The sequence below is a fragment of the Bacillus cereus group sp. N24 genome, from assembly GCF_016483345.1.
Lineage (GTDB): Bacteria > Bacillota > Bacilli > Bacillales > Bacillaceae_G > Bacillus_A > Bacillus_A toyonensis.
On sequence record NZ_JAEHCA010000002.1, the window covers coordinates 288,356 to 346,026 of the forward strand.

A 57,671-nucleotide genomic window follows, 5' to 3' on the forward strand; every position below is an offset into this window, starting at 1 on the left:
TGGGATATAAAGCCCCCACTGATTAAAGTTGCACTTTATAATTGTTGTAACCTTTTTATTTCAGTTAAAAGTTCTTGGCTTTCATGATACCCTGCTAATTTCCATTTATCTTGATCCCTTTTCAATGTTACAATTTGATATTGTCCACTTTTCGCCCGCTCATATACATATAAATTTTTATGCTCTTCATCATACGCCATTTTCGTTTCCGAATTAAAAGAAAACGGTGCTTCTTTTGCTGGAAGTAAATATTCACCACTTTGTTTATCACTTCTACTATTTTCATCTGTAAATACTTGAAGGAAATTATCTGTAAAATACGGTGATAACGTCTCTATCATCTTATTCATCGGCAAATGCTTCCCGCGAATTGAAAATTGGGTTTCATAGCCTTTTTGTATCGTTGTAAACACGTCTTTCCGATCGACTTTCAATTCCTCTTTTCCTAAAACAGTTGTAACACTATAACCAACTAGAAAGGCAACACATACAAATAGAACAAGCCATATTCCATATTTCCTCATTTTTTCACCTTCCTTTTAAAAGAACTTGTCTTTGTAGTATTCATTGTAACAATGATTATGCAAAGAAAGGGATGGTTTCGTTCGTAAAATCTTTACAACGATAGACAGCATTTTCATCACCATTTTCACTATTACCAATTTCTGATAAAAACAAACAAAAAAATGCACGAATCTCTTCGTGCATTAAAATAAAACATCTTCTTCATATAAATATTCATAAGATAAATCTATAAATAAAAAGTTTTCATCATCAATCGGGAAAGAAAATGTTCGTACCATTTCACCAGTTTCAATATCGGCATATAAATCTGAAAGTCTCGCCTTATTTTCAAAACGCATTTTCATAATATTCTCAAGAAAATACGGACGCCAACTCCAGTTCTTCATATAATACTCCGGCATAACAATCCATTCCCCATCTTTTTTCATAACATTACCCGATTGTTGAAAACCATCTTCATTGCAAATAAATATGCGAAAACTACATTGTGATATACTTTGGCTAAATTGTAATAACCAATCATTTATATCTTCATTCTTTTTTTGTTTTGACAGAACATCACCAATTCGATCACGTAACATCTCTGTTAAATGATAAATTTTTTGCAACTTCTTTTTCTCATGCTGAATAAATTGATGACATTCATTACCAAGTCTCTCTTTTAAAACATTCGTTTCAATAAAATCAGGTAAACATTCTTTTAAATAATTACCTTGATAGTATCTACCACCGTTTTTCCAAGCATATTGTAGTTGATAAAAAGCATCAATTTCTTCATATAACAACGTTGCACCAATTCTTCTTGCAAGTAAAGATAAGGAATATAAAATATCTTGATAAGATTGTATAAGTGCAGTTTGCCTTAAGTTTGTTAAATCTACTTTTAAAATATCAGGTGCTAACACGCTAATACGTTCTAAATTACTTGTACCCGTTCCAACTTTATTAATCGAAATCTGAATACCATATGTACGATAATACATAAGCAAATGATTAAATTGCTCAATATCTTCTTTACATTCATGCTCTGTTATCTCTAAAACAATGTGGTTCAAATTTAAACCTTGTTTTTCATACATCAATAAAAGTTGAAGTAAACTTTCATCTTCGTCATTCATTAATACGTTAGCATTTCGATGTATAAATAATAACAATTTTTGATTGCTTTCTAAATAACGGTTTAAAGCTTTTTCTACTATAATATTATCCGCTTCCAGTTGAAACTCACTTGGAATAGAATCATCATGAAAGAACGAAGCTAAACTTTGTATGCCCTCTTCTGTTTGAATACGTCCTACTACTTCATATCCAATTACTGTATGTTCATCAGCACTAAAAATAGCTTGATAATAAGGAAGGACTTTATCCAAGTTACTCATTACATCTAATGCATCTATCAACGTGCTTCCCTCCCTTTACTTTTCAAAAATTATAACACGATATTTACGGAAAAATAATAAAAAATCCCTTCAGTTTTCCTGAAGGGATTAGAGGGGTAAAATGCTAAGGGGAATTAGCAATTCTACTATGAAGAAAAAAGAGGTCTTAAATATACCGTATATATGACCTCTTGTAAATACATTTCTTTCACATGTCACAATTCCGTCACATTTTACCGCAAAAAATGAATCAAACATTCATTTGGTCATCCCTCTTAAAATGGATATTGATGCAAGTGTTGTCCTCCATCCATTGTCATGCATGTTCCATTTATGTATGCAGCTTCATCTGAACATATATAATAAGCTAGACCCGCAATTTCTTCTGGCGTACCTAGTCTTCCAAGTGGCACACTTTGTAGTGTACGCTTAGCCATTTCTTCTGAAATCCATAATTTATCAGCACCGCCCGTACGTTCAATCGGCCCTGGTGCGATAGCGTTAACTCGTATTCCATATTTACGTCCCCACTCAACAGCAAGCGTTTTAGTCATTGCTAATACGCCAGCTTTTGCTGCAGCCGAATGAATAACTCCTGGACCTGCATCCCATGCATATGTCGCTACCATATTAATGATATTTCCTTTTATACCTTTCTCAATCCAATACTTCCCGACAGCTTGACTGCAATAAAATGTACCATTTAACACAATATTAATGACCGAATTCCAGCCATTCACAGATAAATCTTCTGCTGGACAAATAAAGTTGCCAGCTGCATTATTTATTAAAATATCAATTCGTCCGAACTTTTCATCAATATGTTCAATCATTTTCTGAATATCTTCAGTATTTCGTACATCCATTTGTACAGGCAATATTTGCCCTGGAAACTGTTCAATTTCTAACTTTGTTTCCTCCAGTTTTTCTTTTGTACGCCCTGTAATAACAACTCGTGCCCCTTCTTTCGCAAAACGAGTTGCCATTCCTTTTCCCATTCCACTCGATCCACCTGTTATAATTACTACCTTCTCTTTCACATATATCCCTCCCAAAAATGAATACACATTCATTTTATCATTTTATTTGATAGAAATCTTTATATTTTTAAATTTTTCTGATATTTTAACTTAAAGAGACTTCTTTTCATTCATTTTTCCGTAAGCTATACTACTTCTTTATTATTTTAAATATATTAAAAAAACTGAAAGGAGATTTGAGTAGCCTGTATATGGAACGAAAACACATAATATAAATCAAATAGGTATACTCATACTTTTATGAAGCAAATTACAAGAAGAAATTTTTTAAAAAATGGAATACGCACTTGTCTATATTCATTTATAACCACTAGTATCGGTTACTATTACGCTAAATACATAGAGCCGCATATGATCTCTTTTACAGAGCACACACTAAAATCACAGCTCATACCAAAAAGTTTTCATGGTATGAAGATTCTTCAATTTAGCGATTTACATCTCGGATACTATTTCTCGCTCCAACATTTATCTCAAATCATTTCTAAGATTAATGCTGCAAACCCAGATATTGTCCTTTTTACTGGTGATCTCATTGATAATTACCAAACATATACTGACACTCCTTTCGTTGCATCCATTTTAAAGAATATACAAGCACCCTTCGGTAAATTTGCTATTTATGGTAACCATGATCACGGCGGATATGGAACTGAATACTATGATCACATCATGCGTGAATCTGGATTTGAACTATTACAAAATAGCGAAAAACGAATTCGTCTACTGGATAATAGTGAAATTTCTATTTTCGGACTCGATGATATACTACTTGGCAAACCAAAAATAGCGGAAACACTACAACAAGCGCGGCAAAATACTTATAACATTGTTCTTGTTCACGAGCCAGATATTGCGCCACAAATTGCTACATATCCAATCAACTTGCAACTTTCTGGTCATAGCCACGGCGGACAAGTAAAAATCCCTTTTTTAGGTGCTATCGTTACCCCATCACTTGCCAAACACTACATTGAAGGCTTCTATTCCATTCAAGACTTATCTCTCTATGTCAATCGCGGACTTGGAAGAACACGTGTCCCATTCCGGTTTATGTCAAAACCTGAAATTACACTCTTCACCCTACAACATTCGTAATAATTCGCCTATTTTCTTACATATCCTTTCTTGTACGCGCTCATCCACGTTTCGTTTACCATATGATAAAAGTGAGTCCAATAAAGGAGGTTTGTTCATGTATCCATATTATCAACCAATCCCAGTTCGTTCAGCACCTATTGGCCCAGTAGGCGACTCACGATTCTTTCCGTTTTTTGGCGTTCCATTTCTAGCTGGAATTGCTGGTGGATTGCTCGGCGGAGCATTAGCTTTCGGCCCTAGACCATTTTATCCACCTTATCCACCACCTTACCCGCCACCAGCACCTTATCCTTGTTATGGTGGACCTTGTCAACAACCATACTATTATTAATGTATGCCAACAATTCTACCAACGCTATTCTCTCTATTAGACAATCGATTAATATGCTTACAATAAAAACTATTCTCTCTACACATTCTTCTATTTTGAGAACGTATAATAAGTAGAGAACAAAGTAAAAAACCTCTTATTAATAAGAGGTTTTTTACTTTGTTCTTGCTATTCAGCATCTGTATTTTGATACGCCATCTTAAACAACTTCACTTGGCTATCAATCTCTTCTGCACCACTATTAATAACATAATAGTAGTCACCGTCTTTATTTTGTTCGCGTGTTTTCACATTATCTGCTAAAGTAAGCTGTAAAATCGCCTTTATTCTTGCTTTCATTTCAATATCTAGAATTGGGAAGGATATTTCTACTCGTTTCTCCATATTTCGCGTCATCCAATCAGCTGAAGATAAATATATTTTCTCCTCTCCATTATGATGGAAATAATAAATACGGCTATGTTCTAGATATCTTCCTACAACACTAACTACACGAATATTTTCACTTACATTTGGAATACCAGGTCTTAAACAACATGTTCCTCGAACGATGAGCTCTACCTTTACTCCCGCTTGTGATGCTTCATACATTTTTTTTATTAATGGTTTATCCGTTAGTGAATTCATCTTAGCGATAATATAGCCATTTCCATATTGCCTATGATAACGAATTTCTTCATCTATTAAATCCATAAATTGCTCTCTTATATCAAATGGTGCAACTGATAAATGGTGAAAATGCGGTTTCGTTGTATAACCACTTAAATAATTAAAGAAATTTGTTGCATCGACCCCAAAGTCTTTTCGTGATGTAATATAGCCAAAATCGGTATATAGCTTTGCTGTTGCATCATTATAATTTCCGGTTCCAAGATGTACGAATCTTTCGATTTTTCCGTTTTTTCTTCTTACAACTAGCGTAATTTTACTATGCGTTTTCAAGTGACTTACACCGTAAATAACGTGACACCCAGCCTGTTCTAATTCTTTAGCCCAATGAACATTATTCTCTTCATCAAACCTTGCTTTTAACTCCACCAACACTGTGACTTGTTTTCCTTTTTCAGCTGCTACTTTTAGTGCCTGAATAATCGGAGAATCACCACTTACTCGATATAATGTTTGTTTAATCGCAAGTACATTCGGATCGTCTGCCGCATCACGGACAAAATCAACTACTGGCTGAAACGATTCAAAAGGATGATGTAATAAAATATCATGCTCAATCGCCTTTTCAAATACATCTTCCTCATCACCTAAGTCTTGAGGTGGTTGCGGAATAAGGGCTGGATAAATGAGATGTTCATATAATGGTGCTAATTTTTTATATAAAGAGAATAAACATGTTAAATCTAACGGTCCATCCATTATATATACATCTTCATCTTTTACTTCCAACACCTCGTATAATAATGTTAATACTCTTTCATCAATGTGTTCTTTGCCAACTTCTAAACGTACAGCAGCTCCCCACTTACGCTTTTTCAACTCTTTTTCAATTACCTTTAATAAATCCCTCGCACCCTCTTCATGAATTGTTAAATCCGCATTACGTGTAATACGGAAACGAGTAACAGATGATACTTTATATCCTGTGAATAATTTATGAGTAAAACTACTAATTACGTCTTCTAATAAAATAAATTTATGCTTTTGCCCTTCACTCGGTAAAAATATGAAGCGTTCAAGTAATGAAGGAACTTGCACAATTCCTAACTTCGTACGGTTTTCTTCCTCCACTTGCTTCTCATCATATAAAAGAGTAGCTAAGTTCAAACTTTTATTTAATAACATCGGAAATGGACGGTATGCATCGATAGCTACAGGCGTTAAAACCGGAAAAATTTGCTCATCAAAATACTCTTCTATAAATTCTCTCTGTTCTTTCGTCAAATCATGGAATGTTAAACGCTCAATCCCCTCTAATTCAAGCGCTGGCAATACGTAATTTTTAAACGTATCATATTGTACGGTCATTAATTCATGGGCTTTTATCGCAATTTTATTTAATTGTTTTTTTGGTGTTAAGCCAGCTTTATTTTCTGGTTGATTAAACCCAGCACTCACTTGATCTTTCAAACCCGCTACACGTACCATAAAGAATTCATCTAAATTCGAGCTAAAAATACTAATAAACTTTAATCTTTCCAAGAGTGGATTATTTTCATCTTGCGCTTCTTGTAGTACACGTTCATTAAATGCTAACCAACTTAGCTCTCGGTTATTATAATATGCTGTATCATTTAAATTTACGATGTTCCCCTTCAACAATTCCATTCTCTTCACACTTCCCTTTGAAACTTTTTTACTATAATTTAGTTATTTTTATTTTAGCAAATTACAATATTATAAAGTGTAAATTTTTTGTAAAGACATCCGTACAACCTAACATTTTCATTCAAATGACAAGTTAATATTCGTTTTTAACACTCTTTCTAGCTGCTTTTTTTGTTTTTCAGCTTGTACTTTTTCTGCTAATGCCGATTGCTCACATAAAATTCTAAACGTTAATCCTTCCTTATTTTCTGTTATGGATATTGTATCAACAAGCGATCTTTGTCTTACATTTAAAGCAACTGAAAATTGTAAAACAGCCCCTAATAGGCGGATTTTTTTTTGTTCGCTTTTATCAAACCAACCTTCAAATGGAGATAAATGTTGTTTAAATAGCATTTTTGATTTATAAGATGCAATAAGCGCTAACCTCACTCGATCTTTATGCATCATGCCATCAATTGTTTTATTCGCCAATAAATAAAACGTGTGTAAACGACTCGCTTCTTCGTCTATATATTTTCCAATGTTAAATACTTTCGCTGCTTGATGGAATGCTTCCCAGTCTTTTATTGAAACAGAAATCAGTCCCATTTCTTCGAGTTGTTTACAAATCAATCTTCCATGTTTAATAAGTTGAATGACAAATTCCATATCCATTTCATATTCGTGTGATAACAAATATAAGCTTTCTTCAACTACATTCGGATAATATGAAATCCCTAAATCTTTCGTCAACTCTTCATAGAAAACACCTTCTCTTAATCCTTTTTTGCTTAATACAAATGCCGTTGCTTCTATAATATTTACAAGTTTATGAAATACTTCAACCGCTGGAATAATTGTATCAGCTCGATCTTTTGCCAATCCTTCCATTTTCTGAAGTTCGATAAACGATTGTTTTTCTAATGTGCCTTTTACATTTTCAATATCTTCTTCTTTCATTTTGTATAAATGTACTCCCGCTATAGGATAGTTTATTAAATTTTGGTGGATTTTTGCTAAGTTTCTCGCACTACCACCAATTGCAATAAGAGGCAATTTCTTATCAATTAACCATGGTAACGTTCGAAATTGACACTCTAAATACTCTCGAATTTCCTCTAATTCATCTTTAGTAGGAATATCACCTTTAATAAATAGATGTTTTAAAGAAAGCGCACCAAAAGGAAAACTATGGTACTCTATAATCTCTCTATTTTTAATATATGTAACTTCCGTACTTCCGCCACCAATATCTACTGTTATTCCTTCCGAAAACGAAGTAGAATTCATAACTGCTAAATAGCCGTAACGTGCTTCCTCATATTCTGATAACACTCTAAGAGTAAAGTCTGTTTGTCCTTCAACAAGTTTTTTAATCTCCTCTTGATTCTCAGCCTGTCTAATTGTTGCCGTTGCAACACAAAGTACATGATGCAGCTGATGGAATTTTGTACTTTCTTGAAATTGAAATAATGTTTGTAACAATACTTCTTTACCTTCTTCATTCAAAACACCATCGATTAAATAATTTCTTAACCGAGCAACCACTTTCGTATTTTCAATTTCTTTATAAAAACCTCCATTTTGCTTTTCATAAATAACTAAACGCATTGTATTAGATCCAATATCTATAATGGCATATTGTTGTTTTAATAGTTCTTTCAAACTTCTCACTCTTTCATTATCAAATTTCAAAACACATTCTATTACTATTATACAAAATAGTTGTTTTTTGTAACAATATTGCTTTAATATTGAAAATGTATACAATCACTTTTTGCATATAATAAAAACCTCTTTTATTTATGTTATAATAATGAAAAATTGAAAGGAGATTCAATATGAAACCTTCACAACCACAATCTCAATTACAAAACCAACATCCTATTAATCGACTAGCTCAATCTATTTTCGTTGTGAATCGTCATGCCAAAGCTGCAACTAACCCTAAATATTTATATTGGTTAAAAAAGACAGCTTTAGAGCGTTTAATCGCCGAAAAAAAAGCAATTAAAGAAGGATTACATTTCTCTAGAAATCCACGTTTTAGCCAACAACAATCTGATGTTCTTATACGGTTAGGCGATTATTATTTCCACATCCCTCCTACGAAAGAAGATTTTCGAAACCTACCACATCTTGGTCATCTTGAATCCTCCTACCGAAACCCGAAAACAACCTTGTCTTTAACAGTTTCCAAAAAAACACTTCAAGATTATATTGGTCCTGAAGCACTGAAACAAGAAAAAAAATTAAGTGAACCTGTTCCATGGTATAGCCGTACTTATACAAAAAAATAAAACAGTTTGGCCTATGTTAGGCCAAACTGTTTTATTTTTTCTCTTCTTTAATTTTAATATTGGCTTGCTTGTAAAATGCAACTTTTTCTGTATTATAAGATTTCGTGAATTCATTAAACTTATCTTTTTCTGACTCAATATCCTTATACGATTGATTTACTACTTTAACTTTCTCACTAATATCTTTTAATTTTGTACCTTTATCCTGTAGCATCGTATATAACTCTTTTTCTTGCTTTAAAGATTTATTATAGCTATCAAACATCTTGTTAAATGACTCATGTCTTTTCTCATACGCACTTTTAACTTTATCCGCTTTGTCTTTTAATTTATTATCCTCAATTTTCTTTACGTACTTATCAGCTGACTTCACTTCTTCTTGTGCTTTATTTAAAGCTTCTTTTTCTTTTGTAAGCACTTTTTCTCGTTCATCTGTATTCTTTACTGCTTGATTCAGCTTTTCTTTAACGACTTGATTATTATCTTTTCCTTCTTGAACAATTTGGTTATATAATTCTTGTCCTTCTTTCTCTAAGGTTTCAAGTTTTTTTGCATCTTCAAACATTGTCTTTTCTTGCTTGGCAGCATTTTCAAATGCTACATATAATTCCTCTTCTGGTTTTGGCCCGAAACAACCCGCTAATAAAACCATTGATAATGCGGCTACAATTGCTAATTTACTATATTTCAACATCTTTTCCTCCTACTTATAAACGATCCTTGTGTAAAAAAGCTATAAAAATCATATAATCCTTCTATACACTTCACACTCGCATCTTTTTTACAAAGATCATCAGTATTGTTTATCATGCTTGTACACATTTATTACTTGAAATTATTTTTCACGTTATTCTCTTTGAATTATGTAGCAGTTTCATGTCCATCTACTAAGTATATTTCACTTTGCACTTTTCATTCTCTACTCACACTATGTATTACCTTAAAATACAATGGAATTCACCAGAGCCATAATAATTAGAAGAACAACTATAATAATTCACCTGATAAAAGATGATTGTCGATCTCTCACATCTATCATTCCCTTTCCGCTTTCTATCAAATAATCTCTTTGTTCATTTTACACAGTACAAATACTACCTCGCAACAACTTACAAATATTCTTTTCCTTTCCTAAAAAGGAAAAGTGTAGAGCATGTTTTCCTCTACACTTTTAAAATGAAACACATTGTGCAAATGCATTGACACATCCATCATAATTATATGCCTATTTCATATATTTTTAAAGACTTTTATTACAATAAAAGTTGTTTTTGTAATAAAAGTCAAAAAAATGTTACAATCCGAATTTCTTCATATCATACTTCTTTAACTCAAAGTTTTACTCATTGTCTTTCAAATTTCTATACTGGTACAATTGATTCTGTGCCTTTCTTAACAATTCTTCAAAAGTTTTCCCTTCTACTGGATAACTAGCAGCCCCAAATAATAGCGTCACACTTAATAAACCACTTTCTATTTCACTTTCAATATTTTTCATTAATCGTCGTGTTATTGTTGATTTTTCATGACCATTATCAATCGCTACAATAACATATTTATTTTCATCCCATTTTGTAACGACATCACCTTTTCGAATCGTCTTTACAATAGTAGACTCCACTCTCTGTACTAACGCTTCCAACTTTTTTTCTTGCACTGTTTCCTTTAATCCCTCCCATTCTTTAACGGAAAGAATGTACACTGTAATATTGCGAGAATCTCGTTCAGATAAAGCAGCTACTTTTTCAAAAAAATCAACAACAAAATCATTACTTGCCATTCCCCCTACTTCCATATTCATACGTCCGTTTTCTCTTTTATCGTACCAATGGCCAAAGTAACAACTTAGCAACAGTTGCAAAATATAAATAATAAAGACAGTATAAAATGATCGCGAATCTAATTTTGCAATTACATCCTGAAGCGCAATCCATTCCGTAACAGCAACAGTATTCCCTAGTAATAATCCACTAATCTTCCCTTTATGTTTCATACTTCCTCTCCTTTCTATACCAATATATGTCTCTATAACAATAATGTTTTTCTACCAAATAAAAAATGTACATATTCTATGTACATTTCCGCTAGAGCTTGTATTCCTTTTTTTATTCTATTTCATATATATACTATATATCGTTTATAGAAAGGAGTGACCTATATGCTACAAAAAGAAAATCTATCAGATGCTATACGTTTACTAGCTGGTTTTTTGTTATCATTAAAGCTACTATTTACCTCTTTCGGAATAAACTTTATTACGAACGATCAAATCGACGCTATTGTAAATGTTATTTCATTTCTATTCATTCTATATTTTGGTTATAAAAATAACTATGTAGGAAAAAAAGGAATCGAACAAAAGAAAATACTCAAGAAGCACAACCTCCATTAAAAAAGGAACCTTTCGCACAGGTTCCTTTTTATCATTGCTGCACCACAACTTCATTTGTTTGCAATGGGCCATATGAGACTGCTTTATGTTGAAATGTGTATGTAGCCTTAAACAATGCAGTTTTAACCGCTTTATCTTTATTTGCTTTTAATTTACAACTTAGTTCCACCTTCTCGTTCGGCAATAAATTATCGATTCTCCACCTTACAAGCTGGAATAAAAACTCGCTCATCCCCTTATTAACCTGCAGAGAATTCGGAATATACGAAAAGTAATCTCTAATCATATGACTTACAACGACTCGTGAAATCACTTCAATTCCTTTATTTTCAACTTCAATTCGCATAATAAGTATGTCGTTTACATCATAGATTAGTTCATATGAAAATTTTTCTTCATACATACTACGGATTTGTAATGTAACTGCTACATTAGGAAGTTCGCCTTCCTTTTTTGAGCCATCAATCCACAATACCGGCTGTAACGGTATTGTATCCCTTCCTTGATCCGAAATTCGCTTCCATATTTTCATAATATATATTCACCTCATTTCAGATGTACCATCCATACAATTCTATTCTTTCGCTTTACACAATAAACTACAAAAATGATGAACGCTTGTTACAAACGATATTTAATAGTTCCCTTCCTTTTATCCTATTCGACAATATAAAGAAAAAACCATTTTTCAACTGTTAACAGGAAGTATTCTTACTGAAATATTTTTTACAATTTACTTCATTGACTTTATAACAATATTCAGTATTGCTCACTCTTTTTCTTTCCATACAAAAGGATATTTTGGTGAAAGAAAAAGTTTGCCTTTTAGTCAAATTTGACTATAATATTCTTTATGGCATGTCAGTGCACTTATGTAAGATAATTTAAGAGGAACTATGCTTTAGATTTTTATGCGTTGCATTTAAAACTTAATATAGTTTACTTATTATTAAAGGAGGGGCATATTTGGAAACTCAACTATCAAAAAAAGACTCCAACAATACAAAGTTTGTTGTTGCTGGTTTACTACTTGGTATTTTAATGGCAGCAATGGATAATACAATTGTTGCAACCGCAATGGCGACGATTGTCGGAGACTTAGGAGGATTTGACAAGTTTGTTTGGGTCACATCGGCATATATGGTAGCAACAATGGCAGGGATGCCTATTTTCGGAAAACTTTCTGATATGTACGGACGGAAACGTTTTTATATTGGTGGACTCATTCTTTTCTTATTCGGTTCTGCACTTTGCGGGACAGCATCTAGTATTGAACAATTAAGTATTTATAGAGCAATTCAAGGTATTGGTGGTGGCGCCCTTATGCCTATCGCCTTCACAATTATGTATGACATATTCCCGCCAGAAAAACGTGGGAAAATGACAGGGCTATTCGGTGCAGTTTTCGGGACATCAAGTGTATTTGGACCTTTATTAGGTGCCTATATTACGGACTATATAAGTTGGCATTGGGTCTTCTATATTAATATTCCATTAGGGCTTATCTCCTTCTTCTTCATTACTAAATACTACAGTGAATCTCTAGAATTTAGAAAACAAAAAATTGATTGGGCTGGTGCTATTACACTTGTCATTAGTATTATTTGCTTAATGTTCGCACTAGAACTTGGTGGTAAAACGTATGCATGGGACTCTAATGTAATTATCGGTTTATTTGCAACTGTTGTTATTATGCTTATTATTTTCTTCTTCGTAGAACGAAAAGCAACTGAGCCTATCATTTCTTTCCATCTATTTAAAAAACCTTTATTTGCAGCTAGCCAAGGCGTTGCCTTTTTCTATGGTGCTGCTTTTATCATCTGTACAGTTTATATCCCAATCTTCGTTCAAGGTGTTCTCGGAGGTTCAGCCTCAAATGCTGGATTAATTTTAACACCAATGATGGTCGGCTCTGTAATTGGAAGTCAAACAGGTGGACAGTTAGCTTCACGAACAAGCTATCGTAACATTATGATGGTATCTGGCGTTTTCTTCGTTCTTGGTATTTATTTACTAAGCACCTTAACAATGGACACACCTCGTATGCTCGTAACGCTATTTATGGTTCTCGCTGGACTTGGGGTTGGTTTCTCATTCTCAGTTTTAAGTATGTCTTCTATCCATAAATTAGAAATGAGAGACCGTGGTTCTGCTACATCAACAAACTCATTCTTCCGTTCACTCGGTATGACTCTTGGTGTAACGATTTTCGGTACAATTCAAAATCATATTTTTATTAATAAATTAAACACTGTGTTCCCTCCTGAACTTGCAAAATTAGCTCCAAAAGGTGGAGACACAAGTTTCTTATTATCACCAGGTGCTACCGAGAAGATTCCAGCAGAAATATTAACTGGTATTAAAGAAGCTCTCGCTACATCTATTGCCAACACATTCTTCTGGGCACTGATCCCAGCTGTACTAAGTATTATTTGTATTTTACTTATGGGAAATGAACGCCTATTTACAGGACCGAAAGCGAAACAAAAGCAAAAACAAGTAAGTTAGTATTAAAAAAGGAACGGCATATCCCTTTATGAAAAAGGATATGCCGTTTATAATATGTATAAAATCAAACTTTAATTAGTAGGGATACAGTTTTTATGTACAGGAGTTGAGACAGAATGAGCATGAAATTAGTCATTCTCGGCTTGCTACTCGAAGGAGATAAACATCCATATGAAGTGCAGCACATAATGAAAGAAAGACAGATGGATTATTATATTAAATATGCAAAAGGATCACTTTATTACGCCTTCGAGCAATTAGAAAAGCAAGGTGCAATTCGCATTACAACTATTGTTCGTGATACGAATAGACCAGATAAAACAATCTTTCATATAACAGAGGAAGGTAAACAACTATTTCACACGTTACTCTTAAAACAGTTCGAAGCAAAAAACCAAATATATAAACCAATTTATTCAGCACTTTCTTTCACTCATTTTGGTGATGATCAAGAATTAGTTCCAATTTTAGAAAAAAAGAAACATGATACCGTTCAATATTTACATAAAATGCAAACTATATATGATTGCAGTAAAGGAAAAATTCCACGTGCACAACTATATATTTTACAAAGTGTTATTGAGCATATTACCGTTGAATTACAATGGTTAAGCACCCTCCTTAACGATGCCATAGCAGGACGACTTTCAAAATTTGATGTAGATGAAAATTGAGCGAGTAAAGAAGACGTTCCCTCTTCTTTACTCGCTCAATTTTTCTATATTTTCACATTCCATTATATATCATTAATCTGAAAAACACCTAAATCATTCAGAATATTAAGAAATAAAACCTTTAAAATTTTCTTATTTTAAAACAGTAGACAAAATTCCAAAAATTGTGTTAGAATTTGTTTCAATATCATATCGCTTGTTAAATTCCTTTCAAAAGGAAAATAGGTACACGAAAATTTCGTTTCGTGTTTAAAAGGGAAGCTTGGTGAAACTCCAACACGGTCCCGCCACTGTAAATGCTGAGATTTCTTTGTTAGTGCCACTGTGAGAACGGGAAGGTGAAAGAAATTATATGAAGCATAAGTCAGGAGACCTGCCTGTTTTAACAACACTGATAGATTCACGGATGATGATGAGGTGTTAAAACAAAAAGGAAGGCTTATTTTCTATGTCTTTGTACTTTTTGTTATAAGTATTTCCTAGTAAACGGAAATGCTTACTTTCAATTAGGGAGGAATTTAAAATGGCAATTCAAACAAGTAACTTAGGTTATCCACGTATCGGACTACAACGAGAATGGAAAAAAACATTGGAAGCTTTTTGGTCCAATAAAATTGATGAAGAACAATTTTTAACAACGATGAAAGAAATTCGCCTTCAACACGTAAAAGTACAGCAAGAAAAAGGAATTGAACTCATTCCAGTCGGCGATTTTACATATTATGATCACGTTCTGGATACTGCTTATATGTTAGGTTTTATCCCGTCACGTTTTTCTGAGTTTACATCTTACCTTGATGTATATTTTGCAATGGCGCGTGGCTCTAAAGATCACGTAGCTTCCGAAATGACTAAATGGTTTAACACAAACTATCATTATATTGTTCCTGAATATGAAGAGGGATTACAAATCTCTTTAAAAGATAATCGTCCACTTCGCTTATACGAAGAGGCAAAACAAGAATTAGGCGTAGATGGAAAGCCTGTTATTTTAGGACCATATACTTTCTTAAAATTAGCAAAAGGCTATAAACAAGATCAATTTGCTACTATTTTAAAACAGTTAGTTACACCTTACGTACAACTACTTTCAGAACTACATGCGGCTGGTGCACAAATCATTCAAGTTGATGAACCGATTTTCGCTTCTTTAACTAAAGAAGAAATTCAGCATGCGAAAGAAATTTATGAAACTATTCGTAAAGAAGTTCCAAACGCGAATCTTCTTTTACAAACATATTTTGATAGTGTAGAAGAAAACTATGAAGAAATTATTACATTCCCTGTATCTAGTGTTGGTTTAGATTTCGTTCACGGTAAAGAAGGTAATTTAAATGCTATTGCGAAATACGGATTCCCAGCTGACAAAACTTTAGCAGTCGGTTGTATAGATGGCCGTAACATTTGGAGAGCGGACCTTGATGAAATTCTTACGTTATTTACAACGTTACAAAAACAAGTCCAAACAAAAGATTTCATCGTTCAGCCTTCTTGTAGTTTATTGCATTCACCAATTGATAAAACCGAGGAAACTCACTTATCGACTGAACTATTTGATGCACTAGCATTTGCAAACCAAAAATTAGAAGAACTAGTTCTTATTCATTCTGCTTTGACTCAAGGTACAGAAAGCATTAGTAACGAACTTGAAACATATCGCAATGCGCACCATACAATACGTTCATCTGCTGCACGTAACCGAGAAGATGTCAAAGCAGCACGAACAGCACTAAAAGAAGAAGATTTTTCACGCCCTCTTCCATTTGAAAAACGATACGAATTACAACAAGTTGCTCTGCAGTTACCGTTGTTACCAACAACAACTATCGGTAGCTTCCCGCAAACAACTGAAGTTCGTCAAACGCGAAAAGAATGGCGTAACGGCGTTATCTCAAATGAACAATATGAGCAATTTATTGAAAAAGAAACAGAAAAATGGATTCGTTACCAAGAAGAAATCGGTCTTGATGTTCTTGTTCATGGTGAATTTGAAAGAACTGACATGGTCGAATACTTCGGTGAACGTCTTGCTGGTTTCTCTTTCACTAAAAACGGTTGGGTACAATCGTATGGTTCCCGTTGCGTGAAACCACCTGTTATTTATGGTGATGTTGCCTTTATAAATGGAATGACTATTAAAGAAACTGTATACGCACAAAGCTTAACAGAAAAAGTAGTAAAAGGTATGCTAACTGGACCTGTCACTATTTTAAATTGGTCATTCGTTCGAAATGATATTTCAAGAAAAGAAGTTTCCTATCAAATTGCATTAGCACTTCGTCATGAAATTGAATTACTTGAATCGTCTGGAATTAGAGTAATCCAAGTCGATGAGCCAGCGCTTCGTGAAGGAATGCCACTAAAAGAAAAAGATTGGGATGCATATATTACATGGGCAGTTCAATCCTTCCTTTTAGCAACATCTTCTGTAGCCAATGAAACGCAAATTCATACGCACATGTGTTACAGTAACTTCGAAGATATTGTAGATGCTATTCGTGCATTAGATGCGGATGTCATTTCTATCGAAACATCACGTAGTCACGGAGAATTTATTGATACATTAAAACATACAACATATGAAAAAGGGATCGGTCTAGGGGTATACGATATTCATAGCCCACGTGTACCAAGTAAAGATGAAATGTTTGAAATCGTAGAACAATCTTTACAAGTATGTGATCCTAAATATTTCTGGATTAATCCTGACTGTGGTTTAAAAACAAGAAAAACGGAAGAAGTTATTCCAGCTTTAGAACACATGGTGCAAGCAGCAAAAGATGCTCGTTCCCTTTTAAAAACAAATGCATAACAAAAATGGGTTATCCTTCCTTAGGATAACCCATTTTTTATTCTTTACTTTCAAAAAAGAATTCGTATTGTAGTTTATATAACTCATCATCCGTTGGTTCTTCAAGAGGAATTACCTGCAATACAACTGTATACTCACCATTTGGAATAGGAATTTGAAATTTATTTGAAAGAATACTCGTTACAACGATACATCCATTTTTAATTGTAAAAGGAACCGTAACTGTTCTAATTACTTCTTCTTTCTCAATATGTTTTCCACAAGTCACTTTTATTTCACAAGTATAATCAGAAAGTGCTTCAAAAATAACAGTTCCATCCGCCTTAGCATAACCTCTATCAAAATCTTCATCCGTCCAGTCTACGTAAGGCTGTTCACCGTCATAGTTCATCAACATTAATTGTGAATAAGAAATTGTTAACTCCATCGTTCCCCTTCTCCTTCATTATGAAATATGTAACACTACTTCACTTCAAATTTCACACGCGTACCATCTGGATATTTATCTAACTTATTTCCTACCCAAGAACCTGCTCCGCGATTATCCGCTGGACTTATATATTCAATATGCGCCCCTTTTCCGCCTTCTTTACACATCGCCATTGGCCATTCATCACGATCATAGCCTTTTTTTGATGGATATGGAGCTAACGATAATTTCCTTCTATCTCCAGCACCACCACGATCAATTGTACAAACTTCTGAATGTCCTTCTTTTATAGCATCCGTAATATGTTTCCCTGTCTCTGGATATCGCCCTTTCGGAAATTCTAGAACTTGATCATACGCATTCGTTTTTTTGATACTTGTTTCCTCTGGAACAAGTACTTCATACACCGCTACTACAATAGAAAGAATTGCAATAATTGAAATGATAATACCTTTTAATTGCTTCATGTATACCTCCATGATTCTACCAGTTTCTTTTCCTCCGTTATTATAACAAACTTCTCCTGTATATGTTTTCAGACATTATTTTAGCTCTTCTTCGCCATTCCGCCAAAAATCTCTCATTTTTCTTCATCTTTTCACTAATGCTGTAGAAAACTAATAACCTTCCGACATTCTTTTTCAAAGGAAGTCCTCATAAAAAGATTGAAATGATATATACGATACTTTTTGGGGAGGAAATAACATGGAAGCTATCTATAAAACAAAAGATGTCACGAATAAAACAGGCATCCCAAAACATATAGTCCGTAAATATAGCCAACTGTTAGAGGAACATGGTTATATCATTTCAAAAACAGCTGATGCTCGTATTTATAAACTGGATGATTTAAAACTATTGAAATCTATACATGAAAGAGCTGCTAAACTGCAAGAAGATATTTCAGAAACGATACCTATTATTTTAAAAGAAAAAGAGGCCCCGCCTGTACCCGCTATACAAGATAAGCAAGAAATACAAACGAAAGAAAAAGAAGATGGGCGTAACTTTGAGGAGTTCATGTTAAAACTCGAAATGCTCGCTCAATTAAATGAAGCAATTATTCATCAAAATTCTACTCTAATTACACAAAATCGTTTGAAAGATGAAAAATTAGATGAATTGATGCAACAAGTTTATGTAAAAGAAGGCTCTCAAGAAAAAATGCTACAAGAGTTAGTTGATCACGCCGCTCAAACAGATGCCTTGCAAAAAGAAAAGATGGACTTATTAATGAATCATATGTATAAACGAGAATCCAAGCAAGAAGAAAAAATGAATAAACTCGTTAATCAAATTTATAATAAAGACAGTAACCGTGATACACAACTTATGCAAGTTATTCGCGAAATTCAAGAAACAAAAAGAATGGTCGCCGCCTCAAAAGAACAAGGTTTCTTCCATTCATTTAAAAGTTTATTTAGCCGAACAAAACAAGAAAGAACAAACGAATAAACAATATAAAATAAAAAGTTACCTTCCATCGGTAACTTTTATTCCTTATTTCTTACAGCTGGTAATATAATAATCGCTTCAGTACCTTTTCCGCTTTCGCTTTTATATTCCAGTGTACCATTATGCGCTTGTAAAATACTAAATGTCACCATAAGTCCTAATCCTGTCCCTTTTTCTTTTAAAGAATAATACGGTTGTCCAAGCCTTGCTAACTGTTCTTTTGTCATACCAACGCCACTATCTTTAACTCTTATTACGATTGTTTCGTCTTTTTGAACAGCCGTTACTTTTAAATATCCTTTATTTCCTTGAATTGCTTCAATACCATTTTTAACAACATTCATAATAGCTTGCTTCAATTTCGTCTTATCACCAATCGTATAAAGGCTCTCAGAAATCTCAACTTGCAAATATACACCTTGCATCGCTGCAAATGATGACATCAAAGTAGTCATTTCTATAAGTTGCGCGGATAAACAAATGTGTTCTTTTTTCTCAATTTGCGGTCTTGCTAAATTTAAATAATCTGAAATAATTTGTTCCGCCCGATCTAATTCAGCTAATACGAGACGCATATAGTCCTTATTCTTCATTTCTTCCGTACTTTCTAGCAATTGGATAAATCCACGAACAACAGTGAGCGGATTTCGAACCTCATGTGCAACACTTGCTGCTAATTCACTTACGATATTAAGTTTTTCTGATTTTTGCATCTCAGTACGTAGTAATGCGTTTTCATTTAAATATTCCGTTAAATACACCTGAAATACCATAGTCATAACCATAATAAGCGAGGCAAATATAAATCCGCTATATATTTGCGAAATATACGGTGTAAAACCTGTTTCTAACAGCACATTAATTATACCAAATACTAGAAAAACCAATACATAAAATGACGAAATCATAAATGCTAAAATTAGCTTCTTACCCCTTGAAAAAAGAGACCATTTCTTTGATAAGAACAATGGAACTATCAATAGAAATATTACTTCTACAACTGGAAGAATGCTCATTCCTTTTAGTGCCCATTCATATGTAACAAAAATAACTGCTGGGATTAAACCGACAATCCCACCATATAAAAAACCACTGACAATTGGGATTGGGTGAAAGTTATACCCGCAAACATTGTCAAAACAAATAGAATATGTCATGGAGAGAACGAGCGTAACGCTAGATAAAAACATAATAAAGTAACGATTCGGCTTCGGAGGCATTTCTTGATAGCGATTTAAACGAATCGCTTCATATAAAAATAATGGCAAAATAATGATGGCAATTTGGATCAATAAATCACGGATAAGCTCCATAGCCTCTCATCCCCTATATGTATTTTGATATGATTATATCATTTTATTAGTGTATTTGTTTTAAAATTTTGATTTTTCTTAACATATTTGTTAATTCTTTGTTAACAACACATATTAATTGTTACAGATTTTCGAAATGATTGTAAACCCTGTACCAAATTTCCTTCATGCAGTATACAATGAATACGGATTACAAAGAAAATATAAAAAATACTTCACTAGACGGACAACTATAGTAAAATACAGCATATAATCCATACTATCTATGTTTACAAATAAGTGATCATTACTTTAGTAGGAGGAAGATAAATATGGCGGGTACTACGCTTGTTTTAAAAGAAGAAAATTTGGTTGTTCTAGAAAATGTTGAAAAATCAGTGTATGAGGAATTACAGCATAAAACAGGAGAAGCAGATTGCACATGTGCTGTGAACGAATCAGTTGTTCACCTTGGCAAAGTATCCTCTGTACTTTGGAATGAAGATGAAATAGATTGGGAATACGGATACTAAAAAGTCGCTTATAGCGGCTTTTTTTCTGTTCTCTCTTTCTAAATTTCATATACAAAGCGTAATCACAGAAAGTATGATAAAATGAACTTAATTTTCAAACGGAAGAAAGGGAGATACAATGGAACAATTCATTAATCCTAGAGTAAAGGACATCCAAATTTCTGGAATCCGCCAATTCTCTAATATGATTCAAAACTATGATAATCTTATCTCTTTAACAATTGGGCAACCCGATTTCCCTACACCTTCTCTCGTAAAAGAAGCGGCAAAACGGGCCATTACAGAAAATTATACAAGCTACACACATAACGCTGGTTTACTAGAATTACGAAAGGCCGCTTGTAACTTTGTAAAAGATAACTACGATTTACATTATTCAGCTGAAAACGAAACCATCGTTACAATCGGTGCTAGTGAAGCAATTGACGTTGCATTCCGAACGATTTTAGAGCCCGGGACAGAAGTAATTTTGCCTGCTCCTATTTATCCAGGTTACGAGCCTATTATTCGACTATGCGGCGCAACGCCAATTTTTGTAGATGTTCGTGAAACTGGATTTCGTTTAACTGCTGCAGCACTAGAAAATGCTATTACAGAAAAAACGAGATGCGTCGTACTGCCATATCCTTCTAATCCAACTGGTGTAACTTTATCAAAAGAAGAATTAAAAGATATTGTATCAGTCTTAAAAGATAAAAATATTTTTGTTCTTTCAGATGAAATTTACAGCGAACTTGTATACGAAGAAAAACACACATCTATCGCCCATTTCCCAGAAATGCGTGAAAAGACGATCGTCATTAACGGTTTATCTAAATCACATTCTATGACTGGCTGGCGTGTTGGACTTTTATTCGCACCAAGCTATTTAGCAGGACATATTTTAAAAGTTCATCAATACAATGTAACGTGTGCTACTTCAATCGCTCAATATGCTGCAATCGAAGCATTAACTGCCGCTAAAGACGCACCGAAGATGATGCGCCACCAATACAAAAAACGCCGTGATTACGTATATAATAGACTCACTCAAATGGGGCTAACAGTTGAAAAACCAACAGGTGCATTTTACTTATTCCCATATGTTGGCCATTTAACATCTTCATCATTTGAGTTTGCACTTGATCTAGTAAAAGAAGCTGGACTAGCCATCGTTCCTGGAACAGCATTTTCTGAGTATGGTGAAGGTTATCTTCGCCTTTCCTATGCATATAGTATCGAAACTTTAAAAGAAGGCTGTGATCGTTTAGAAGCCTTTCTACAAAAAAAAGCTAAGAGTTAAACTCCTAGCTTTTTTATGCATAATGATCACATGTTTGACGCTTCAATAATTTATGCGGAATAATGATACACTTGGCAGTAGATTCAGCATTCTCCACTTTATCAACTAAAGCTTTTGCTGCTTCATATCCTAACTGATATATATTCACATCAACTGTTGAAAGCGGCGGACTGGCAATTTCTGATAATAAAGCATTATTAAAGCTTACAATTGAAACGTCTTTCGGTACAACGAGTCCTTTTTTAGAAAGCGCACTTAACACACCAAGTCCAATTAAATCATCCGTAGCTATAATTGCTGTCGGTGGTTGTTTTAATCCCATTAACTCTTCAACAGCTTGTTGACCACTTTCCCTTGAAAAATCAAAATGTAAAATATACTCTTTCGGTAATACAATGTCTGCTAATTTTAAAGCATCACTCATACCTGCTAAACGATCTCTTGTTACAAGTAAATCTGAGCCACCACCAATGAACGCGACCTGTTTATGTCCTAGTGAAATTAAATATTCTGCCACTTCTCTTGCAGCTGTATAATTGTCATTATCTACATATGTGATTTCATCTTTTCGATCATATGGTTTTCCAATTAAAACAAACGGGAAGTTTTGGTCATGCAAGTATTGAATAATCCGATCGTTCTCTCTTGAATATAAAAGAATAATACCACCAATTTGACGCCCTTGTACCATTTTTACAACACCATTAAAAATTTCATCTTCCGTTTCACCTGTCGACATATAAAGTGCATACCCTTCCACATGTGCAAATGAGCTAATTCCTCTTATAACTTCCGGGAAAAACGGATTTTGAAAAGCTTTACTTGCAGAGCTTGGCATAACAAGACCAAGTGTCTTCGTCGTTTGGTTCGCAAGGTTTCTTGCATTTAAATTGGGATGATATCCTAATTCACTCATTACTTTTCGAACACGGCGCTTTGTCTTTTCACTTATACTTGGATTATCAGCAATTACACGAGAAACAGTTGATGGTGCTACGTTCGCCTTCTTCGCCACATCTTTAATTGTAACTGTCATAAAAAATCCCCTCCTCTCACTTCTCTGCCATTTTTCATATATTTTATCTTGCACTCGTTGCAAGTCATAGGAGAAGTCATAAACTTTCATTTATTTATTTTATCTTGCAAAACTTATCATATTCTCCCTCTCCATGTATTGTAAGGGATATAGCTCTTTTTTCCTATACTATAATATACTATTTATTTCACTTATTTTCACATGTGATGTCAAATCTCTTTTCATCTCCCTATAAAGCTTTTTATAGGGAGATGAAAAGAAAAATGGGACGTAATGTCCCATTTTTCATCCTTTCGTACCTCCAGCTGTTAAACCAGAGATAAAGTATTTTTGTAGTGATAGGAATAAAATTGAAATTGGGATTGCAATTAATACTGAACCCGCTGCAAACGTCGTAAATTCATTACCAAATTTCTTCGCTACCATTTCATATAATCCAACTGCTAAAGTATAATTTTCTGGTGTGCGCAAAATGATACTCGCTAAAATGAAATCTGTAAATGGACCGATGAAAGTGAATAACGCTACAACCGCTACGATTGGCTTTGCAAGCGGCATAATGATTTGCCAAAAAATACGAAAATGCCCTGCTCCGTCCATACGAGCTGACTCATCCAATTCTTTCGGAATCGTATCAAAATACCCTTTCATAAGCCATGTATTCATAGGGATTGCCCCGCCTACATAAATTAAAATTAATGCAAGGTGTGTATCAATTAATCCTGTTAACTGCGCTAATACGTATAGAGCGATTAACGCTGCAAAGTTCGGAATCATTTGCAGAATTAAAAATGTTAATAAGCCATTTTTTCTTCCAACAAAACGGTATCTCGAAAATGCATAAGCAGTAAAACTAATTGCTAACACTGAGAAAATCATCGTTAAAACACTTACTTTTAATGTGTTTTTATACCATAGTAAGTAATTACTATTCTCTAGATCTAATAACTTACGATAATGATCTAACGTTGCATTTTGCGGAATAATACTTGATCCAGATAAACTATCACCCGGATTAAACGATGAGCCAATAATCCATAATAATGGATAGAAAATGATGGCACACATTACGAAAATAACGAAATAGCTTAATGAGAGACGTAACATCTTCTGTCTTTTAATATTCATTTACATCATATCCTCTTCTTGGAATGATTTTGTTCTCTTAAATTGCCATAACGCAACTGTAATAACGATTAACGATAAAATCATTGTAAGAGCTGCTGCTTTCCCGTACTGCGCTGAAGTCATCGTCAACTTATAAATCCATGAAATTAAAATATCTGTTCCACCTGCATCTTGTCCAGCTACAGCAGGACCTCCGCCGTTAAATAGATAGATAATACTAAAGTTATTAAAGTTAAACGTATATTGCGTAATTAATATTGGTGCTGTTGCATATAAAACAAGTGGCAATGTAATTTTACGAAACTGTTGCCAAGCTGTCGCTCCATCTACTGTAGCCGCTTCATATAATTCTCCTGGAATCGATTGCAAAATACCTGTTGTCATTGCAAAGACGAATGGGAACCCAAGCCACGTTTGAATCATAATTAAAGCTATCTTCGCCCAAAATGGATCTGTCATCCAAGCTATCTTTTCAATTCCGAATAACGCCAATACTTGATTGTTAATTGCTCCAAATGTTTCATTAAACATACCAGAGAAAACAAGAATAGATACGAATGCTGGAACAGCCCACGGTAAAATGAAGATTGTTCGAATAATTGCCTTCCCTTTAATACCAGGCTGATTTACGATAATCGCTAAAAAAATACCGAGTGCAACTTGTAATGTCGTTGCAACGAATGTCCAAATGACCGTCCAAGAGAATACACTTAAAAATGTCTCTCTCCACATCGGTAGTGTGAAAATATCAATAAAGTTTTTAAAGCCCACCCAATCTACTAATTTAGCTGGAGGAGAATGATATAAATCATAGTTCGTAAATCCAATTAAAATTACGAAAATGATTGGAAATACAACAACAAAGATAAGTAGTAGAAAACCTGGCGAAACCATTAAATACGGAAAGCCTTGATCTAATAAATTACGGTATTGCTCTTTTACAGAGTTTAAAGGTGTTCCGATATCACGTTTCTTTCCATTTTGATATGCATCATATAAATTAAATGCATATATTCCGAGTCCAAACACGATAACGATAAGTGCTAAGATCCCTTCCACTAATAGAAAGACAGAATGATCACGTGGAACTTCTGTACCAAGCGTTACAATCCCCCATAGTCCCATATTTAATAAATCAGCAAAGGCTACAATAAATGAACCTGTTAATACTAGAAAAATAAGACCTTTTACAAATTGTTTATTATACATTTGGCCCACGCCCGGAATGATTGATAACATGGTTGCCATTTTCCTATGTTTTGAACCGTTCAAATCTTTCATTGGTTCCATAGATGTTTGCATATTCCTTCCCCCTTTTTTCTTCCTACTTGGAAGGGAGAGAATTCGTGCCCCTCATATTAGAGGCACGAACTTCACCTTATTTTTTCTTGTTATGATTTGCCTCAATATTACCTTTAATTTGCTTCACTGCACTATCAAGAGCTGCTTTTGGCGCCTCTTTATCTGTAACAACTAATTGAAGGGCATCTCCAGCTGGTTTCCATACTTCTTGCATTTCTGGAATGTTTGGCATTGGAATTCCATTTTCTGATTGCGTTGCAACCGCTTTTGCAGCTTCGTTATCTTTAATAATCGGATCTTCCATTACTGATTTTACTGGCGGAATTTCTTTCGTTTTCTCAAATCTAATTTTCGCGTTTTCTTCATTCGTTACCCATTCAGTGAATTTAGTAGCTAAATCATTTTGTTTAGAGAAGCTTGTTACATGCCATCCTTTTACCCCAACGAACGTTTTCATCGGTTGACCATTTGGTAATTTTGGCATTGGAGCAACACCATAATCAATTCCGTTCTTTTCCATCGCTTGGAACGCCCATGGTCCGTTCATGATAGAAGCTGCTTTTCCTTCATTAAATAATCCGTCAGCAGCAGGTCCACCAGATTCACCGATAATACCTTTCGGGAATAGTTTTTCTTTGTACCATTTCTGAAGATATTCAGCACCTTGTACAGCACCACTATTATTTAACCCAACATCACTTGCATTTGGTTTTCCATCTTTTTCACCAAACACATAACCACCCATACCTGCCATGAATGCATTAGCAAAGTAGAAATTATCTCCTAATGTTAAAAATCCGTACTTGCCATCCTTTGTAAAATCTTTTGAGAAGTTAAACAATTCATCCATTGTTTCTGGTGCTTTTTGCATAAACTTTTTATTGTAAATAAAGACTGGTGTTTCAATCGCTTTTGGTAAGCCATATAGTTTCCCGTTATATGTCTGTGCTTCTATTGATAAATCAGTAAACTTACTCTTAACAGCATCATCTGCTTTCACTTCAGAAAGTAAGCCCTCTGTTACTGCATTTCCGATTTGATCGTGTGGCAATGTTACAACATCCGGTCCAGTCCCCGCTGGTCCATCAAGACGTAACTTCTTCACTTGATCTGTCATTTGCATTTCAACAACTTTTACTTTTACTTTATATTTTTCCTCAAAGCTTTTCACTGCTGGTTCTAAACCAACGCCTTTTTTATCATCTTCCCAAACGAGAAGATCATAGTCTTTCTTCGCTTTACTTTCCTCTTTTTTCCCTGAATCTTTCGGCCCACATGCAGATAACATACCAATTGATAATGCCGAAACCGTTAATAATGATAATGCTTTCTTCATCCCAAAAAACCTCCCTAAATTGTCTATGTACCTTAATAATTGAAAACGTTTGCATTTGAAAGTTTAATAGAAGCGCAAACCCTATCTCAAATCTATGAAAACGTTTGCGCTATTTGTCTATCATTATACATTCTTTTATTCATTTTGCAAATATTAATTTTAAAAATAATGTTATTATGCTCTTTATACATTGACTTTACATGAAATGAATACTACTCTTATAAGCAATATTAAAGCTAATAGAAAGGCAATCGTTTGCAATACAGGCTTTATTATTACATTTAAGGGAATAATATGTATAGAGATATTAAAGGGGGATTTTCTATATGCTTAAAGAAGCCGTTTACCATAGGCCGAAAGATAATTATGCATACGCTTACGATGAAAAAACAATTCACATCCGAATACGTACTAAGAGAAACGATGTTCAAATCGCCACTCTTATTTATGGTGACCCTTACGAATGGACAGATGGAAAATGGATTACGTCAAATACGCCGATGTACAAAACTGGTTCTACTGCATTATTTGATTATTGGTCCATTTCAATCGAACCGAAATTTAAGCGCTTACGTTATGGATTCGAATTAAAAACTGAGACAGAAACTCTTATTTATGCAGAACGAGGCTTTTTCTCAAACATTCCAGATGACGATGTCGGTAACTTTTTCTGCTTTCCATTCATTCATACAAAAGACGTTTTCATGGCACCACCTTGGATTAAGGACACAGTATGGTATCAAATCTTCCCAGAACGATTCGCTAACGGGGACAGCACATTAAATCCAGCAAACACCCTCCCTTGGGGAAGTACCGAACCAACTCCAACTAATTTTTTCGGAGGAGATTTTGCTGGTATTATTCAAAACCTTGATTACCTTGTTAAACTTGGGGTTTCCGGAATATACTTCACACCTATTTTTAAAGCTCATTCAAACCATAAATATGACACTATTGACTACATGGAAATCGATCCGCAATTCGGGACGAAAGAAACTTTCAAAGAACTTGTTGAGGCATGTCATAAACACGGTATAAAAGTAATGCTCGATGCTGTTTTTAATCATAGTGGCTACTTTTTCAATAAATTCCAAGACGTACTAGAACATGGTGAAAAGTCAGCATATAAAGAGTGGTTCCACATTCATGAATTCCCAATTATAATCGAGCCACTTCCTAATTATGATACTTTCGCATTTACACCGTATATGCCTAAATTAAATACTGCACACCCAGATGTAAAACAATATTTACTTGAAGTAGGGCGTTATTGGGTAAGAGAATTCAATATAGATGGTTGGCGCCTTGATGTAGCAAATGAAGTTGACCACTGCTTTTGGAGAGAATTCCGAAGTGAGATAAAGGCGTTAAATCCTGAAGTATATATTTTAGGAGAAATTTGGCACGACGCCCTCCCATGGCTACACGGAGATCAATTTGATGCTGTCATGAGCTATCCTGTTACAAATGCTCTACTTTCTTACTTTGCTAACAATTCCATTAAAGCAAGTGAATTCATGAAACAAATTATAGAATCTCTACATTCCTACTCTATGAATATAAATGAAGCCGCATTTCATTTATTAGACAGCCATGATACACCAAGAATATTAACAACATGTAACGGAGATAAAAATAAGTTAAAGTTACTCTATGTATTCCATCTTTCTTTCATCGGCTCTCCTTGTATTTATTATGGAGACGAAATCGGTATGGATGGCGGCATGGACCCAGATTGCCGCAAATGTATGATTTGGGATACAAAAGAACAAGACCATGTATTATTTACACATATACAAACATTACTTTCATTACGAAAACAATATAAAGCATTTGGAGGACATGGTACATTCCAATTCATCGAAGCAAATGATGAGCATAATTACATTTCTTATACGAAAACATATGGAGATGAAACTATCTTTTTCGTTTTAAATCCTACTAACGATGAAATTACAGCTTCACTCCCTATCCATATTACAAGGAAGAAAATAGTCAATATATATACAAACGAAGAATTTTCAGCAGAAGCAAGTGTATTACAAGTTACACTTCCACCGCACGGATTCTCAATATTAAAATGGTAATAGAAAAAGCCTTATGTCGCTCGGACATAAGGCTTTTTCTTATTTCAATTTATACACCATTGCTTCATATGGACGCAATGTAACGTTTTCCATTAATCCATTTTCCGAGTCATAATTGTGTATTAACAGTTCTGATTCACTATAAACAATGTTCTCAGGCAATTCAAATACACATTGATCCGCAGTGAAGTTTGCAATCACAAGTAGCTTTTCTTCTCCATATGTTCTTACATAAGCAAAAATAGAAGGGCTATTATCTAGTATTAAATCATACGATCCATACACAACTATTTCATTATTTTTGCGTAACTCAATCAATTTCTTATAGTAATAAAAAATTGATCCTTCGTCTTGGATTGCTTGTTTCACATTAATCTCTTTGTAATTAGGGTTTACCGTAATCCAAGGTTCACCCGTTGTAAATCCAGCGTGATACTGATCATCCCACTGCATCGGAGTTCTAGCATTATCACGACCTTTTATATAAATAGATTCCATGACTTTTTCTTTATCTTCACCACGGTCTATCACTTTTTCTTTATACATATTTAACGTTTCAATATCTCGATATTCATCAATTGATTCGAATCGAACGTTAGTCATTCCGATTTCTTCTCCTTGATAAATATATGGTGTTCCTTTCATCATATGAAGCACCGTCGCTAACATTTTCGCAGATTCAGTACGATACATTCCATCATTACCAAAACGAGATACAACGCGCGGCTGATCATGGTTATTCCAATACAGGCTATTCCATCCTGTATGCTCTAATGCTTTTTGCCACTTTGTTAAATTCTGTTTTAAAGTAAGAAGTGGACATGGTTTTACATCCCATTTTCCGCCTTCTCCTGAATCTAAATCCATATGTTCAAATTGAAATACCATTTGTAGTTCTTTTCTAGCTTCTCCTGTATACAATTTAGCTTCTTCTGTCGTTACACCAGGCATTTCACCAACCGTCATAATATTATAATGAGACAATACTTCTTCATTCATTTCATGCAAATATTTATGAATGTTTGGACCGTTCATAAAATGCTTATGACCTGAAACATACCCCTCTTCTTCTGTTTCAACAGTCGGTAAACCTTCTTCTTTAGAAATAAAATTGATAACATCCATGCGGAATCCATCAATTCCTTTTTCTAACCAAAACTTCATCATTTCATAAACATCTTGTCTTACCTGTTCATTATCCCAATTTAAATCCGGCTGTTTTTTAGAAAACAGATGTAAATAATACTCATCTGTCATTTCATCATATTGCCATGCAGATCCACTAAAAGCTGCTCCCCAGTTATTCGGCTCTTTCCCTTCTTTTCCAGAACGCCATATATAGTAATCTCTATATTTATTATCTGTTGATTTACGTGATTCAATAAACCAATTATGTTCATCAGAAGTATGATTAACAACTAAATCCATCATAAGTTTCATATTACGTTCATGCATTTCATGTAATAGCTCATCCCAATCTTCCATTGTTCCGAACTCGTTCATAATTTTACAATAATCACTTATATCATAACCATTATCATCATTTGGAGATTCATAGACTGGCGATAACCAAATTACATCAATCCCTAATTTTTTTAAGTAATCTAGCTTTGAAATAATACCACGAAGATCCCCTATACCATCACCATTACTATCCATAAAGCTACGAGGATAAATTTGATATACTACACTTTCTTTCCACCATTGTTTTTCCATTATGCTACCCCATTTCATTAGTAATTCATTCTTCTCTTTCTCCCAAGGCGCAAACGTTTTCACTAATGAATGATAACAGATTCTATCTTAATTTAAAATAGCGCTTACAATTTTTATCCTTCTTTTTCTAGGAAAACATATGAAAACTACTACATATCACTCGAATAAATGAAAACGTTTTATTTTTTTATTTATTTTTTGAATCTATTCGTTTATAATAAACTCAAAGAAAACGTTTGCATAATTTTTTCTAGGGGGAAATACCATGGCAGAACTGAAATTAGAAAACATTTATAAAATATATGATAATAACGTAACCGCTGTAACAGATTTTAATTTACACATTCAAGATAAAGAGTTTATCGTATTTGTTGGTCCTTCTGGATGCGGAAAATCTACAACATTACGAATGGTAGCTGGACTTGAAGATATTTCAAAAGGAGAATTTTCAATTGATGGTAAGCTAATGAATGATGTTCCTCCAAAAGATCGTGATATCGCAATGGTTTTCCAAAACTATGCTCTTTATCCACATATGAGTGTATATGATAATATGGCATTTGGATTAAAGCTTCGAAAAATACCAAAAGATGAAATCGATCGTCGTGTGAAAGATGCCGCACGAATTTTAGGGCTTGAACAATATTTAAATAGAAAACCAAAAGCGTTATCAGGTGGACAACGCCAACGTGTTGCGTTAGGTAGAGCAATCGTTCGAGACGCGAAAGTTTTCTTAATGGATGAACCATTATCAAACTTAGATGCAAAACTCCGTGTTGCAATGCGCTCAGAAATTTCTAAGTTACACCATCGCCTTGGAACAACGACAATTTATGTAACACATGATCAAACAGAAGCAATGACAATGGCTTCCCGTCTTGTTGTTATGAAGGACGGAAAGATTCAACAAATTGGAACTCCAAAAGAAGTATATGAAACACCTGAAAACATTTTTGTTGGCGGATTTATTGGCTCTCCAGCTATGAATTTCTTCCGTGGTACATTAACTGAAACTGATTTCGTTATAGATAATTCATTGAAAATCAAAGTATCTGAAGGAAAAATGAAATTATTACGTGAACAAGGTTATGTAAATAAGGAAATCGTTTTAGGAATTCGTCCTGAAGATATTCATGATGAACTACTATTTTTAGAGGCTTCACAATCTACTACTTTCACATCAAAAATTGAAGTTGCTGAGTTGTTAGGTGCTGAATCCATTTTATATATGAAACTTGGAAATCAAGATTTTGCAGCACGTGTTGATGCAAGACATATATTCTCACCTGGAGACCAAATTAAATTAGCATTTGATTTAAATAAAGCGCATTTCTTTGATAGCCAAACCGAACAACGTATTCGCTAAAAAAATTTTCTTGTATATAACATACAAAAAAACCGTCCACATACATTGAGGGCGGTTTTCATTATTATACTAGGGCTTCTACTGTATGAAATGATTGTCCTTTCGTGCTAATAATACCGAAAATCGGTAAGTCACTAAGCACCACTTCTTCTTGCTGTTTCATAAAAGATGACGTTAATTGTTTTATCTCTATCCAAACGTCATTAATACAAAGTACATTGGAATCGTTCTCTTGTTGGCGAGAAAAAATAGAATCTATTTTATATAAACCAGCATTTTGAAAAAGCATATCAATGCGACTGAATGCATTCAAAGTAATACTGATAACACGTTGCCAATCTCCTTGTTTTTCCATATCATAGGATACAAAAAGGGCTTCTCCGCCTAGATTCGTAATTTCCTCCACTGTTGCTTGTCCACTATCTTGATCAATGTCCGTCACAATTACTTTTGCGCCTTGTTTAGCCAACAAAAGAGCTGTATTACGTCCAATACCGATGCCACCGCCAGTTACGATAGCAACTTTTCCTGCAAGCTTCATTTTCATTACCCCTTCTATAAGTCTTACCGTCATTCAGTATACTCCTTTATAAGATTAGTCTGCAAGCAAGAAAAGTTACTCTTTTATTTGTAAGCGATTACTTTTTTACTCCTTCTTTTTTCTTACTATTACACTGATCGAAAACGAGACCAATGAAAATTAAAATTCCCCAAAAGATTATGCTACCTCCCGTCATTACAGCTTCCCCCTTCATTATATAAAGATATTATTTTCATTTATTGTACCATTTTCTTAATTTTCAATCTATCGAAAAGAGACTTTCTACTTCGAAAAATATCCTTCCATAATAAAAAACCTTTTTATGTACAAGCATAAAAAGGTTTTTTATTATACTAGATTCATCACTTTTGTCTTTGTAATCAAATCATGAAAACCGCAATTATCTTTGCGGAACAGCATCATATATACGTTGCATATTAACGGAATTCCAAGTAACAATATGTTCGGTAATAACAATACAAAAAATCGTAAAGTTAATGTTTGCAACGTTAATTTTTCACTCGTCAATGAAATCAATTTTGTTCTCGTTATTTTTTTCCCAAGTGTAACACCGTTCCACATAAAAGGTAACAAAATAAAATATAGAACCATTAATATGAAAACTACTGCGAGGTCATATCTATAGTCACCGAAACTTATATTAAACCGATTAAAAATAGCACTATAGTTTCCGGTCATAACAGCTACTACTGCACCATACATAACCGAGATTAAAAACATGTCAATTAGGGAAGCACCTATGCGATTCATTACAAGCGCTGGACGATGCATCTTCAACTTCATTTTATGTCGACTCCTTCGTATCCTTCTTTACCCGTTACATCGTACCACTTCTAAAAAACATTGTAAACTGGCGTTTCTCTTACTTTTCTTGTACAATGTGTTACAACAGCATTGTAAAGGAGGTTCCCATATTGAAAAAATGGATAATCCTATTCGTCGCCGTCCTATTAACTGCTTGTACAGGAAATACAAACCATGTATCTTATACGATTAACGATGAATACGAACTCATACGTACTTCTGGAAATGCATTTGAACTGTTCCCTACGCAAGATGCTGTATATGCCACACAATACATCCCTGCCAAAATTACAGACATCGCTTGGGATGATAAATACATTATTGTAAAACAAACAGAGGAAAAATCAGATCCAAATAACCCTGACGCAGCAATTGCAAATAAAAAAAGTGAACATTATTGGATTATTGACGTAAAGCACAATAAACGTTTCGGTCCCTATAATGAAAAACAATTTAATGAACAAAAAGATGCGTTTAAAATTAAAGTGCCTTTTCAAAATGTAGATTCATACATAAAAGAAATAAAAAAACAGTCAGCATAATATATAGAATGCTGACTGTTTTCCTTATATCATTTTAAAAACATATTACTCAGAAAGTGAAATGTTAAAACTTTGTGATTCTTTAACAGTTTCTTGTGTTTCTGTATCTCCTGCCATTAAATCATCCGTTGTAAATTTAATATCCTTTACCTTTTCTTTTCCATCATCAAGTATTAAACCGATAATTCCATCTCTTGTTTCACCAGGCTTATAATCTTCTCTTGATACATTTTTCGTACCAACGAGCGTATCTTCATCATATAAAAAGTTTTGAGTCGCTACTTTAAAATGTTGCTTATCATTAATCGTAACATCATTCATAGAGAAAAATTGCATATTTTTATTCCCGCTATTTTCCACCTTATATGTAATTTCAACGTAACGAATCGTATCACTAATCTCTGTTCCACTTAGCGATGCATATAATTCAGCATCTTCTTGACTTACCTTATCGCCCAATCTACGCTTTACTTCGTCAGGAGTTAATGCCGTATATGCTTTTAATGTATTTTTTGCGTCTTCACTCATTTGTGATAAAGAGATTACTTTCACATCTTGTACATGAATTTTCATTGGTGCTACTTCAAATGTTTGATTCACAGAATGTATCTGCTCTAACTTGAAAGTACCCCATCCTGTTTCTTTCACTTTTTGCCCAACTTTTTTTAGCTCACGCCCACCATATTCTTTTGTTTCAGGAATAGATTCTTTCTTCTTCGGTTCAGCTTTCTTTTCTTCTTGATGGAAGCAACCACTTAACATAAGAAGAAAACTACATAAAACAAAAATACTTTTCCATGCTTTCATCATTTAATTTCTCCTAACACTATCATTCATTAAAATAAATTAGTCCCTAGTCTTGTAAACTATAGAAACAATAAGAAGTCCACAAAACGAACTTGTCAGTCCAGATACTATTATACCCCCTATTTGGAAAATATGAAAATAGGGATTTACGAACGCGTGAACGATAAATATAATAGTTGCCACAATGATTGCCGAAACCCAATACTTCCTTTTTTCTGAAGCTATAATAATATCTTTCCCTGTTTCATCTTTATACTTCCATAGTACGTGTAATAGTAATAATAAACCAACACATGTACTCCCATGTTGCATATATTTATACACCGGAATACTATGTAATTCTCTTTGTAACAATGGTATTTCCATAACGAAGTAGCCTGTATTATGAGTAAACGCATCCCAAACAACATGCGTGAGCATACCAAATAAAGCAGAATAGCAAAATACAAAGAAATCCTTCCATGTATGAAGTCCCCACCTCTCATCTACTGCATATGTATAGTAGCCAGCAAATGGTTTAGGTAAATGTGTTATAAACGGCTTTTTTAAAATGTAATGATATATGTATGCTAATAGAAAGACAAGAGGTAAATTTAAATATAAGAACCCAAGCCACGTATGTCCAATCACGCCATACGGTCTAAAGTGTAAAAAATATTCAAAGTCAGGTGCCATACTACCTAATATAAGAGCCGTTACTGAAATATAATTAACCTGCTTTTTAGAAAAAGGGAGAACAGCTGCTGGATGCGCAAATGTAAACGGCATATTTTAACTCCTTTTCATATTTCCAATAGAATATCATCTATCATAACGAGAGAATTGACCTTCATGCAATGTTTATTTTCACATTGGAATATGATAGTTTCCATGTTATAATCCTCATGAAATATTCAGAAAATAAAATGGGATTTCTCATGTCATTAACACTTTTCTTTTTTCTATGGAAGAACTTAAAAATTATAAAATATATGCCTGCTCTCGTTGGCTTTATAAGCGTTCTTTCCATTTTTATATGGCAGAGAATGACGTTCGGCTGGGAAAATCTCGGTTTTGGCGCACTTTATTAGCAAGTCGTCTTACACTTCTATTTTTTGCTTTTTTAAATCAAAATCCGTTATGAATTGAGGTTTATATATTGATTGACGTACCCTTTTTAAAAAGTGTCACATTAAAAAAAGAAGATATCCCTAGCTTTTCCGCATATCCTTACTGTTTACCCGCTATTCGAACATTACAATCGCTCCTTTTCCATCCAAATGTAACATTCATTATTGGAGAAAACGGAACAGGTAAATCAACACTACTTGAAGCAATTGCAATTGCTTTAGGTTTTAATGCAGAAGGTGGAACGAAGAATTTCCGTTTTAGCACAAATAATTCACATTCATCTTTACATGAATATCTTCGAATTTCCAAAAGTTTCAATACACCAAGCGATGGTTTCTTTCTTCGCGCTGAATCATTTTATAACGTCGCTTCTTATATCGATGAAATGGATGCTGATCCAGAAGCACGCGGAAATCCAGTTATTGACTCATATGGTGGTATCTCACTACATAAACAATCACATGGCGAATCATTTTTCTCCTTATTTATGAACCGTTTTTCAGGACAAGGTTTATACATTTTAGATGAGCCTGAGGCAGCTTTATCCCCGATGAGACAACTTTCCATGCTCATTCGAATGCACGAACTAGCTGAACAAGGTTCACAATTTGTTATTGCCACGCATTCCCCTATATTAATGGCTTATCCTGAATCTACTATATATTCTTTAACACAAGAGGGGATTCACGAATCATCTTTAGAAGAAACGGAACATTATCAAACGACGAAACTTTTCTTTGAAAATCGCGATCGATTATTCCATCATCTATTTGAGTCGTAAAAAAGAAGCAGCAAACGCTGCTTCTTTTTTATAATGCTTCTATAAATAAGGCAACCCCGATACCGCCACCGACGCATAAAGAGGCAATTCCTTTTTCTAATCCACGTCTTTTTAATTCATGAATTAAACTTACAGTGATACGAGCTCCTGTACAACCGATTGGGTGTCCAAGTCCTACACCACTACCGTTTACATTCACTTTTTCACGGTCTAAACCTAATTCTTTCTCTACAGCTAGGTATTGCGCAGCGAAAGCTTCATTAATTTCAAGTAAATCTGCATCTTCTAATGACCAATCTACTTTTTCTAATCCTTTACGAATTGCTGGTGCTGGTCCAATTCCCATAATTTTAGGATCTACTCCAGCTACTGAATAGCCAACAATTCTAGCTAACGGTTGTAAGCCTTTTTCTTTCGCTTTCTCTTCACTCATTAATACTAGAACTGCACTTCCGTCATTAAGACCAGATGCATTCCCTGCCGTTACAGATCCATCTTTACGGAAAGCTGGTTTTAATCCAGCTAATTTTTCCGCTGTAATATCTGCACGCGGATGTTCATCCTTAGAAAATACAATTTCTTTTCTACGCTCTTTTATTGTAATAGGAACAATTTGATCGTCAAAGTATCCAGACTCGATTGCTTGTAGTGCCAATGTATGACTGCGAAGCGCAACTTCATCTTGTTCCTCTCTTGTAATTTCATATTGTTCAACTAGATTTTCCGCTGTTTCACCCATCATAATATGATGAATCGGATCTTCTAGCACTTCCCACACCGTATCACGAATTTCTCCGTGCTGTAGACGTTGTCCCCAGCGGTGCTGTTTCAATGCATAAGGGCTCGAACTCATCGCTTCTACTCCACCTGCAATAACAACATCACTCACACCTAATTGAATTTGCATTGCAGCTGACATAATTGCTTGCATACCTGAAGAACATTGGCGTTGGATTGTATAGCCCGTAACTGTGTCAGGAAATCCTGCCGCTAATGCAGCCGTTCTCGCCGTATTTGCTTCATCAGTTCTTTGAATACAATGACCCAAAATTACTTCATCAACTTCATGTGGTTCTACCCCGCCTCGTTTTACAGCTTCCTGAAGTACAGGAACAGCTAATTCTACTGGTGTTATATTTTTTAGTGCTCCTCCGAAAGTTCCAATTGGTGAACGAACTGCAGCTGTAATGACAACATTATGCATTTTGTACTTGCCCCTCTCTTATGTACCCTAGTCAGTTTTTAGGTGAAATTCCATAAGATGTATATCTACAACTATCATACTATAAACATACTAAAAAATCAAAATATTTAATATAATAAAAATAGAAGGAATTAACCTTCTATTCTGTTAATGCGTATAGGAATTTTTGTAAAATCTTCTCTGTTGTTTTATTCAAATTCGGTAACTTATCTACCGGAAAATATTGAAGTTGTAATCCTTCATGATCAAGCTTAACTTCCCCACTCACATGATGCCCCTGATACAGATGAATGACATTAAAAATTTCATCTCCATTTGGATATTGGAAGTACACTTCTTTTCCCGAAAGAACCCCGATAAATTGCATAATTTTCGCGTTTAGTCCCGTCTCTTCAAATAGTTCTCTGCGAGCAGTTTCTTCTGTCGTTTCTCCTAGCTCCATCGCTCCGCCAGGTACACCCCAATCATATGTGTCTGAACGATATTGAAGCAATACTTCTTGCCTATCATTTAATATAATAATTGCTGATCCTACTAAAATAAGTGGCCTTGTACCAACGACTTTACGTAACTCTTCAATATACCCCAATATGTAAACTCTCCTTTCCTCACCCTCCCTTATCATAACAAAATTTTTCTCATTTTGTTGATGTAAATTTCAAGAAAAAAAGGAAGCTTTCGCTCCCTTTTTTCACTTTATTTCTTAAAACTTTCATATTTTACAGCTTCAAAAGCTTCTTCAATTTCATCATTACGATAATGGACGTATGTAAAACGCCCCAATTCTACTAATCTTGCTATTTCTTGTAACGCTTTATATTGGTCATATGTTTCCCCCAGCTTAATATGTACATAAAACTTCATTAATGGATGTTCATATACAGGTTCTCCCACCTCTACATATACATCTTCAACCCCTTGCACAACTTTTACATAACTCGCAAATTGATAAAGAGCTTCTCTGTCTGAAACGATTTTTAATGTATACATATATTCTCCCCCTTTCCTTTACTATATCAAAAAGATGACCATACTACGTTATAGAACTATGAAATTTTTTCGACTTGTAGTCTATATATTCATGTAATAAATAAGGCGTTTATCCATACATAGCACCTTTTTCTCACATATATTATAGGAAGAATTTTTTCATTTGAGGTGTTCCCTATGGATCCATACGTCAATATATGTATTTGCATTACGCCAGGCGCCAACATTTCTGAAGACCGTATCGCAAAAGATTTAGCAGTCGCAGAATCAATTTGGCACCCTATTACATTTCAAATTCAAGAAGTAATTGTATTAAATGAGCTTTTTCGTTTTTCAGACCGTGAAATTAGTTATAAAAATTCTATTCAAAGTCAGGAAAAATTAGCATCCTTTTTCCAAACGTGTGTAAATGAAGCTCCAGAATGTGATCTTTATATTTGTTATATTGGCAGTGATTATTTTAAAGAAACAGCAGTAATTGCCTGTGCTTACTCTTTAGCTAAACAACAACAACTTACTGGTTATATCGTTTTAACAAATTCAGCCGCTCCTATGAAAAATATATATACGCTCGCTCACGAAATTGGCCATATTTTATTCACAAGGCGGGTTCACGGAAAACTTACACATGCAGATCCTCATTCTCCAACTGGCTCGGAACACCACCCTTCTCCATCAAATCTGATGTACCCTATAGTCCCCCGCCCAGAAAACGTCCATATTCATTCCTTATTAACAAACGAACAAAAAGAACTCTCTTTACAAAGCTCTTTATTACAAAGAAAAAAACAGTAACAATCTTATTACTGTTTAAAACAACTTATTTAATCAACAAACCAAGTCCCGGCTGCTAGAAATAAAAATAGACAACTAAACGTAAATGTAATCCCTCTAAAAATCCCTATATAATATTTCTTTGGAAATAATTTTTTGCATATCCAGAGCAGCCCTTTTCCTATTAACCTGAAGAACAACATATATCCTGATGTGCTAATAAAGTATTGAAATAGACATCATGTATTTCTTTTTGTGAGAACAATATAATTAAACCTAGAATACAACCACTCCATATACATATAAATAACTCTTTCTCTTTTTATTCGTATACTTCTCTTTTTTCTAATTTCGTATGAATTTTTAGAAGCATATAAATAATAATGAAAAGAATTACTTGTTGTACATACATTCCAATAATGTTTGATAAATCTATCTTTACAAATACAAATTCTAATGCAATTGGTACTAGTAAATAAGACAAAGTAAACCAACCACCAACTTTAATATTTACAATAGTTGCAAAAATAACTACTACGCCAACAAGAGTGAAGCTTTCTGTAGCAGTAAATTTAATAAATGTTGTACCATAAAATTCATTTAATAATGCAATACTAAAAATTGATAAAAACCATACTGCACCAGTTATATATATAATTAAAAATTCAGTTCTTTTACATTTAAAGACTGCTGTTCTCATCCCCCATATTAATACACTAATCCCTACCAAAATCATAATTGGATATCCAATTACTTCAATTAAAGAATAAGACAAGCGATGGTCGGCTTCACTAAAGAATACACTCTTCATCATCGTGAATGCTAATAAGTTTATAATAAAGTAAAGTAATAATTTATAATTCCCTTTTCTATCAACTTCCATCTCTTTCGCAAGTTGATTAGCATATTCCTTTGGATCATGACCGAATATATCATTTACACTCTTCCCTCTTTTTTCTCCTTCTATTAAATGAACTTCAGCATCTTCTATAAAAGAAATAATATCCATTTCTCTAATACCCCTCGTTCGTAAATACCCTTGAGTATCATCTAAAAATTTTTGTGCTTCATTCGATAACACTATTATCCCTCCCTTAATTAACCGTTTCTCTTTTATTCGTCTTCATCATAATTTCGAGGAAAATTAAAATAAATAAACTTCCGTATAAACATATAATTTGAAATAACATTGGCATGAGATCTTCTGATGTAAATGTTTGAAATACTAACATAATAGAAAGAGGAATAATTAAATATAAGTTTTTAAACCATCCTTCAAAATACATGTTTATAGCTACTGTGATGATAAAGATCCCACCAGCTAGCATATAACTTTGCATTTGGGTGAATGTAACCATCTTTGTAGGGTATATTACATCTAATATCGTAACAGCTCCTAATAAAAACATTGGAGCGATCATGACTAAAGACCACATAGAAAACCACGTTTTTGTAAAGCTTGTTACAAAGGTCATTTTACGAAGCAAAAAATTAGGGCCTAACACAGCTAACATTAATGTGAAACTATAACCAATGCACTGAATAAGTGAAATTTGTAACTTTCCGTTATTCACTATTAAAATAGAAGCAATAATCCAAAATGCTACGATATTCATTACTGTAAAACCAATTTGCTTCCACGTTTCCTGTCTTTCTCTTTCCATCACTTTTACAAGTTCATTAGCATATTCTTTCGGCGAACTACCAAAAATTTCTTCTACACTTTTCCCGTCACTCTCACCTTCTATTAAATGCAACTCTGCATCTTCTAAAAAGCTTTCCATATCGCTTTCTTTCACACTCTTTGCAGTCAAAAATAATCTCATATCTAACAAAAACTTTTGCGATTCACTTGATAGCATTATTTTCTTCTTCCCTTCCCTTCAAGTAGACGTTCTACACTACTTTGCATCGCTTCCCAGCGACCCATAAAGTCATCTAGTTCATCTTCGCCCTTTTCTGTTAACGTATAATACTTCCTTTTTGGACCAGATGGAGATTCCTTCATTACACTTGATATAAGCCCCTCTTTTTGCATCCGTATTAACAACGGATAAATACTTCCCTCACTCGCCATTGTAAAACCATACTTTGCTAGCTTTTCACTCATTTCATAACCGTATATTTCACCTTCAGAAATAATAGCAAGTAAGCATCCTTCTAAAATCCCTTTCAGCATTTGACTTGTCGACATAATTGAAATCCTCCCGCTATCTTGTTTTACAAGATAGCTAAGCGTAAGTATCTTGCTTTACAAAATAGTATACCAGAGACTATTTTGTAAAACAAGATAGCTAACGGATTTTTTCCAAATGTTTGCAGGAATTTCGTAGTTCCTCCTCTAAATAGAGCAATAAGGGAACTTTTATTATGAAGGAGTGTTTTTCATCATGGTTACAAATCGAGTTGTCTTTTTAACAGGTGCTGCGAGTGGTATTGGTTATGAAATGGGGAATGCTTTTGCAAAAGCAGGCGCAAAAGTTGTTATTACTGATCGCCTTGAAGATCGTGCGAAAGAAGCTGCTGAACAATTACAAAAAGAAGGCTTTCAAGCTATCGGTTTAAAATGTGACGTTACATCTGAAGAAGAAATCACAGTAGCGCTTTCTCAAACAGTTAGTCATTTCGGTTCATTAGACGTATTAATTAACAATGCAGGAATGCAACATGTTTCACCGATTGAAGATTTTCCAACTGAGAAATTCGAGCTTCTTATTAAAATTATGCAAATCGCTCCATTTATCGCCATCAAACACGCTTTTCCTATTATGAAAAAACAAAAATACGGCCGGATTATTAACGTCGCTTCTATTAATGGCCTTGTCGGATTCGCCGGAAAAGCTGCCTACAATAGCGCAAAGCATGGCGTAATTGGACTAACAAAAGTTGCCGCATTAGAAGGTGCTACCCATGGAATTACTGTTAATGCACTTTGCCCTGGTTATGTCGATACCCCTCTTGTACGTAATCAACTACAAGACTTAGCTACTACACGAAATGTACCGCTTGAAAATGTTTTAGAAGATGTCATTTATCCACTTGTACCACAAAAACGTTTATTACAAGTACAAGAAATTGCTGATTATGCTATATTTTTAGCGAGTGAAAAAGCAAAAGGCATAACTGGTCAAGCTGTCGTTATCGATGGTGGTTATACTGCTCAATAGTGAAACTTTAATCAGTGGGGGCTTCATCCCCCACTGATTCGTAGCCCTCACCAATCGGGCTTTTACGGGCAGTTAATGCGGGATTAAAAAATAAAGTTTGCTCACGAAGAGCAAACTTTATTTTTTATTACGAGGATCATCGTACTTTAGTAATTGCTGTGGCAGTTTCTCTATCGCAACAGTTATCCCATCTAATTTACTTTCAATCCGATGGAGTAAATATAATGTTACAACAATTGGAAAGCCTACATTACCTATCATCCCGATCCACTCTTCCATCCTTCTCTCCTCCTTTCATTATATAAATAAGGGGAAAAGGCACATTTAGGCATAAATTGAAACTTTAATCAGCAGGGAGGTTGTCCATCCCCACTAATTAGTAGCCCTCATCAATCGGGCTTTTACGGGCAGTTGATCTCCCACCTAACTCCCTCGCATTCGCCGAATTTTGAGTAGGAGTCTTACTGCGCGTTAATGCGGGATAAAAAAAACAAGCTATTATGTATTAGCTTGTTTTTCAAATAATGATGAAATTTCTCGCTCATAATCTCCACGTATAATACCTTTCTCAGTAATAATACCTGTAATTAATTCATGCGGTGTTACGTCAAATGCAGGATTATAAACATCTGTACCAATCGGTGCCACTTGTTTGCCAAAAATTTTCGTAACTTCTGTTTCATCTCTTTCTTCAATAACAATTTCGGTACCTGTTTGTTTCGTAATATCAAACGTAGATAACGGAGCTGCAACGTAAAATGGAATTTCGAAATACTTTGCTAATATAGCTAAATTCATTGTTCCGATTTTATTTGCCGTATCTCCATTTGTGACAATTCGATCTGCCCCTACGATAATTGCATCAATTTCTTTCGTACGAATTGCATGAGCTGCCGTATTATCTGTAATAAGCGTCACATCAATACCCGCTTGCTTTAACTCCCATGTCGTTAAACGGCCACCTTGTAAAACCGGTCTCGTTTCACATGCATACGCATGTAAGTGTACACCTTTTTCTTTCCCGATATAAAACGGCGCTAATGCAGTACCATACCTTGCAGTTGCAATACTTCCGGCATTACAAATTGTTAAAATGTTATCACCGTCTGTAAAGCATGTTAACGCATGTTCTCCAATACTCCGGCATACCTCTTCATCTTCCTGCTGAATGCGAAGCGCTTCTTCTTCTAATGTTTTTTGCGCTTCTTTTATTGTAGTAATCTCTCGAATAGATTCTCTCATACGATTAATTGCCCAAAACAAATTCACTGCCGTCGGTCGTGATGTCCCTAAATAGTTACAATCTCTATTAAATATCTTCTGAAATTCTTCAATATGTATCGTGTTATATTTTTTTGATGCAAGCGCCAAACCAAATGCTGCTACAATTCCAATTGCGGGTGCTCCGCGTACTTCTAGCATTACAATACTTTTCCATACCTCTTCAATAGTCGTCAACGTTTTATATTCTGTACTATGCGGCAACTTTGTTTGATTTAATACCGCAATTGCATCACCTTTCCAACTTACAGACCTCGGAACAGTTACAAATGTACTCATGCTTTTATGCCTCCTGAAACTGTCTGTTGAAATAATGTTCGAAACAGTTGAATATCAGCACACTTAGATTCATATTTTATTAGTTCTTTTCCTAAGTACAGCGCTTGCTTCTTAGCTTGAATTCTTCTTTCTTTATTTGCTATTTCATCTAAATCCGCTACATGAGCTAAACCAATTGTTCTACGAATCAGTTCACATCCGGCAAATCCGACGGCATCAGTAAAGATATTTTGCAAAATAATTGGTAACCATTGTTTTTCTTTCGTATATGCTTCTACACCTTCTCCAATCCATAACTTCGTAAAAGTTTCTACAAAATAACTCCATGTCTTTTCTATATGGAAAAATAGTACACTTCTCTTTTCTTCTTCTCTCGATAAAGCATTTAATAATAGATTTGCAATAAATTGACCGATATCAAAGCCAAATGGACCGTACGTTGCAAATTCTGGATCAATCACTTTCGTTTCAGAAGGTGATGAAAAAATACTACCAGTATGTAAATCACCATGAATAAGCGCTTCTTTTCTCGTTAAAAACTTATATTTATATTGTGCTACTTTTAGTTTTAAAATTTTGTCACTCCAAAGTTCATCAATCACTGACTGTAAATCTGACTCATAATCATTCGTATCGTAATGTCCAAACGGATCCGTAAAAACTAAATCTTCTGTAATTTTACTAAGGTCTGGATTTACAAATGTACCTTCTAGCACCCTTTTATCTTCTGACTGTAAACCGAAATCTGAAGTATAAAATAAAACATGTGCTAGAAAACGACCGATATGCTGGGATAAAAGTGGATATCCTTCTCCATCTATTAATCCTTTTCTTGTAATTGTTAGTCTTGATAAGTCTTCTATTACTGTAACTGCTAACTCTTCATCATGACTGTACACTACCGGAACATAATCTGGTACATACTTCGCGAAAATTTGTAATGCCTTGCTTTCAATCGTCGCTCTTTTTATAGACAACGGCCAGCTCTCACCAACTACTTTCGCATATGGAAGTGCTTGTTTTATTATAATTGATCTCTCTCCATCAACTAATTTGAACACGTAATTTAAATTTCCATCTCCTATTTCATGACAAACTACATTCGCCTTCTTGTCAAAATATCCATGTTCTTTCGCATATTGTACAGCTGTTACTTCTGTTAATGAATAATATCCCATCGTCTTTTCCTCCTTTTTAAATTCAGAGGTTTTTCTAACGCAGAAAAACCTCTTTCCACTAAGAAAGAGGTTTGAAGTTTATCTTCTCCCCTCTTATCTGCCAGAAATTTTACTTTCTGCTGGAATTAGCACCGTGCCTTTTGGCGTCATAAACGCCCCATTTCACAATGGTATTACGGTCGGTTGCTGGGCTTCATCGGGCCAAATCCCTCCACCTGCTCTTGATAAGAGTTATATAATTTTTTAGAATTTTTAACTTTATGTTGAAGACTATACCAAGAATAAAAATCACTTGTCAATATTTTATTTGTATAGTTCTGGACGGCGATCTGCAAAAACTGGAATTCCTTTACGTACCTCTTTAATCTTCTCGAATGTAAGTTCTCCAAATAAAATGGATTCCTCTTTATTTGCCTCTACCACGACTTCACCCCAAGGATCCACAATTAGAGAATGACCTGCAAACTCATTATTCGGATCCTTTCCTGATCTATTGCATGCAACAACATAACATTGATTTTCAACTGCTCTTGCTTGCAATAGCAAACGCCAATGTGCTAAACGAACTAATGGCCATTCTGCTACAACGAATAAAACTTTTGCCCCTTTAGCAGTATGAACGCGCATCCATTCTGGAAAACGAATATCATAGCAAATTGTGCCAGCGCACTCGATATCATCTAGTTTAAATTCACCTGTTTCATTACCCGCTATTAAATATTTGTGTTCATCCATAAGCTGAAATAAATGTACTTTACTATATTCATTGACTAGATCTCCTTCGTTGTTTACGACATACATTGTATTGGTAACCCCTTGCTCTGTTTGCTTTGCTATAGAACCACCAACAATATGTACACCATATTGCTTCGACCATTCTTTCAACTTTTCTTTCGTTTCTAATCCATCCCTATCTGCAATTTCAGAAAGCCTCGTTAAATCATATCCTGTTGTCCATAGTTCTGGTAAGACGATAACATCTGGTCTTTCCTTCATCGCTTCGCTTATTTTGTTTTTAGCGTTCTCCATATTTTTTTCTACATCTCCAAATACAATATCCATTTGAATACATGCGACTTTCATTTTTTCAGCCCCATTCTTAATTTTCTCTTTACAAAATACTGGAAAGATTATATCATTTGTCACTAGAATTGTAACAACTTTCAAAAGAGGTGGAAAGTATGAAATTATTTCAACCTTCTGAGATAGTAACATCATTGCCAACACAATTTTTCGCTTCACTTGTTGCAAAAGTTAACAAAGTCGTTGCGGCTGGTCACGATGTTATTAATCTAGGTCAAGGTAATCCAGATCAACCAACACCGCAGCATATCGTAAAAGCTTTACAACATGCTGCAGAAAAGGCCATTCATCATAAATATCCGCCATTTCGCGGACACGAAAGCTTAAAAGAAGCCGTGGCAACATTCTATCAACGTGAATATGATGTAGTAGTAAATCCAAAAACTGAAGTTGCTATTTTGTTTGGTGGAAAAGCTGGATTAGTAGAATTACCAATGTGTTTTACCAATCCTGGTGATACGATTCTCGTTCCCGATCCAGGCTATCCAGATTATTTATCCGGAGTTGCTTTAGCAAAAGCGCAATTTGAAACAATGCCGCTTATTGCCGAAAATAAATTTTTACCAGATTATACAAAAATTGATGACGCTATTGCGAAACAAGCAAAGTTAATGTTTTTAAACTATCCAAACAATCCTACTGGTGCTACTGCATCAAAAGATTTCTTTGATGAAACCATTCATTTTGCTAATAAACATAATATATTAGTCGTTCACGATTTTGCTTACGGTGCGATCGGATTTGATGGTCAAAAACCGGTTAGTTTCTTGCAAGCAGACGGTGCAAAAGATATAGGAATTGAAATTTACACATTATCCAAAACTTTCAATATGGCTGGATGGCGTATTGCTTTTGCCGTAGGGAATGAAAGTGTCATCGAAACAATTAACCTATTGCAAGATCATATGTATGTTAGTATTTTTGGTGCAGTTCAAGACGCTGCCCGCGAAGCGCTATTAAGTTCACAATCTTGCGTCGTAGATCTTGTAAATAGTTACGAATCTCGAAGAAATGCTCTTATTTCAGCTTGTCACTCTATCGGTTGGAATGTAGACATCCCAACCGGATCCTTCTTTGCATGGCTTCCTGTACCAGAAGGATATACATCTGAGCAATTTTCTGATATTTTGCTAGAAAAAGCACACGTTGCAGTTGCTCCTGGTGTTGGATTTGGTGAACACGGTGAAGGATACGTCCGCGTTGGTCTCTTGCATACAGAAGAACGATTACGAGAAGCAATTAATCGAATTGATAAATTAAATTTTTTCAAAAAGTCGTTGACAACATGAAAAATATCTGACAAAATTCAGTTATCTTAAAAATTTAAACATTTCTAAATACTTCTTATCAAGAGCAGGTGGAGGGACGAGCCCGACGAAACCCGGCAACCGATCTACAATTGTAGACACGGTGCTAATTCTCGCAGCATTACGCTGACAGATAAGGAGCTGGTTGTAAAAAAACCTCTCCTTAGCTGAGAGGTTTTTTTATTTAACTAGGAGGTTATAACAATGAGCGGAATTATAGCGACGTATTTAATCCATGACGATTCACTTAACTTAGACAAAAAGGCTGAACAAATTGCACTCGGTTTAACAATTGGCTCTTGGACTCATTTGCCACATTTATTACAAGAACAATTAAAACAACATAAAGGCAACGTCATTCATATTGAGGAATTAGATGAACAAGAACATATCAATTCGTATCTACGCAAAAAAGTAAAACGTGGGATTATTAAAATCGAATACCCATTATTAAATTTCAGTCCAGATTTACCAGCGATTTTAACAACTACATTCGGAAAGTTATCACTTGATGGCGAAGTGAAATTAATTGACTTAACGTTTTCAGACGAATTAAAAAAGCACTTCCCTGGTCCAAAATTCGGTATAGACGGTATTCGAAATCGTGTACAAGTGTATAACCGCCCCCTTTTAATGAGCATTTTCAAAGGAATGATTGGACGAAATATTGGATACTTAAAAACTCAATTACGCGATCAAGCAATTGGTGGTGTGGATATCGTAAAAGATGATGAAATTTTATTCGAGAACTCCTTAACACCACTTGCAAAGCGAATTGTATCTGGAAAAGAAGTTTTACAATCCGTATATGAAACATACGGCCATAAAACATTATATGCCGTAAATTTAACAGGACGAACTTTCGACTTAAAAGAAAATGCGAAACGCGCAGTGCAAGCTGGTGCTGATATTCTATTATTTAATGTATTTGCTTACGGACTAGATGTACTACAATCACTGGCAGAAGATGATGAAATCCCAGTTCCTATTATGGCACACCCTGCTGTAAGTGGTGCTTATTCAGCATCCAAGCTATATGGGGTCTCATCTCCATTATTACTTGGAAAGCTACTACGTTATGCTGGTGCTGATTTTTCTTTATTCCCGTCTCCATATGGAAGTGTTGCGTTAGAAAAGGAAGATGCTTTCAACATTTCAAACTATCTAACTGAAGACGATGCGTTTTTCAAGAAAAGTTTCTCTGTCCCATCTGCTGGCATTCATCCTGGTTTCGTTCCCTTTATTCTACGAGACTTCGGTAAAGATGTTGTTATTAATGCGGGCGGCGGCATACATGGGCATCCGTATGGGGCGCAAGGTGGTGGAAAGGCTTTCCGTACTGCAATTGATGCTACTTTGCAAGGTAATCTACTCCATGAAGTAGATGACATAAATTTGCATAGCGCACTACAAATATGGGGAAATCCCTCTTATGAGGTGAAATTATGAGTATTCAAGTATTTTGTGATTTCGATGGTACGATTACAAATAACGATAACATTATGTCGATTATGGAAAAATTCGCACCACCAGAAGCAGAAGAAATAAAGCAAAGAATTTTATCACAAGAGCTTTCTATTCAAGAAGGTGTTTCTCAATTATTTCAATTGCTACCTACTAATTTGCATGATGATATAATTCAATTTTTAAAAGAAACTGCCGAAATTCGTAGTGGCTTTCGTGAATTTATACAATTTGTAAATGAAAATAATATTTCTTTTTACGTTGTATCAGGTGGAATGGATTTCTTCGTCTATCCACTCTTACAAGGAATCATTCCAAAAGAGCAAATTTACTGTAATGAAACAGACTTTTCAAATGAATACATTACAGTTAAGTGGCCTAACCCTTGTGATCATCACTGTCAAAATCATTGTGGATTATGTAAATCATCTTTAATCCGCAAATTAAGTGATACAAATAATTTCCATATTGTAATCGGAGATTCTATTACTGATTTACAAGCTGCGAAACAAGCAGATAAAGTATTCGCTCGCGATTTCCTTATTACAAAGTGTAAAGAAAATCATATTGTTTATACACCGTTTGAAACATTTCACGATGTTCAAGCTGAATTAAAACATTTGTTGGGGGTGAAATCATGAAACAACTGTTTCGTCAATGGTATGACTTAAGCGAGATTAAAAAAGAATTAACAACTCGAAATTGGTTTCCAGCAACAAGTGGCAATATTTCTATAAAAGTTAGTCATGAGCCGCTTACTTTCCTTATTACAGCAAGCGGTAAAGATAAAACAAAAACCACTCCAGATGATTTTCTATTAGTAGATCATGCAGGAGTTCCCGTTTTAGAGACTGAATTACGCCCTTCAGCAGAAACAATATTGCATACACATATTTATAACAATACGAATGCCGGGTGCGTACTTCATGTTCATACAACGGATAACAATGTCATCACAAATTTGTATAGCGATACAGTCACCCTTCAAAATCAAGAAATCATTAAAGCTCTTGATATTTGGGAGGAAGGTGCAACAATTCACATTCCTATTATCGAAAACCATGCTCATATCCCAACACTTGGGGAGAACTTCCGAAAACATATACAAGGAGATTCGGGAGCAGTATTAATTCGAAATCACGGCATCACTGTATGGGGCCGAGATAGCTTTGATGCAAAGAAAAGATTAGAAGCTTATGAGTTTTTATTCCAATTTCATATAAAACTATTATCAATTCAAGGAGGCGTTTCTAATGGCGCAAATTCGTATTCATGAAGTAAATACTCGCATTGAGAATGAAGTGGAAGTATCAAAATTTCTACAAGAGGAAGGCGTTTTATATGAGAAATGGAATATTTCTAAACTTCCTACTCATTTAAATGAAAATTATTCGTTAACAGATGATAACAAAGCTGAAATATTAACTGTTTTTTCAAAAGAAATCGCTGATGTTTCAGCACGCCGAGGTTATAAAGCGCATGATGTAATTTCACTTTCAAGTAGCACACCTAACCTTGACGAATTATTAATTAATTTCCAAAAAGAACACCATCATACTGATGATGAAGTTCGCTTTATTGTCAGTGGCCATGGCATCTTTGCTATTGAAGGCAAAGATGGAAAATTCTTTGACGTTGAACTTGAGCCAGGCGACCTAATCTCTGTTCCTGAAAATGCAAGACATTATTTTACTTTGCAGGATGATCGTCAAGTTGTAGCTATTCGTATTTTTGTTACAACTGAAGGCTGGTTTCCAATCTATTAAGGTAGCTAGTTGAATAAAAGGACTTGGACCCCCTTTTCCAACCTTTTATTCACTCTACATATATACATCCTCCTATGGAACAGGCTTATTTCAAAAAATGAAATAGGCCTGATTTTTTATTTATTCAAAGCATCTTTCCTCTTCTTCCAAGAAACAATCTATCCACTCGATTTTTCAAGTGTATTTCTCAACCCTTTTTGAACATTTGTTGAACTTTTTTTGAATTCTTTCTGAAAATTCTGTTTTATATATGATATACTACAACTAATAAGAAGGAAAATAATATTGCAAACAGAGGGGGATAATCATGAGTTTACTTATCGCACTTATACTAGGAGTTTTATGCGGAGCTATTCCTGTTATTTTAGGAGCTATTATGGAAGAGTTAGAAGTTGGTGTTTTAGGTTTTGTCGCCTCTTGTGTAAGCGCTTTATTTTTTGGTTTATACGGCGCTATTCCTGTTGCTATTCTGTGCGCATTTTATATATTACGCCACGCTCGCTCAAAACAATTTGGCGCTAACCACATGGCGCAAGTTATCCCATTCCCGGTTGAACGGTGCCGTCGAGCTTCTAGCTTATAATTATAAAAGTGAAATATATTTACCTAAATAAATAAAAGTCCTCAAATGAGGACTTTTATTTATTTTCTTCTAGAAATTGAAACAATTCTTGTAGATGTAACGCATCTTCACTATAGCTAACAGACACATGACATATATCGTCAATCTCAGCTTGCATATAAAGATCCACTCCATCACGATCATATTTTAATGCCAAATAAAACTCCATTTCTTCTAACATCTTTTTTGAAGTTCGAATGACATAATGCCCTTTCTCATCTCTTCCATATTCAAAGTTTGGTTCAAAATCATATTTTTGTTTAAAGGCTTCCTTTTGTTTTTCATTGATTTGTATACAAGTTGCTCGCTGCACAGCATCAATCATCTCATCAAACTTTTGGAGATCCATCTCATTTACCCCCTTATATACTTTTTATATAACACTTGTGTTCCGCTATTTTCTTCTCCATCCATAATTAACTCTTCATACAATTCTTTCGCCAAGCTTAAACCTGGTACTGGTAATTGTAATTTTTCAGCCTCATCTAAAGCGATTTTCATATCTTTCATAAAATGCTTTACGTAAAACCCTGGCTCAAAGTCTCCTTTTAACATTCGAGGAGCTAAATTATTTAATGACCAACTACCTGCTGCACCTGTTGAAATACTCTCTAATACTTTATCTGGATTTAGTCCAGCCTTTTTCGCGTAAGCAACAGCTTCACATACTCCAATCATGTTGGATGCAATTGCAATTTGATTGCACATTTTCGTATGTTGTCCACTCCCAGCTGGTCCTTGTAACTGAATATTTGTTCCTAGTTTTTCAAATAACGGTAAACATCTATCATATATGTCTTTCTCTCCACCGACCATAATTGCAAGTCTTGCTTCTTTAGCACCAACATCTCCTCCAGATACTGGGGCATCTAACGTAAATACATTCTTTCTTTTACCAACTTCATTTATACGTTTTGCCAATGTTGGTGTAGATGTCGTAAAATCAATGGCTATCGTGCCTTCATTTGCATTCTCTATAATCCCTTCACTTCCAAAGTACACTTCTTCAACATCATGTGGATATCCAACCATAGTCATTACAACATCTACTTGCTTCACTAACTCTTTCGGTGTATCACACCAATTTGCACCATCTTGTACTAAAGAATCTGTCTTCGCTTTCGTTCTATTATATACATATACTTTATGACCTTCTTGCATTAAATGACGAACCATACTTTTTCCCATTACACCAATACCGATGAAACCTATTGATAAAATTTTGTTTTCCATATTCTCATCCCCTTTGTTCTAATAAATCATTTACCATCTTTCGAAACTCATTATTAAAATCATCATCCATACTATTTTTCACATTTGAAAATAAAATAACAAAAGTCCCTTTTTCTTTATTAAAATTATTGAAAGTGTTCCAACCAGATAGTACACCATGATTATGAAAATAATCTGGGTATATATAAAAACTAAATGCATATTTCCGTTCTTCTGAAGGCGAAAACATCGCTTGCATACTTTGTTCAGAAAGAAGTTTCCCATTTATAATTGCTTCGTCTAATTTCTTCATATCTCCAACTGTCGTATACATCTCGCCGCAACCGTATAACCAATCCATTGACAATTTTTGTGCAGGTTCAAGTACATTATCTTTCTTAACGTACCCTTTAGTAAAATGCTGATCTCCCGGAGCCATATTTCCCATACCAGATTCGTGCATTTCTGCTTTAATAAATATATTTTCTTTTATGTAATCTCCTAACGTTTTTTTTGATATGCTTTCTATAATATAAGCAAGCACCATATAATTATAATCTGTATATCTCCAACCTGCTCCTGGTGGAAACTCTACTTTTTGACTTCCAATCCAATTTACTAAGTTTATACGAGAAGCCGCATTCACTTTTCCTTTGCCGCTTTCCGGTAAACCCGATGTATGCGTTAATAAATGATATAAAGTGATATTTTTATCTGCTGGAAATGAAGGAATATATGTATTTACATTTTCCTGAATGTTTAATTTCCCTTGTTCTTGTAGCTGTAAAATAGATGTAGCAACTACTGTTTTCGTAATAGAACCGATACGATATTTTGTTTGAGGTGTATTTTCTATTTTATTTTGAACATCAGCATATCCATATCCTTTATTCAATATAACACGCTCTTTATCAGTCACCAAAACTGTCCCATTAAATTGCTTTCCTACTAAATATTGATCTAATTTTTGAGATATACTAGCATAATCAATTTGTCTCTCTTCTTTTTTTTCTATATTATCTTGCACTTCTGACCCAATAGCCGGGGCCACATTAGTAGTTAACACTGTTTGTTCCATTACACTGGGAGCATAGAAAGCATAGTATACTCCGCCGCAAACAACAGTACATAATGAAGCAACTACTATTATTTTTTTTATCATATTGTTCCTCCATAATTACTTCATTACATATGGTCTCCCTACTACTATTATCAGGCAATAAAAAAAAATCGCAACAATTAGTTGCGAAAAATCACATTTTTTCTTTTCTATATATACATACCTGATTTTTCCCATTTTTTTTCGCTTCATATAATGCAATGTCCGCTCGCTGCATTAATTCTTCTCTTGTAATTCCTTTCTCATATAACGCTACTCCAAAACTCGCTGTTAATTTCGAAATTCCAGAGAATTGTTTTGTTTCAATAAAAAAGCGCAATGATTCTGCAACTTGAAATGCTTCTTTTTCTACTGTATTTGTCACTAATATAATAAATTCTTCTCCTCCCCATCTTGCAAATACATGTTGTTGCTCTACTTTAGACTTCATAAGTTCTGCAAGTTGTATTAATGCTAAGTCTCCAAAATCATGACCATATGTGTCATTTACTGTTTTAAAATTATCTATATCAAATAATATAATTGCCACTTTTTCATCGTTACGTATCACATTATCCCACTCTACCTCTAATATTTGTTGGAACTTCAAACGATTATAAATCTCTGTCAATGAATCTATCATGGCAAGTCTTTCTTGTTCTTGATAGATTTCATCTAATTCTGTAATCTCTGTACACTTTACAATAAATCTCGATAAATCTTCTGGTAACGGCGTCGCACGTAATAAAAAGGTTGATACAATTCCTTCATAATTAGACATCTTAATTCTTCTATCATATGATAATGTATCATCTAACCATGTTATATCATGAGTCGTCGAATAATATCCATTTTCTCTAATAAAATGTTCGGCAAACACTAAATGTTGCTCACGATAATCAAACAAATTTTCATATCCAAAAAACTCTAAAAAATTCGTATTACAATCAACAATCTCATCATCTTCTACTATAAATAATAGATCATTGTGAAAATCAAACATCATCTGCAGTAGTTCTTGTTGCAAACTTACTTGCCGCACTAAAGAAAGTTGATACAAACTTTTATTTACTTCTTCTAACACTACTTGTGGAGTTACTGGGGCTATCACAATATTACGTATTCCTAACGTAAGCACCTCTGTAAACTCATTTGTTATTTGTTGATCCCAAATGACAATGAATGTACTATGTGGATTATACATATTCTTTATATATTTTATTTGAGAAAAATCTGTTACATACATAATTACAATATGCGGTTTAGTCTTATGAAACAATAGTTCTCCTTCTTCAAAACTATTTGCTATAAACATACATTTGGGATGAATATTTTCAATCGTTTGTTGATGTGTGCATCCATTTTCTATATAAAGGACATTTAACTTAAGATCTTGTAGTACATTTTGGAAAACCGTATTCTCTAATAAAAAATGTAGTATGTTCATCACTAGTCTTCACTCACTTCATATATCTTGTTCTACAGAATTCCTCACAAACGTTTTATAAATAGCTATTCCCAAAAACTTTAATGCGTGAGGGATACATAGCAACAAGCTAATTGAGAATGTAATCTTCGCTTTTTCACTCTATAAATTCCTTTTTTAGTGTATGATTATAGGAATTGTATCGTTTGTATGAATGCCCTAGCTTACTCTTTAAAACTTGACAATTAAAATAAAGATATTATATTCTTAAACTCGACAACTTACAAAATGTAAGTAGAAGATATTACATTTATTTTCAAATAATTTGATATATAATTTGGAGGATATATAATGACAAACGATAACTTTTTTAACGTTCTATATGAACGCACGTCTACACGTGCATTCAACCCAGACAAAGAAATTTCATCGACAGAATTACATGAAATTTTAAAAGCAGCTGCACAAGCACCTTCTGCTTGGAACCTGCAACACTGGAAATTCCTTGTTTTCCAAGGAGAAGATGTACAAAAACGATTACATCCAATTGCTTATAACCAACAACAAATTCTCGATGCTTCCGCAGTAGTCGCTGTTTTAGGTGATTTAGAAGCTTATAAAAATGTTGCACCCGTTTATGGTCCAATTGTTGAACAAGGCTTTATGAAAGAAGAAGCAAAAGAGCGTTTAGCTAAAAATATTGAATCTGCATATACTCGTGAACAATTCCCAAGAGATGCTGCTTTTTCAAATGCATCTTTAGCAGCAATGCAACTTATGCTTGCAGCTAAAGCAACTGGCTGGGACACTTGCGCTATCGGTGGTTTCAATCCACAAGCACTTACAGAAGAATTCAATGTTTCATCTCGATACGTACCAATTATGCTTATTACAATTGGTGAATCAACTTTAAAAGGCCACCCTGCACCACGAATGAGCGTAGAGCAAGTGAGTGAATGGGCAAAATAGTAAAAACGAAGGTAATTTCATTACCTTCGTTTTTTTATACTCTGTCACACATCCGTAATATTACAATGTGTTATTCGATATCTACAGATAGATAAACAGTACAGTTTATGTTAATTCCATAAACAAATATGACGTTTTGTGTCGAAATTTGTTAAAGTATCGAAATATAACCGTGTATTTTTGTTACAATTATGATACAATGATAACAAATAGATAACAAGAGAGGGATTTTCATTGAGTTCATACGGAAGCTTTATCGCACTTTTAAGTTACATAGTAACTGTACTACTTCTATATTTTATTGGCGATGCTGCAAACATATCAGTGTTACAATTCCCAAAAGAAGAAGCGTTCCAATTAGACGCAGAAAAACATACTGCACGATCCATTGCACCATTACTGTTAGCTCTCCCAGTATATATCATTGTTTTATATAAAAGTAAAAAAGTGTAAAGCCTACCTATTTCATTCATTTTGGTGGTCTTTACACTTTTTTGTGATATTTCCCCTATTTTAAACATCATTCCGTACTAAACACCCAGCTAGTCTTTTAAAATGAGAAAATACCCTAGAAAAAATTCCACGCTCTGTCCAGTCACTAACTACCGAACTTACATAGATTATAAGTGTGAAGGGGGTGATGAGGATTATGTTTGGATCATTTGGATGCTGTGATAACTTTAGAGACTGTCATCATCATGAAAGAGAGTGCAGACATCATGAGAAAGAGAAAGAAGTAGTTAAGCCACAACAACCAGCTGTATGTAACGTACTTGCTAGCATTTCAGTTGGAACAGAGCTTTCTCTTTTAAGCATTAGAGGTAATGGTACTTTCAACAATGTAATTTTTGAAGGTTTCGCTAACGGTGTTGCTCTTTTCTCTGCTTTAGCTCGTAATAATGATAAAGACGACAAAGATAACAATAAAGACGATAAGAACAATCAAAATCGAAATACTTT

At 34.3% G+C, this 57,671-nt stretch carries 61 protein-coding genes, 2 pseudogenes and 3 riboswitches (1 of these 66 cut by a window edge); of the genes and pseudogenes, 26 read left to right on the plus strand and 37 right to left on the minus strand.

The window, feature by feature from the left end:
* Positions 1–35: 35 nt before the first annotated feature.
* The 4 genes from JDS95_RS04415 to fadH all read right to left on the minus strand — a co-directional run bounded on the left by JDS95_RS04415 (position 36) and on the right by fadH (position 2,944).
* Positions 36–524, minus strand: a complete 489-nt coding sequence (locus tag JDS95_RS04415; RefSeq protein WP_001233803.1) for a DUF3993 domain-containing protein — start codon at positions 522–524, stop codon at positions 36–38.
* A gap of 55 nt (positions 525–579) precedes the next feature.
* Positions 580–708 (minus strand): hypothetical protein, encoded by a 129-nt coding sequence (locus tag JDS95_RS04420; RefSeq protein ID WP_000544074.1) that lies wholly within the window; start codon positions 706–708, stop codon positions 580–582.
* Positions 708–1,925: an EAL domain-containing protein gene (locus JDS95_RS04425; RefSeq protein WP_000564311.1), complete on the minus strand. Its 1,218-nt coding sequence runs from the start codon at positions 1,923–1,925 to the stop codon at positions 708–710. The genes JDS95_RS04420 and JDS95_RS04425 overlap by 1 nt, the downstream gene beginning before the upstream one ends.
* A gap of 254 nt (positions 1,926–2,179) precedes the next feature.
* A complete protein-coding gene (gene fadH, locus JDS95_RS04430) occupies positions 2,180–2,944 on the minus strand; it encodes a 2,4-dienoyl-CoA reductase (protein WP_000660910.1) in 765 nt (254 codons plus the stop codon).
* A gap of 240 nt (positions 2,945–3,184) precedes the next feature.
* Here fadH and JDS95_RS04435 point away from each other — a divergent pair, with 240 nt between their 5' ends.
* Together JDS95_RS04435 and JDS95_RS04440 are read left to right on the plus strand one after the other, a co-directional pair.
* Positions 3,185–4,042 (plus strand): metallophosphoesterase, encoded by an 858-nt coding sequence (locus JDS95_RS04435; protein ID WP_002039478.1) that lies wholly within the window; start codon positions 3,185–3,187, stop codon positions 4,040–4,042.
* Positions 4,043–4,139: 97 nt separating this feature from the next.
* The gene (locus tag JDS95_RS04440) at positions 4,140–4,376 is read left to right on the plus strand and encodes a hypothetical protein (RefSeq protein WP_000283739.1); all 237 of its coding nucleotides are present in this window, start codon (positions 4,140–4,142) and stop codon (positions 4,374–4,376) included.
* A gap of 168 nt (positions 4,377–4,544) precedes the next feature.
* Here JDS95_RS04440 and JDS95_RS04445 read toward each other — a convergent pair whose 3' ends face one another.
* On the minus strand, positions 4,545–6,653 hold the full coding sequence (locus JDS95_RS04445) for a polyphosphate kinase (RefSeq protein WP_000421684.1): 2,109 nt from the start codon (positions 6,651–6,653) through the stop codon (positions 4,545–4,547).
* A gap of 117 nt (positions 6,654–6,770) precedes the next feature.
* On the minus strand, positions 6,771–8,300 hold the full coding sequence (locus tag JDS95_RS04450; RefSeq protein WP_199690294.1) for a Ppx/GppA family phosphatase: 1,530 nt from the start codon (positions 8,298–8,300) through the stop codon (positions 6,771–6,773).
* A gap of 176 nt (positions 8,301–8,476) precedes the next feature.
* Between JDS95_RS04450 and JDS95_RS04455 the strand changes: the two genes are divergently transcribed.
* Positions 8,477–8,935, plus strand: coding sequence for a YkyB family protein (locus JDS95_RS04455; protein WP_000804859.1), 459 nt, complete (start codon positions 8,477–8,479; stop codon positions 8,933–8,935).
* Positions 8,936–8,966: 31 nt separating this feature from the next.
* Here the strand turns inward: JDS95_RS04455 and JDS95_RS04460 are convergent, their stop codons facing one another.
* Both JDS95_RS04460 and JDS95_RS04465 read right to left on the minus strand, forming a co-directional pair.
* Complete coding sequence (locus tag JDS95_RS04460; protein ID WP_144467035.1) at positions 8,967–9,629, minus strand: YkyA family protein; 663 nt, start codon at positions 9,627–9,629, stop codon at positions 8,967–8,969.
* A gap of 645 nt (positions 9,630–10,274) precedes the next feature.
* Positions 10,275–10,928: a diguanylate cyclase domain-containing protein gene (locus JDS95_RS04465; protein ID WP_000680808.1), complete on the minus strand. Its 654-nt coding sequence runs from the start codon at positions 10,926–10,928 to the stop codon at positions 10,275–10,277.
* Between the two features lie 165 nt (positions 10,929–11,093).
* On the opposite strand from JDS95_RS04465, the gene JDS95_RS04470 reads away from it, so the two are divergent.
* Positions 11,094–11,327: an SPP1 phage holin family protein gene (locus tag JDS95_RS04470; protein WP_000939445.1), complete on the plus strand. Its 234-nt coding sequence runs from the start codon at positions 11,094–11,096 to the stop codon at positions 11,325–11,327.
* Between the two features lie 31 nt (positions 11,328–11,358).
* Here the strand turns inward: JDS95_RS04470 and JDS95_RS04475 are convergent, their stop codons facing one another.
* Entirely contained in the window at positions 11,359–11,859 is a 501-nt protein-coding gene (locus tag JDS95_RS04475; RefSeq protein ID WP_000708173.1) for a hypothetical protein, read from the minus strand.
* 434 nt (positions 11,860–12,293) lie between these two features.
* Between JDS95_RS04475 and JDS95_RS04480 the strand changes: the two genes are divergently transcribed.
* From JDS95_RS04480 to metE, 3 genes are all read left to right on the plus strand, one after another.
* Positions 12,294–13,835, plus strand: a complete 1,542-nt coding sequence (locus tag JDS95_RS04480; protein WP_000449889.1) for an MDR family MFS transporter — start codon at positions 12,294–12,296, stop codon at positions 13,833–13,835.
* A 116-nt stretch (positions 13,836–13,951) separates the two neighbouring features.
* Positions 13,952–14,509: a PadR family transcriptional regulator gene (locus tag JDS95_RS04485; RefSeq protein WP_000062081.1), complete on the plus strand. Its 558-nt coding sequence runs from the start codon at positions 13,952–13,954 to the stop codon at positions 14,507–14,509.
* A gap of 206 nt (positions 14,510–14,715) precedes the next feature.
* A riboswitch (cobalamin riboswitch) is annotated at positions 14,716–14,904 on the plus strand.
* A gap of 128 nt (positions 14,905–15,032) precedes the next feature.
* Positions 15,033–17,321, plus strand: coding sequence for a 5-methyltetrahydropteroyltriglutamate--homocysteine S-methyltransferase (gene metE / locus JDS95_RS04490; protein ID WP_001007621.1), 2,289 nt, complete (start codon positions 15,033–15,035; stop codon positions 17,319–17,321).
* A gap of 37 nt (positions 17,322–17,358) precedes the next feature.
* Here the strand turns inward: metE and JDS95_RS04495 are convergent, their stop codons facing one another.
* Positions 17,359–17,748, minus strand: coding sequence for a competence protein ComJ (locus tag JDS95_RS04495; protein ID WP_000424019.1), 390 nt, complete (start codon positions 17,746–17,748; stop codon positions 17,359–17,361).
* Between the two features lie 35 nt (positions 17,749–17,783).
* Positions 17,784–18,218 carry a DNA-entry nuclease gene (gene nucA, locus JDS95_RS04500; RefSeq protein WP_000811505.1) on the minus strand — a complete coding sequence of 145 codons (435 nt, stop codon included), beginning with the start codon at positions 18,216–18,218 and terminating at the stop codon, positions 17,784–17,786.
* A gap of 238 nt (positions 18,219–18,456) precedes the next feature.
* On the opposite strand from nucA, the gene JDS95_RS04505 reads away from it, so the two are divergent.
* On the plus strand, positions 18,457–19,206 hold the full coding sequence (locus JDS95_RS04505; RefSeq protein ID WP_000387496.1) for a DUF3967 domain-containing protein: 750 nt from the start codon (positions 18,457–18,459) through the stop codon (positions 19,204–19,206).
* Positions 19,207–19,244: 38 nt separating this feature from the next.
* Here the strand turns inward: JDS95_RS04505 and JDS95_RS04510 are convergent, their stop codons facing one another.
* Positions 19,245–20,519, minus strand: coding sequence for a sensor histidine kinase (locus JDS95_RS04510; protein WP_000420365.1), 1,275 nt, complete (start codon positions 20,517–20,519; stop codon positions 19,245–19,247).
* Positions 20,520–20,830: 311 nt separating this feature from the next.
* Here JDS95_RS04510 and JDS95_RS04515 point away from each other — a divergent pair, with 311 nt between their 5' ends.
* Positions 20,831–21,031: a hypothetical protein gene (locus tag JDS95_RS04515; RefSeq protein ID WP_000929282.1), complete on the plus strand. Its 201-nt coding sequence runs from the start codon at positions 20,831–20,833 to the stop codon at positions 21,029–21,031.
* Between the two features lie 118 nt (positions 21,032–21,149).
* The gene (locus tag JDS95_RS04520) at positions 21,150–22,313 is read left to right on the plus strand and encodes an aminotransferase A (RefSeq protein ID WP_000434562.1); all 1,164 of its coding nucleotides are present in this window, start codon (positions 21,150–21,152) and stop codon (positions 22,311–22,313) included.
* A gap of 13 nt (positions 22,314–22,326) precedes the next feature.
* Here the strand turns inward: JDS95_RS04520 and malR are convergent, their stop codons facing one another.
* From malR to JDS95_RS04540, 4 genes are all read right to left on the minus strand, one after another.
* Entirely contained in the window at positions 22,327–23,349 is a 1,023-nt protein-coding gene (gene malR, locus JDS95_RS04525) for a maltose operon transcriptional repressor MalR (protein WP_000219033.1), read from the minus strand.
* Positions 23,350–23,634: 285 nt separating this feature from the next.
* Positions 23,635–24,477 carry a maltosaccharide ABC transporter permease MalD gene (gene malD, locus JDS95_RS04530; RefSeq protein ID WP_001022595.1) on the minus strand — a complete coding sequence of 281 codons (843 nt, stop codon included), beginning with the start codon at positions 24,475–24,477 and terminating at the stop codon, positions 23,635–23,637.
* Positions 24,478–25,779 (minus strand): maltosaccharide ABC transporter permease MalC, encoded by a 1,302-nt coding sequence (gene malC, locus JDS95_RS04535; RefSeq protein WP_001195000.1) that lies wholly within the window; start codon positions 25,777–25,779, stop codon positions 24,478–24,480.
* Positions 25,780–25,855: 76 nt separating this feature from the next.
* Positions 25,856–27,115 (minus strand): extracellular solute-binding protein, encoded by a 1,260-nt coding sequence (locus tag JDS95_RS04540; RefSeq protein ID WP_000709915.1) that lies wholly within the window; start codon positions 27,113–27,115, stop codon positions 25,856–25,858.
* A gap of 326 nt (positions 27,116–27,441) precedes the next feature.
* Here JDS95_RS04540 and JDS95_RS04545 point away from each other — a divergent pair, with 326 nt between their 5' ends.
* Positions 27,442–29,202, plus strand: coding sequence for an alpha-glycosidase (locus JDS95_RS04545; RefSeq protein WP_144467034.1), 1,761 nt, complete (start codon positions 27,442–27,444; stop codon positions 29,200–29,202).
* 39 nt (positions 29,203–29,241) lie between these two features.
* Here JDS95_RS04545 and malL read toward each other — a convergent pair whose 3' ends face one another.
* Positions 29,242–30,918, minus strand: coding sequence for an oligo-1,6-glucosidase (gene malL, locus JDS95_RS04550; protein WP_199690295.1), 1,677 nt, complete (start codon positions 30,916–30,918; stop codon positions 29,242–29,244).
* Between the two features lie 265 nt (positions 30,919–31,183).
* Between malL and JDS95_RS04555 the strand changes: the two genes are divergently transcribed.
* Complete coding sequence (locus tag JDS95_RS04555) at positions 31,184–32,284, plus strand: ABC transporter ATP-binding protein (protein WP_100063401.1); 1,101 nt, start codon at positions 31,184–31,186, stop codon at positions 32,282–32,284.
* A gap of 64 nt (positions 32,285–32,348) precedes the next feature.
* Here the strand turns inward: JDS95_RS04555 and JDS95_RS04560 are convergent, their stop codons facing one another.
* The 3 genes from JDS95_RS04560 to JDS95_RS04570 form a co-directional block, all read right to left on the minus strand.
* The gene (locus JDS95_RS04560) at positions 32,349–32,858 is read right to left on the minus strand and encodes an SDR family NAD(P)-dependent oxidoreductase (protein WP_000218407.1); all 510 of its coding nucleotides are present in this window, start codon (positions 32,856–32,858) and stop codon (positions 32,349–32,351) included.
* A 64-nt stretch (positions 32,859–32,922) separates the two neighbouring features.
* Positions 32,923–33,021: a hypothetical protein gene (locus JDS95_RS04565; RefSeq protein WP_000145635.1), complete on the minus strand. Its 99-nt coding sequence runs from the start codon at positions 33,019–33,021 to the stop codon at positions 32,923–32,925.
* 152 nt (positions 33,022–33,173) lie between these two features.
* Positions 33,174–33,629 (minus strand): RDD family protein, encoded by a 456-nt coding sequence (locus JDS95_RS04570; RefSeq protein ID WP_199690296.1) that lies wholly within the window; start codon positions 33,627–33,629, stop codon positions 33,174–33,176.
* A 131-nt stretch (positions 33,630–33,760) separates the two neighbouring features.
* On the opposite strand from JDS95_RS04570, the gene JDS95_RS04575 reads away from it, so the two are divergent.
* Positions 33,761–34,192 carry a DUF3997 domain-containing protein gene (locus JDS95_RS04575; protein ID WP_000758796.1) on the plus strand — a complete coding sequence of 144 codons (432 nt, stop codon included), beginning with the start codon at positions 33,761–33,763 and terminating at the stop codon, positions 34,190–34,192.
* A gap of 45 nt (positions 34,193–34,237) precedes the next feature.
* On the opposite strand, the gene JDS95_RS04580 is transcribed toward JDS95_RS04575, so the two are convergent.
* Together JDS95_RS04580 and JDS95_RS04585 are read right to left on the minus strand one after the other, a co-directional pair.
* Positions 34,238–35,002: a hypothetical protein gene (locus JDS95_RS04580; RefSeq protein WP_000973889.1), complete on the minus strand. Its 765-nt coding sequence runs from the start codon at positions 35,000–35,002 to the stop codon at positions 34,238–34,240.
* A gap of 36 nt (positions 35,003–35,038) precedes the next feature.
* Positions 35,039–35,767 (minus strand): DUF4184 family protein, encoded by a 729-nt coding sequence (locus JDS95_RS04585; RefSeq protein WP_001116887.1) that lies wholly within the window; start codon positions 35,765–35,767, stop codon positions 35,039–35,041.
* A gap of 116 nt (positions 35,768–35,883) precedes the next feature.
* Between JDS95_RS04585 and JDS95_RS31790 the strand changes: the two are divergent.
* Positions 35,884–36,127 (plus strand): annotated as a pseudogene (locus JDS95_RS31790) (hypothetical protein).
* 10 nt (positions 36,128–36,137) lie between these two features.
* The gene (locus JDS95_RS04590) at positions 36,138–36,890 is read left to right on the plus strand and encodes an AAA family ATPase (protein WP_000567990.1); all 753 of its coding nucleotides are present in this window, start codon (positions 36,138–36,140) and stop codon (positions 36,888–36,890) included.
* A 28-nt stretch (positions 36,891–36,918) separates the two neighbouring features.
* On the opposite strand, the gene JDS95_RS04595 is transcribed toward JDS95_RS04590, so the two are convergent.
* From JDS95_RS04595 to JDS95_RS04605, 3 genes are all read right to left on the minus strand, one after another.
* Positions 36,919–38,094: an acetyl-CoA C-acetyltransferase gene (locus JDS95_RS04595; protein WP_000552062.1), complete on the minus strand. Its 1,176-nt coding sequence runs from the start codon at positions 38,092–38,094 to the stop codon at positions 36,919–36,921.
* Between the two features lie 139 nt (positions 38,095–38,233).
* On the minus strand, positions 38,234–38,683 hold the full coding sequence (locus tag JDS95_RS04600; protein WP_000540531.1) for an NUDIX hydrolase: 450 nt from the start codon (positions 38,681–38,683) through the stop codon (positions 38,234–38,236).
* Positions 38,684–38,790: 107 nt separating this feature from the next.
* Positions 38,791–39,084 (minus strand): DUF3928 family protein, encoded by a 294-nt coding sequence (locus JDS95_RS04605; RefSeq protein ID WP_000288324.1) that lies wholly within the window; start codon positions 39,082–39,084, stop codon positions 38,791–38,793.
* 177 nt (positions 39,085–39,261) lie between these two features.
* Between JDS95_RS04605 and JDS95_RS04610 the strand changes: the two genes are divergently transcribed.
* Entirely contained in the window at positions 39,262–39,879 is a 618-nt protein-coding gene (locus JDS95_RS04610) for an ImmA/IrrE family metallo-endopeptidase (RefSeq protein WP_000371630.1), read from the plus strand.
* A gap of 29 nt (positions 39,880–39,908) precedes the next feature.
* On the opposite strand, the pseudogene JDS95_RS31035 reads toward JDS95_RS04610, so the two are convergent.
* From JDS95_RS31035 to JDS95_RS04625, 4 genes and pseudogenes are all read right to left on the minus strand, one after another.
* A pseudogene (locus JDS95_RS31035) lies at positions 39,909–40,162 on the minus strand (DNA-binding protein).
* An 18-nt stretch (positions 40,163–40,180) separates the two neighbouring features.
* Positions 40,181–40,939, minus strand: coding sequence for a DUF1129 domain-containing protein (locus JDS95_RS04615; protein ID WP_000950428.1), 759 nt, complete (start codon positions 40,937–40,939; stop codon positions 40,181–40,183).
* Positions 40,940–40,952: 13 nt separating this feature from the next.
* The gene (locus JDS95_RS04620; RefSeq protein ID WP_000952903.1) at positions 40,953–41,720 is read right to left on the minus strand and encodes a DUF1129 domain-containing protein; all 768 of its coding nucleotides are present in this window, start codon (positions 41,718–41,720) and stop codon (positions 40,953–40,955) included.
* On the minus strand, positions 41,720–42,052 hold the full coding sequence (locus JDS95_RS04625) for a PadR family transcriptional regulator (RefSeq protein WP_000107972.1): 333 nt from the start codon (positions 42,050–42,052) through the stop codon (positions 41,720–41,722). Before JDS95_RS04625 ends, JDS95_RS04620 begins: the two co-directional genes overlap by 1 nt.
* A gap of 196 nt (positions 42,053–42,248) precedes the next feature.
* Between JDS95_RS04625 and JDS95_RS04630 the strand changes: the two genes are divergently transcribed.
* Entirely contained in the window at positions 42,249–43,025 is a 777-nt protein-coding gene (locus JDS95_RS04630) for a 3-hydroxybutyrate dehydrogenase (RefSeq protein WP_000258431.1), read from the plus strand.
* Positions 43,026–43,142: 117 nt separating this feature from the next.
* On the opposite strand, the gene JDS95_RS04635 is transcribed toward JDS95_RS04630, so the two are convergent.
* The 4 genes from JDS95_RS04635 to JDS95_RS04650 all read right to left on the minus strand — a co-directional run bounded on the left by JDS95_RS04635 (position 43,143) and on the right by JDS95_RS04650 (position 46,930).
* Positions 43,143–43,304, minus strand: coding sequence for a YvrJ family protein (locus JDS95_RS04635; protein WP_000393324.1), 162 nt, complete (start codon positions 43,302–43,304; stop codon positions 43,143–43,145).
* 219 nt (positions 43,305–43,523) lie between these two features.
* A complete protein-coding gene (mtnA, locus tag JDS95_RS04640) occupies positions 43,524–44,585 on the minus strand; it encodes an S-methyl-5-thioribose-1-phosphate isomerase (protein WP_199690298.1) in 1,062 nt (353 codons plus the stop codon).
* Complete coding sequence (mtnK, locus tag JDS95_RS04645; RefSeq protein ID WP_199690299.1) at positions 44,582–45,763, minus strand: S-methyl-5-thioribose kinase; 1,182 nt, start codon at positions 45,761–45,763, stop codon at positions 44,582–44,584. The genes mtnA and mtnK overlap by 4 nt, the downstream gene beginning before the upstream one ends.
* Before the next feature lie 90 nt (positions 45,764–45,853).
* Positions 45,854–45,994: riboswitch (SAM riboswitch) on the minus strand.
* A 72-nt stretch (positions 45,995–46,066) separates the two neighbouring features.
* A complete protein-coding gene (locus tag JDS95_RS04650) occupies positions 46,067–46,930 on the minus strand; it encodes a carbon-nitrogen family hydrolase (protein WP_033661364.1) in 864 nt (287 codons plus the stop codon).
* Positions 46,931–46,944: 14 nt separating this feature from the next.
* Between JDS95_RS04650 and JDS95_RS04655 the strand changes: the two genes are divergently transcribed.
* The 6 genes from JDS95_RS04655 to JDS95_RS04680 all read left to right on the plus strand — a co-directional run bounded on the left by JDS95_RS04655 (position 46,945) and on the right by JDS95_RS04680 (position 51,966).
* Complete coding sequence (locus tag JDS95_RS04655) at positions 46,945–48,135, plus strand: pyridoxal phosphate-dependent aminotransferase (protein WP_000765538.1); 1,191 nt, start codon at positions 46,945–46,947, stop codon at positions 48,133–48,135.
* Between the two features lie 52 nt (positions 48,136–48,187).
* Positions 48,188–48,293: riboswitch (SAM riboswitch) on the plus strand.
* Positions 48,294–48,357: 64 nt separating this feature from the next.
* Positions 48,358–49,602: a 2,3-diketo-5-methylthiopentyl-1-phosphate enolase gene (gene mtnW, locus JDS95_RS04660; RefSeq protein WP_000014210.1), complete on the plus strand. Its 1,245-nt coding sequence runs from the start codon at positions 48,358–48,360 to the stop codon at positions 49,600–49,602.
* A complete protein-coding gene (locus tag JDS95_RS04665) occupies positions 49,599–50,258 on the plus strand; it encodes a 2-hydroxy-3-keto-5-methylthiopentenyl-1-phosphate phosphatase (RefSeq protein ID WP_000027452.1) in 660 nt (219 codons plus the stop codon). The genes mtnW and JDS95_RS04665 overlap by 4 nt, the downstream gene beginning before the upstream one ends.
* A complete protein-coding gene (locus JDS95_RS04670) occupies positions 50,255–50,893 on the plus strand; it encodes a methylthioribulose 1-phosphate dehydratase (RefSeq protein WP_000811318.1) in 639 nt (212 codons plus the stop codon). Before JDS95_RS04665 ends, JDS95_RS04670 begins: the two co-directional genes overlap by 4 nt.
* Positions 50,871–51,383 carry a 1,2-dihydroxy-3-keto-5-methylthiopentene dioxygenase gene (locus tag JDS95_RS04675; RefSeq protein ID WP_199690301.1) on the plus strand — a complete coding sequence of 171 codons (513 nt, stop codon included), beginning with the start codon at positions 50,871–50,873 and terminating at the stop codon, positions 51,381–51,383. Before JDS95_RS04670 ends, JDS95_RS04675 begins: the two co-directional genes overlap by 23 nt.
* A gap of 307 nt (positions 51,384–51,690) precedes the next feature.
* Positions 51,691–51,966, plus strand: coding sequence for a hypothetical protein (locus tag JDS95_RS04680; protein ID WP_000054649.1), 276 nt, complete (start codon positions 51,691–51,693; stop codon positions 51,964–51,966).
* Between the two features lie 55 nt (positions 51,967–52,021).
* On the opposite strand, the gene JDS95_RS04685 is transcribed toward JDS95_RS04680, so the two are convergent.
* From JDS95_RS04685 to JDS95_RS04700, 4 genes are all read right to left on the minus strand, one after another.
* Positions 52,022–52,354, minus strand: a complete 333-nt coding sequence (locus tag JDS95_RS04685; protein WP_000365606.1) for a DUF3909 family protein — start codon at positions 52,352–52,354, stop codon at positions 52,022–52,024.
* A 5-nt stretch (positions 52,355–52,359) separates the two neighbouring features.
* Positions 52,360–53,238: an NAD(P)-dependent oxidoreductase gene (locus JDS95_RS04690; protein WP_000428222.1), complete on the minus strand. Its 879-nt coding sequence runs from the start codon at positions 53,236–53,238 to the stop codon at positions 52,360–52,362.
* A 4-nt stretch (positions 53,239–53,242) separates the two neighbouring features.
* A complete protein-coding gene (locus JDS95_RS04695) occupies positions 53,243–54,379 on the minus strand; it encodes a serine hydrolase domain-containing protein (protein ID WP_000591856.1) in 1,137 nt (378 codons plus the stop codon).
* A gap of 91 nt (positions 54,380–54,470) precedes the next feature.
* Entirely contained in the window at positions 54,471–55,763 is a 1,293-nt protein-coding gene (locus JDS95_RS04700; protein WP_139823525.1) for a GGDEF domain-containing protein, read from the minus strand.
* A 330-nt stretch (positions 55,764–56,093) separates the two neighbouring features.
* Between JDS95_RS04700 and JDS95_RS04705 the strand changes: the two genes are divergently transcribed.
* From JDS95_RS04705 to JDS95_RS04715, 3 genes are all read left to right on the plus strand, one after another.
* Positions 56,094–56,711, plus strand: a complete 618-nt coding sequence (locus JDS95_RS04705; RefSeq protein ID WP_000180373.1) for a nitroreductase family protein — start codon at positions 56,094–56,096, stop codon at positions 56,709–56,711.
* 234 nt (positions 56,712–56,945) lie between these two features.
* Positions 56,946–57,164 carry a hypothetical protein gene (locus tag JDS95_RS04710; protein WP_000100489.1) on the plus strand — a complete coding sequence of 73 codons (219 nt, stop codon included), beginning with the start codon at positions 56,946–56,948 and terminating at the stop codon, positions 57,162–57,164.
* A 196-nt stretch (positions 57,165–57,360) separates the two neighbouring features.
* Positions 57,361–57,671, plus strand: partial view of a DUF3915 family protein gene (locus JDS95_RS04715; RefSeq protein WP_000468019.1) — the 5' portion only. 52 nt of this gene lie beyond the right edge of the window; 311 of the gene's 363 nt are visible here — the first part of the coding sequence; its start codon is at positions 57,361–57,363; the stop codon falls past the right edge of the window.

Coding starts and splice junctions, on each gene's coding strand:
- JDS95_RS04560 (WP_000218407.1), bottom strand. CDS start 32,858: ATGACGGTAAGACTTATAGAAGGGGTAATGAAAATGAAGCTTGCAGGA.
- JDS95_RS04465 (WP_000680808.1), bottom strand. CDS start 10,928: ATGAAACATAAAGGGAAGATTAGTGGATTATTACTAGGGAATACTGTT.
- JDS95_RS04655 (WP_000765538.1), top strand. CDS start 46,945: ATGAAATTATTTCAACCTTCTGAGATAGTAACATCATTGCCAACACAA.
- JDS95_RS04620 (WP_000952903.1), bottom strand. CDS start 41,720: ATGCTATCAAGTGAATCGCAAAAGTTTTTGTTAGATATGAGATTATTT.
- JDS95_RS04635 (WP_000393324.1), bottom strand. CDS start 43,304: ATGGAAGAGTGGATCGGGATGATAGGTAATGTAGGCTTTCCAATTGTT.
- JDS95_RS04470 (WP_000939445.1), top strand. CDS start 11,094: ATGCTACAAAAAGAAAATCTATCAGATGCTATACGTTTACTAGCTGGT.
- JDS95_RS04570 (WP_199690296.1), bottom strand. CDS start 33,629: ATGAAGTTGAAGATGCATCGTCCAGCGCTTGTAATGAATCGCATAGGT.
- JDS95_RS04675 (WP_199690301.1), top strand. CDS start 50,871: ATGGCGCAAATTCGTATTCATGAAGTAAATACTCGCATTGAGAATGAA.
- JDS95_RS04670 (WP_000811318.1), top strand. CDS start 50,255: ATGAAACAACTGTTTCGTCAATGGTATGACTTAAGCGAGATTAAAAAA.
- JDS95_RS04605 (WP_000288324.1), bottom strand. CDS start 39,084: ATGTATACATTAAAAATCGTTTCAGACAGAGAAGCTCTTTATCAATTT.
- JDS95_RS04700 (WP_139823525.1), bottom strand. CDS start 55,763: ATGAACATACTACATTTTTTATTAGAGAATACGGTTTTCCAAAATGTA.
- JDS95_RS04595 (WP_000552062.1), bottom strand. CDS start 38,094: ATGCATAATGTTGTCATTACAGCTGCAGTTCGTTCACCAATTGGAACT.
- JDS95_RS04440 (WP_000283739.1), top strand. CDS start 4,140: ATGTATCCATATTATCAACCAATCCCAGTTCGTTCAGCACCTATTGGC.
- JDS95_RS04680 (WP_000054649.1), top strand. CDS start 51,691: ATGAGTTTACTTATCGCACTTATACTAGGAGTTTTATGCGGAGCTATT.
- JDS95_RS04475 (WP_000708173.1), bottom strand. CDS start 11,859: ATGAAAATATGGAAGCGAATTTCGGATCAAGGAAGGGATACAATACCG.
- JDS95_RS04555 (WP_100063401.1), top strand. CDS start 31,184: ATGGCAGAACTGAAATTAGAAAACATTTATAAAATATATGATAATAAC.
- JDS95_RS04630 (WP_000258431.1), top strand. CDS start 42,249: ATGGTTACAAATCGAGTTGTCTTTTTAACAGGTGCTGCGAGTGGTATT.
- JDS95_RS04505 (WP_000387496.1), top strand. CDS start 18,457: ATGGAAGCTATCTATAAAACAAAAGATGTCACGAATAAAACAGGCATC.
- mtnW (WP_000014210.1), top strand. CDS start 48,358: ATGAGCGGAATTATAGCGACGTATTTAATCCATGACGATTCACTTAAC.
- JDS95_RS04695 (WP_000591856.1), bottom strand. CDS start 54,379: ATGATAAAAAAAATAATAGTAGTTGCTTCATTATGTACTGTTGTTTGC.
- nucA (WP_000811505.1), bottom strand. CDS start 18,218: ATGAAGCAATTAAAAGGTATTATCATTTCAATTATTGCAATTCTTTCT.
- JDS95_RS04415 (WP_001233803.1), bottom strand. CDS start 524: ATGAGGAAATATGGAATATGGCTTGTTCTATTTGTATGTGTTGCCTTT.
- mtnK (WP_199690299.1), bottom strand. CDS start 45,763: ATGGGATATTATTCATTAACAGAAGTAACAGCTGTACAATATGCGAAA.
- JDS95_RS04580 (WP_000973889.1), bottom strand. CDS start 35,002: ATGATGAAAGCATGGAAAAGTATTTTTGTTTTATGTAGTTTTCTTCTT.
- malL (WP_199690295.1), bottom strand. CDS start 30,918: ATGGAAAAACAATGGTGGAAAGAAAGTGTAGTATATCAAATTTATCCT.
- JDS95_RS04540 (WP_000709915.1), bottom strand. CDS start 27,115: ATGAAGAAAGCATTATCATTATTAACGGTTTCGGCATTATCAATTGGT.
- JDS95_RS04460 (WP_144467035.1), bottom strand. CDS start 9,629: ATGTTGAAATATAGTAAATTAGCAATTGTAGCCGCATTATCAATGGTT.
- JDS95_RS04665 (WP_000027452.1), top strand. CDS start 49,599: ATGAGTATTCAAGTATTTTGTGATTTCGATGGTACGATTACAAATAAC.
- mtnA (WP_199690298.1), bottom strand. CDS start 44,585: ATGAGTACATTTGTAACTGTTCCGAGGTCTGTAAGTTGGAAAGGTGAT.
- JDS95_RS04485 (WP_000062081.1), top strand. CDS start 13,952: ATGAGCATGAAATTAGTCATTCTCGGCTTGCTACTCGAAGGAGATAAA.
- malD (WP_001022595.1), bottom strand. CDS start 24,477: ATGAATATTAAAAGACAGAAGATGTTACGTCTCTCATTAAGCTATTTC.
- JDS95_RS04520 (WP_000434562.1), top strand. CDS start 21,150: ATGGAACAATTCATTAATCCTAGAGTAAAGGACATCCAAATTTCTGGA.
- JDS95_RS04545 (WP_144467034.1), top strand. CDS start 27,442: ATGCTTAAAGAAGCCGTTTACCATAGGCCGAAAGATAATTATGCATAC.
- JDS95_RS04510 (WP_000420365.1), bottom strand. CDS start 20,519: ATGGAGCTTATCCGTGATTTATTGATCCAAATTGCCATCATTATTTTG.
- JDS95_RS04435 (WP_002039478.1), top strand. CDS start 3,185: ATGAAGCAAATTACAAGAAGAAATTTTTTAAAAAATGGAATACGCACT.
- JDS95_RS04515 (WP_000929282.1), top strand. CDS start 20,831: ATGGCGGGTACTACGCTTGTTTTAAAAGAAGAAAATTTGGTTGTTCTA.
- metE (WP_001007621.1), top strand. CDS start 15,033: ATGGCAATTCAAACAAGTAACTTAGGTTATCCACGTATCGGACTACAA.
- JDS95_RS04685 (WP_000365606.1), bottom strand. CDS start 52,354: ATGGATCTCCAAAAGTTTGATGAGATGATTGATGCTGTGCAGCGAGCA.
- malC (WP_001195000.1), bottom strand. CDS start 25,779: ATGCAAACATCTATGGAACCAATGAAAGATTTGAACGGTTCAAAACAT.
- malR (WP_000219033.1), bottom strand. CDS start 23,349: ATGACAGTTACAATTAAAGATGTGGCGAAGAAGGCGAACGTAGCACCA.
- JDS95_RS04445 (WP_000421684.1), bottom strand. CDS start 6,653: ATGGAATTGTTGAAGGGGAACATCGTAAATTTAAATGATACAGCATAT.
- JDS95_RS04420 (WP_000544074.1), bottom strand. CDS start 708: ATGCACGAAGAGATTCGTGCATTTTTTTGTTTGTTTTTATCAGAAATT.
- JDS95_RS04690 (WP_000428222.1), bottom strand. CDS start 53,238: ATGGAAAACAAAATTTTATCAATAGGTTTCATCGGTATTGGTGTAATG.
- JDS95_RS04585 (WP_001116887.1), bottom strand. CDS start 35,767: ATGCCGTTTACATTTGCGCATCCAGCAGCTGTTCTCCCTTTTTCTAAA.
- JDS95_RS04705 (WP_000180373.1), top strand. CDS start 56,094: ATGACAAACGATAACTTTTTTAACGTTCTATATGAACGCACGTCTACA.
- JDS95_RS04455 (WP_000804859.1), top strand. CDS start 8,477: ATGAAACCTTCACAACCACAATCTCAATTACAAAACCAACATCCTATT.
- JDS95_RS04565 (WP_000145635.1), bottom strand. CDS start 33,021: ATGACGGGAGGTAGCATAATCTTTTGGGGAATTTTAATTTTCATTGGT.
- JDS95_RS04625 (WP_000107972.1), bottom strand. CDS start 42,052: ATGTCGACAAGTCAAATGCTGAAAGGGATTTTAGAAGGATGCTTACTT.
- JDS95_RS04610 (WP_000371630.1), top strand. CDS start 39,262: ATGGATCCATACGTCAATATATGTATTTGCATTACGCCAGGCGCCAAC.
- JDS95_RS04495 (WP_000424019.1), bottom strand. CDS start 17,748: ATGGAGTTAACAATTTCTTATTCACAATTAATGTTGATGAACTATGAC.